Here is a 57,671-nt window from a genome sequence, read left to right on the forward strand (position 1 = left end):
CCCGCATAAACCGGCAGGTCCGGGTTGCCGAGCACGAAGCAGCCGAGGATGTCGGTGCCGCCCGAAATCGACTGCAATCGCAGCGGCTTCACGTTGTCGCGGACCCATTCGAACTGCGCGTCGAAGAGGATCGCGCCGGTGGACATCATCGCGTGAAGGCCGCCCAGATCGAATTCGCGCGACGGCACGAGCCCGGCGTCCTCGCACATCTTCAGATACGCGGGACTCGTGCCGAACACGTTGACGCGTTCTTCGGCGACGAGCCGCCACAACGTATCGACCGATGCGATCGGCCCGTCATAGGTAACGATTTCGACGCCCGACGCGAGCGCCGACAACTGCCAGTTCCACATCATCCACGCGCAACTCGTGTGAAAGAACATGCGGTCGCCCGGCCGGAGATCGCAATGCAGCCGATGCTCCTTCAGATGCTCGATGAGGCTCCCGCCCGCGCCGTGCACGATGCATTTGGGCTTGCCGGTCGTGCCGGACGAGAACATCACGAAGAGCGGGTGATTGAAGTTAAAGCGCTTCCATTCGACCCGCGCCGGATCGCCGGCCGCGAGCAGCGCGTCCAGCGAGTTGACGGGCGGCGCGGCGTGCACGGCCGACGGATCGCCATCGAGACTGACGATGCCCGCAAGCGTTGGGAGCGCGTCGGCGAGCATCGATATCTTCTTGTCGAGCGGCGTGCCGGTGTCGAACGGCTTGGCGGCGGTATGCGCGAACAGGAAGCGCGGTTCGAGTTGCGTGAAGCGGTCGAGCAGCGTTTCGATGCCCATTTCCGGCGCGGCGGTGGACAGCGTCGCGCCGATCGCGGTCACGGCGAGCGCGGTGACGATCGCATCGGCGTCGTTGCGCATCACGCCCGCGACGCGGTCGCCTTCGCGCAGGCCGAGTTGCGTGAGCGCGTCGGCGAGACGAGCCACGCGCGCACGCAATTCGCCGCGCGTAAAGCGCACGCGGCGGCCATCGGCGTGACAGGCGGTGAGCGCGGGCGAATCCGCGGGCGCAATCGAGAAGCCGAGCAGATTCTCAGCGTAATTCAGCGTGACGTCGGGAAAGAACCGCGCGTGTTCGCAACTATCGCCGACGCATACCGGCTCGGCTTTGCCCGACCACGTCAATCCCGGCGTCCATTGCAGAAAGGACTTCCAGAAGCCGCGGTAATCGCGGATCGAGAAGTCGTGTAACTCGCTAAAGTCTTTTAATGGCTGGCCGGATTGCGCTCGCAGCGCCGCGGTGAATGCGGATATCTGCGATGGTGTGGTTTGGACGGTTTCCTGGACAAAAATCGGCAGACGCGACTTCGCCTCGCCGGGCGATTCCGAACGATCCATGAAGTGGCTCCCTCAGCAGTTATGGCAATACCTTTGGGCACTCGGTTTGCCTTCTTTTTTTAAATCTCTGGATTGTCTGCGGCGCTTTTTCGCGCTCTCGAATAGGTCCGATTCCGGCGGACATGTGCCATCGACGATTAAGCGTATCCAGACAGATCGCCCGGTAATGTGCGGAGAGAAACACAAGTCGTTCGCTGATTAATGAAGCGCGTTGGGAGTCGGTAGGAATGACGCGAATCGCCGGCTGGTCATGCCATATTATTTAATCAGGGGCTGAAGAGTTAATTCGCGCCCTCGCGCGACCGAAACAATGCGATTTGCGATGCGTGAATTCGACACGCTTATAAACATCGAATAACCGGTATGCGTGGCATTCCTAATTGGAAAGATTATGAAAGATTCGTGATGCTATTCGTCAGGCCGCCGTAAGTGTGTGCGGTTCCTGCTGCTCTAAGATGATGCACGCAACGATATTTCCAGCACGGACAATAAGCGTCGTGCATCATGTCATGTCGCCTGAAAAAATACTCCGAACGCAACATGCATTTTCCGGCAAGAAGAAAGTTCATTGCCCTCGCGCTGGCGGCATGCGTGGGCGGCGTCATAGCGGCGCGCGCGCTCGAACACGATAGCGAACGAGCCGACGGTATCGCGTACGGCACGGATCCGCGCGAGCGGCTCGACGTCTATGCACCCGATTCGGGCACGCAGGGAAATCGCCCGGTCGTCGTGTATTTCTACGGCGGAGGCTGGCAAAGCGGCCATCGCAAGGACTCGCGCAATATTGCCGAGGCGCTCGCCGCGCACGGCATCGTGACCGTCGCGCCGGATTACCGCATTTATCCGCAAGCCGTTTTCCCCGGCTTTCTCGATGACGCCGCCGCCGCCGTGCGCTGGGCACGCGATCACGCGCACGAATACGGCGGCGATCCCAATCGCATCTTTCTGATGGGGCATTCCTCCGGCGCGCACTTGGCGTCCATGCTCGCAACCGATCCGCGCTATCTCGCCACGCAAGGCATCGCGAATACTTCGCTGCGCGGGATGATCGGACTCGCCGGTCCGTACGCCGCGATCCCGACGAGCGATCCCCACATGGACGAGATCTTTCCGGCGGCGTTGCGCGCGGGTGCGTTGCCGATCGCGTTCATATCGGGAGACGAGCCGCCGATGCTGCTCGCCGCAGGCACGGCCGACACCGATGTCGATCCGCGCAACAGCGATCGCTTCGCGGAAGCGCTGCGCGCGCATCATGACGCCGTCGTGCTGAAGAAATACGCGGGATACGGCCACGACACGATCATCGACACGTTCTCGGCGTCGCGCCGCAAGGATTCGCCCGTTCTCGCCGACGTCGTCGCGTTCATCGGCGCGCATTGAACGAGGCCGCGTCGGTTCGCCGCACGCGTGCTCCGGTGGATTGCTTGATGCAAGTCAATCGAGGATCGCGCAGCGCTCCTTAGAGTGATTCAGGACGCGTATGCGCGACCTTATTCATCGACCTCCGGAGCACATGATGCAAGCACGCGATGTAATGACTTCCCCTGTCGTTTCCGTCACGCCCGAAACGAGAGTGCATGACCTGGCGCGGCTCCTGGTGCAGCACCGCATCAGCGCTGCGCCCGTCGTCGATCAGGATGAGCGCGTCGTCGGCATGATCAGCGAAGGCGATCTGCTTCATCGCGAGGAAATCGGCACCGAGAAACGCAACCGCCGCTCGTGGTGGCTCGAGCTGCTCGGCTCCGATGGCGGCGCGGCCGACTACATCAAGTCGCATGCCCCGACGGTCGGCGAGATCATGACGCGCGAACCCATCTGCGTCAAAGAGGACACGTCGCTGGCCGATATCGCCGCGGTGCTCGAAAGCCATCACATCAAGCGCGTGCCGGTGCTGCGCGATGGCCGCCTCGTCGGCATCGTCAGCCGCTCGAATCTGGTGCAGGCGCTGGCGTCGGCGCTCGCCGTCGAAGCCGCGCCCGAGGCGCTCGCCAGCGATGCCGAGATCCGCGCCATGCTGATGGGCGATCTCGCGGGACGCGGCTGGGCGTTTCCGGGGCGCAATATCGTCGTGCGCGATGGCGTCGTGCATTTGTGGGGCACGGTGTGGTCGAGAGATCAGCTCGATGCCATGCGTATCGCGTCGCAAAGCATTCCGGGCGTGAAGCGCGTCGAGGATCACACGATTCCTTATCCGATCATGCCGGGGCTGTGAAAGTCTAAAGCCGATCAACGACAGGCGCGTCGCGGCGTAAGTCGTCTCGATCGGCCGATTTCTCCCACTATCCGGGACGACCCGAATTGCCGCGAACGGGCATCCGGTCCTACTATCGAATCCCGCTGCTATCGCGGCCAGAGGTACCCCCGGGTCATGCGTCCGAAGCGCATGCCTACATCAGCTAATCAAACGATGGGGAGACAGGTATGCTCAGCGCACACGAATTCGCAACCCTCATGCTCGTCAAGGATGCCGCCGATCAGATCATCGACCGGCACGAGCTCGACACGCTTCTCGAACGTCAACTGATCGCGATGGAACAACTCGTGAGCGGCGCGCAACTGCCGCGCATCACGGAAGATGGCGATTGGCTGCTGCGCGCCGTGCGGCGCACTCACTGAGTCGTCGGGACGTGTGCAGACGTACTGAGTCACGTCGGTACGCATCGGCCTGACCGCACTATCGATATCACGATTTCTCGTTTAGCCCGCGAGGCATGCGTTGTTAGCATTGGCATCGGTAAAGATGCCTTCGCTCAACGAGGAAACACGCATGTCCGACCGCAAGAACACGCCTTCCATTCCCGCGCGCCGTCGCACGCTCTTCACGCTCGCCGCGCTCGGTGCGGGGCTGTCGGGCGGGCTCGCCACGCGCATCGCGCAAGCCGCCGATGCGCCGAAGACCTTGCGTATCGGCTATCAGAAGTACGGCAACTTCGTCGTGCTCAAGGCGCGCGGATCGCTCGACAAACGCCTTGCGGCGCAAGGCGTCACGGTGCAATGGCTCGAATTCCCGGCCGGGCCGCAACTGCTCGAGGGACTCAATGCGGGCGCGGTCGATATCGGCACGGTAGGCGAAACGCCGCCGATCTTCGCGCAGGCGGCGGGCGTCGACTTCGTGTATATCGGCCACGAGCCGCCCGCGCCGCACGCCGAGGCGATCGTCGTGCCGAAGGATTCGACTATCCGTTCGATCGCGGAATTGCGCGGCAAGAAAGTGGCGCTGAATAAAGGATCGAATGTTCACTATCTGCTCGTCGAGGCGCTCAAAAAAGCGAATCTCACGTGGTCGGATATTCAACCGGTCTATCTCGCGCCCGCCGATGCGCGCGCCGCGTTCGTGCAGGGCAGCATCGACGCATGGGCGATCTGGGATCCGTATCTCGCCGCCGCCGAAAAGCAGGCGAACGCGCGTCAACTGACCGACGCAGAAGGCATCGTGCGCAACGTGCAGTACTACCTCGCGACGCGCAAGATCGCGACGGCGCAGCCGCAACTCGTGCATGCGGTGCTCGAAGAGCTGGATCAGGTCGATCGCTGGGCGCGCGACAACGTCTCCGCCGTGGCGGCGCAATTGTCGCCGCTCGTCGGGCTCGATACCGGCATCCTCGAAACGGCGTTGAAACGCACGTCGTACGGCGTGCAGCCGATCGATCCAGCCACGCTCGCGTACCAGCAGCAGATCGCCGATACCTTCACGAGCCTCAAGCTCATCCCGAAGAAGCTCGACGTGACCGAAGCGCGCTGGAACGTTGCCTGACGCGGCGACCGGCGTTAGCACGATCACGCACATCCTTAGCGCGAATCGATGGTTCAGCCGCGCGCGACGCGTCGTTAGACTCGTTCGAGCGCCGCTGCATTCCTGCGCGCGGCAAGCCCTCTCTCAGACACGACGAACATGAATGTTTTCTGGTTCATCCCCACGCACGGCGACAGCCGCTATCTCGGCACGTCGCAAGGCGCGCGCGCCGCGAATTACGATTACTTCCGTCAGATCGCGGTAGCCGCCGACACGCTCGGCTACGAAGGCGTGCTGCTGCCCACGGGCCGTTCCTGCGAGGACGCGTGGGTGGTCGCGTCGAGCCTCATTCCCGCGACGAAGCGCCTCAAGTTTCTCGTCGCGATTCGCCCTGGCCTGAGCTCGCCGGGATTGTCGGCGCGCATGGCATCGACGTTCGACCGGCTCTCGAACGGGCGTCTGCTCATCAACGTCGTGACGGGCGGCGATCCGACCGAACTCGCGGGCGACGGCGTCTTTCACGATCACGACACGCGCTACGAAATCACCGACGAATTCCTCACGATCTGGCGCGGCCTGCTCGAACAGTCGCACGACAACGGCAGCTTCGATTTCGACGGCAAGCATCTGCAATCGCAGGGCGGCAAGGTGCTGTATCCGCCGGTGCAGAAGCAGCATCCGCCGCTGTGGTTCGGCGGTTCGTCGGCGGCGGCGCACGATATCGCGGCGAAGCACATCGACACGTATCTCACGTGGGGCGAGCCGCCCGCGGACGTCGAGAAGAAGCTCGCCGATATCCGCAGCCGCGCGAAAGCGGAAGGGCGCGACATCAAGTTCGGCATTCGCCTGCATGTGATCGTGCGCGAGACCGAAGAGGAAGCATGGGCCGACGCCGACAAACTCATCAGCAAGCTCGACGATGAAACCATCCGCCGCGCGCAGGCCTCGTTCGCGAAGATGGATTCCGAAGGCCAGCGACGCATGGCCGCGTTGCACGGCGGCAGCCGCGACAAGCTGGAGGTGTATCCGCATCTGTGGGCGGGCGTCGGGCTCGTGCGCGGCGGAGCGGGCACCGCGCTCGTCGGCAATCCGGAGCAGGTCGCCGGGCTGATGAAACAGTACGCGGAACTCGGCATCGATACGTTCATCCTGTCGGGTTATCCGCATCTGGAAGAGTCGTATCGTTTCGCCGAACTGGTGTTTCCGCTTCTGCCGCGCAAGCAGCGCGAGCAGGCGAGCGGGCCGCTCTCGGGGCCGTTCGGCGAAGTCATCGGCACGTCGGAATTGCCGCGCGCATCGGCATCATGAAACTGGCATTCATTGCTCGCCGCGCGCTGCCGTGGCTCGTGCCGTTGATGATCCTCATCGCGTGGGAAAGCGCCGCGCGCACGGGCGGACTGTCGTCGCGCGTGCTGCCCGAACCGCTCGCGGTGGTGAAGGCGGCGTGGGCGCTGATCGAATCCGGCGATCTGTGGGCCAACGTCAAGGTCAGCGCGGGCCGCGCGCTCGCGGGCTTCGCGATGGGCGGCGGAATCGGCTTCGTGCTCGGTCTCGCGACGGGTCTTTTCAAGCCCGCCGAAATCGCGCTCGACTCGACCGTGCAGATGATCCGCAACATCCCCGCGCTCGCGATGATTCCGCTCTTGATCCTGTGGTTCGGCATCGGCGAGGAAGCGAAGCTCGTGCTCGTCGCGCTGGGCGTGTTCTTTCCGGTCTACGTCAACACGTATCACGGCATCCGCTCGGTCGATCGCGACCTGATCGAGATGGCGAGAAGCTACGGCTTGTCCGGCTTCGCGCTGTATCGCGATGTGATTTTGCCGGGCGCGTTGCCGTCGATACTCGTCGGCGTGCGCTTCGCCTTCGGGCTGATGTGGGTGATGCTGATCGTCGCCGAGACCATTTCCGCGCAGTCGGGCATCGGCTATATGACGATGAACGCGCGAGAGTTCCTGCAAACCGATGTCGTGGTCGTCGGCATCCTGCTGTACGCGCTGCTCGGCAAACTCGCCGACATGGCCGCGCGCGCGATCGAACGCGCGACCTTGCGCTGGCATCCGGCGTATCAAACGAAGGCGCAATCATGAATCTGATCGATATCGACACGCTGACGCCCGCGTTCAGGCGCGTCGAAACACATGCGCGCGCGCCGCTCGGCGGGCGCGATATCGCCGTGTCGCTGCGCGGCGTGGAGAAGCGCTTCGGCGAGCGCACGGTGCTGGATCGGCTGGACTTGTCGATCGAGCGCGGCAGTTTCGTATCGATCGTCGGGCGCAGCGGCTGCGGCAAGTCGACGTTGCTGCGGCTCATCGCCGGTCTCGATCAACCGACCGGCGGCATTCTGCAGCGCAACGCCGCCGCGCGATCGGACGAACTGCAAGTGCGGATCATGTTTCAGGACGCGCGTCTCTTGCCGTGGAAGAGCGTGCTCGACAACGTGATGATCGGCCTGCCGCGCGACAAGCGCGACGAAGCCCGCGCGACGCTTGCCGAGGTCGGCCTCGCGGAACGCGAGAAGGACTGGCCGTCGCGTCTGTCGGGCGGGCAGCGTCAGCGTGTGGCGCTGGCGCGCGCGCTCGTGCATCGGCCGGATCTGCTTTTGCTCGATGAACCGCTCGGCGCGCTCGATGCGTTGACGCGCATCGAAATGCAGGGCTTGATCGAGCGTTTGTGGCGTGAACATCGGCTCACCGCGCTGCTGGTCACGCACGATGTGCAGGAAGCGGTGTCGCTCGGCGATCGCATTGTGCTGATCGATGCGGGGCGCATCACGCTCGATACCGACGTCCCGCTGCCGAGGCCGCGCACGCGCACGGCGCCGGGGTTTGCCGAACTCGAGGAACAGGTGCTTTCGCGGGTGCTTCAGCGAGGCTCGACCTGATCCTGGCGTGAGCGCCGCCCTCACTATCCCTCCAGCGGCACCGCGCTCACGCACTTCAACTCGTCGAGACATACGCTCGACTTCACGCCGCTCACGCCGGGAATACGCATCAGCGTGTCGAGCAGAAACTCCGACAAGCCCTTCAGGTCCCGCGCGATCACCTTCAGCATGTAATCGATATCGCCGGTCACGGCGAAGCATTCCTGAATCTCCGCGAGCTTGCCGACGACGCCCTTGAACTTCGCGAGGTCGCGCACGTGCCCGCGCTCCATCGTCACCTGAATGAAGGCGACGACGCCGAAGCCCAGCGCCTGCGCATCGAGCCGCGTCTCGTAGCCCTTGATGACACCCATCTCTTCCAGCCGCCGATGCCGCCGCAACGTCTGCGCCGGCGACAGGTTGATCGCTTCCGCCAGTTCGAGATTGGAGATGCGCCCGCGCGACTGCAGTATCCCGAGCAAACGCAGGTCGATACGATCGATCTCGATAGTCTGCAATTTTCTTTCTCCGATGAACCAATCGATGAAATCCGGACGCGCAAACTAGGGTTTGTCTGCGCGCGTTAGGAAATCATATTGTGCCGTAACAAATTTACACTGATTCCCCTAAATCGAGCACAAGGAGAGAGACACGTGACACATGAGGGACACGGCACGCTCAAGCGCGGCCTGAAGAACCGTCACATTCAGCTGATCGCGCTCGGCGGGGCGATCGGCACCGGGCTTTTTCTCGGCATCGCGCAGACGATCAAGTCGGCGGGACCATCGGTGCTGCTCGGCTACGCGATCGCGGGCATCGTCGCCTTTTTCATCATGCGGCAACTGGGCGAGATGGTCGTCGACGAGCCGGTCGCGGGTTCGTTCAGCCACTTCGCGGACAAATACTGCGGACAGTACGCGGGCTTTCTGTCGGGCTGGAATTACTGGGTGCTCTACATTCTCGTGTCGATGGCCGAGCTGTCCGCCGTCGGCATCTACGTGCAGTACTGGTGGCCGGGCATCCCGACGTGGATCTCCGCGCTCGTCTGCTTCTGCATCATCAACGCGATCAATCTGACGAGCGTGAAATCGTATGGCGAGCTGGAGTTCTGGTTCGCGATCGTGAAGGTCGTCGCGATCGTCGGCATGATCGGCTTCGGCGGCTGGCTGCTGTTCTCGGGCAGCGCCGGGCCGGACGCGAGCGTGACCAATCTCTGGCGTCACGGCGGCTTCTTCCCGAACGGCGTCTCCGGTCTCGTCATGGCGATGGCCGTCATCATGTTCTCGTTCGGCGGGCTGGAGCTGGTCGGCATCACCGCGGCCGAAGCGGACGATCCCTCGCACACGATTCCGCGCGCGACCAATCAGGTGATCTATCGCATTCTGATTTTCTACGTAGGCGCGCTCGGCGTGCTCCTTTCGCTGTATCCGTGGCAGAAGGTCGTGACCGGCGGCAGCCCGTTCGTGCTCATCTTCCATGCGATGAACAGCAACTTCGTCGCGCATGTGCTCAATGCCGTGGTGCTCACGGCGGCGCTCTCGGTCTATAACAGCGGCGTATATTGCAACAGCCGCATGCTCTATGGTCTCGCGCAGCAGGGCAATGCGCCGCGCGCGCTGCTCAAGGTCAACCGGCGCGGCATTCCGCTCGCCGCGCTCGGCGTCTCCGCGCTCGCGACGGCCGTCTGCGTGCTCATCAACTATCTGATGCCGGGCAAGGCGTTCGAGTTGCTGATGGGGCTCGTCGTGTCGGCGCTCATCATCAACTGGGCGATGATCTCGCTCATCCATCTGCAATTCCGACGCGTGAAGGCGCGCAACGGCGAAACGACCGTGTTCAAGAGCCTCGGCTATCCGCTCACCAACTATCTGTGCCTCGCGTTCCTCGCGGGCATTCTCGTGGTGATGTGCCTGATCCCCGATCTGCGCATCTCGGTCTATCTGATTCCCGTGTGGCTCGCGGTGCTCGGCGTCGGCTATGCGATTCGCAATCGCCGTCGCGCGAGTGCGGCCTTGTCGCGCGTCTGAAGGAGACGGTCATGTTCGAACACATCGATGCCTATCCCGGCGATCCGATCCTTTCGCTCAACGAAGACTTCGCGAAGGATCCGCGCGCGGACAAGGTCAATCTGAGCATCGGCATCTACTACGACGACGAAGGCCGTCTGCCGGTGATGCGCGCCGTGCGCGAAGCGGAAGCGCAGTTGCTCGCGGAACCCGCTGCGAAACCGTATCTGCCGATGGCGGGCTTCGCGGCGTATCGCGATGCCGTGCAGTCGCTCGTATTCGGCGACGATTCCGCCGCGCGCATCGAAGGCCGCATCGCGACCGTGCAGACGCTCGGCGGCTCCGGCGCGCTCAAGGTCGGCGCGGACTTCATCAAGCGCTATTTCCCGGCGTCGCACGTCTGGGTGAGCGATCCGACGTGGGATAACCATCGCTTCATCTTCGAGCGCGCGGGCTTCACGGTCGGCACGTATCCGTACTACGACGAAGCGAGCGGCGGCCTGAAGTTCGACGCGATGCTCTCGGCGATCCGCGATCTGCCTGCGAAGAGCGTCGTGCTGCTGCACGCGTGCTGTCATAACCCCACGGGCGTCGATCTGAACGATGCGCAATGGGCGATGCTCATCGACGCCATCAAAGCGCGCGACTTGCTTCCGTTCATCGACATGGCGTATCAGGGCTTCGGCGCGGGACTCGATGCGGATGCGTTCGCGATTCGCGAGCTGGTTCGCCGCAACGTGCCCGCGCTGATCGCCAATTCGTTCTCGAAGAACTTTTCGCTCTACGGCGAGCGTTGCGGCGCGTTGTCGGTGATCTGCGAATCGGCGGAGATAGCGGCGCGCGTGCTCGGTCAACTGACGAGCGCCGTGCGCGCGAACTACAGCAATCCGCCGACGCATGGCGCGAAGATCGTCGCGCGCGTCTTGACGACGCCCGCGTTGCGGCAATCGTGGCAGGAAGAACTGGCGTCGATGTGCACGCGCATCGCGCGCATGCGTAGCGCGATTCACGCGCGTCTTTCCGGCAACGTGCCCGATGCGATGCTTGCGCGTTACGTCGAGCAGCGCGGCATGTTCACGTACACGGGGCTTTCCGCCGCGCAGGTCGATGTGCTGCGCGAACGGCACGGCGTCTATCTGATCCGCTCGGGCCGCATGTGCGTCGCGGCGCTGAACGAGCGCAACGTCGATGCGACCGCAAGTGCCATCGGCGAAGTGCTGTCGAAAGCGATCGCGTAGCCGCTCATTTTCGCCTCATTGTGCGCGGGCACACTGCATCCATCGCTGATGAAGGAGGGATGCAGCCATGGAAACGTTTCGCTCTTATGTCGATGGGCTGCTCGAGCAGCTCGACGCGCACGCCGATCGCACGGTGCTGCGCTATCTCGGCGACGACGTGACCGGCGCGGCGTTTCGCGCATCGATCTATCGATATGCGCGGGCGCTTGCGTCGTTCGGCGTCACGCGCGGCGGGTTCGTCGCGATGTTCGCGCCGAACTGCCCCGATGCGCTCGCGATCCGCTACGCGACCGGCCTGCTCGGCGCAACGACGATGTTCCTGCCCGCGATCACGCGCGCGGAACAGCGCGCCGCGTTTGTCACGCGCATGCAGCCGACGTTGCTCATCGCCTTCGAACAGACGAAGCATCTCGTGCCGGCGCATAGCGGCGCGCGTCTCGCGTATGTCGGAACGGGGCCGGCGCGTTTGCGGCTGGATATCCGGGCGCGCGTGCAGCACGATCTGCCGGTTGAGAGCCGCGCACGACCCGACGATCTCGCCGTGGTGGTGTCATCGGGCGGCTCGACCGGCGTGCCGAAAGCGAGCCGCCGCAGCTTCGCCGCATATTCGACGATGGTGAGCGCGCCGAGCCCCGAGGATCGGCGGCAGCTTGTCAACGGCGCGCTTGCGTATCTGTCGCAAGTGCTCGTCGATAACACGTTGATGGGCGGCGGCATCGTCGTGCTGAAGCCAGGCTACGATCCCGCCGAAACGCTCGCGACGATCGAAGCCGAGCGCATTACGGACGTCTTGCTCGTCGAACCGCAACTGTTCGAAACGATGGATCATCCGGACGTTCATCGGCGCAATCTGTCTTCGTTGCGCTCGGTCGCGCATATCGGCGGATCGGCGCCCGCGATTTTGCGGCGGCGCGCGATCGAGCGCCTCGGCCCGGTGCTCACGCACATGTACGGCGCGAGCGAAGCGGGGCTCGTGAGCGTGTTGACGCCGTCGGACTATCTCGTCGATGCGAGTCTGCTCGAGAGCGCCGGGCGTATCCGGCCGGGCGTCGAGGTGCGGATTCGCCGCGCCGACGGCACGTTCGCGCGTCATGGCGAGCACGGCGCGATCGAGGTGAAATCGAAGGCGGTGGCGCAGGGCTATTACCGGCAGCCGATCGAAGCGGCGCAGAAGTTTCGCGATGGCTGGTGCATGACGGGCGATATCGGTTTCATCGACGGGAGGGGTTATCTGCATGTGATCGGACGTGGAGGGGATGTCGCCGAAATCGATGGTGCCGTCGTCGGTCCGGCGCAGATCGAAACGCCGCTTTGTGCGTTGCCCGATGTGCGCTATGCGCGCGCTGTTGCATCGGCCGATGCTGCGCGCGGTTATGTGTGGGATGTCGTAGTGGTGCCGTGGACAGGAAGGCGTGTGGATGTCGCGCGTTGCATGCGGGCGCTTGAATCGGCGTGTGGGGTCGCAGTGGCGAAGGTTGTGCGGATGGCTGCCGTGCAGCGCGTGCCGCTTACCGAGCAAGGGAAGGTGAATCGGGCGGCGATTGGGTTCTGGTGTCGGGAGGCCTTAAGTACCAGGTGTACATTCGGCCAAGCGGGTGCGATGCCGGCTGCAGTCAGTTGAAATATTGTCCTTGGTAAGTAAGCACGCCGATCGACGACGTAAAGCTACCGCCATCGACAAGTCCCTTACTCATGCTCCGGAGCACGATCAACGCATTTGCCGAATTGAGCGTGCCCGAAGATCGAACGCAGCCGTAATGACACCATTGCTACCGCCCTGCGCATTTTGAGTGGTGTATTCCTGTTTAACGCTCGCAAACGGGAGTTAAACATTCTCGGCATGGTAGCCACCCGATCCAATAGGATCGACGCCGCTAATACGCACGTCTTCAAGCGTGAACTTCTGGAAGTCGAGCGGCGTCCCGCCTGACTTGCGCGTCGTGAGGATGGCTCTCGGGATAACCGTGCGTTTTGAAGGCGTACACGCAAAGTCCGAATTAGCCCCTGTCCCTCGCCCGCCCCAACACCAAATGCGCCATCGTCCCCAGCACGATCCCCCAAAACGCCGACCCCAACCCGAGAAAACTCATATTCGAAGCCGTCGCGATAAACGCGATAAACGAAGCTTCCCGATGCGCCTCATCCTGCACCAGCCCCACGACGTTCGCCGCGATCGCGCCGAGCAGCGCGAGACCGGCGAGCACCGCAACGAACGCATTCGGCAGCGCGGCGAACAGCATGACGACCGTCCCCGCAAAGCATCCGCCGATCAGATAGAAGACACCATTGGCGATGCCCGCAACATAACGATTCGCCGGGTCGCGATGCGCATCGGGCCCGGTGCATAGCGCCGCCGTAATCGCTGCGATGACGATCGTGATGCCGCCCGAAAACGCGACGAGCATCGATGCGAGGCCCGTCGTCATGAGCACGGGACGCGTCGGCGTCTGATAACCCGACACGCGCAAGATCGAAAAGCCAGGCAGGAATTGCCCCGTCAGACTGACGATGACGAGCGGCAACGCAAGACTCACGGTCGATTGCCAGGACCAAGTCGGCATCGTGAATACGGGGGGCGTGAGATGAAGGCTGACCGACTCGAAATGCGTCAGGCCGAGTGCCATCGCCAGCGCGCAGCCGGACGCGAGAACCAGAATGAGGCAGTAGCGCGGCGCCCATCGGCGAAAAACGAGGAAGCTCGCGATCATGCCCAACGCGAGCCACGGCGTAACGGCAATCGACTTGAATACGTTCGTGCCGAACTGAAAGAGAATGCCGGCCATCATCGCGCAGGCGATGCCCTTCGGTATGCGCTTGACGATCTCATCGAACCATCCCGACAAGCCGAGCACGAAGATGCACGCGCCCGCGACGATATACGCGCCGATCGCCTCGCTCACCGGCATGCCGGGAAACAGCGTGACGAGCAGCGCCGAACCGGGCGCCGACCACGCGGTGATGATCGGCTGCTTCAGCCACACACTCAGCGCGATGCCCGAAACGGCCGCGCCCATCGAGATGGACCAGACCCACGACGCGATCACGTCGTTGCCGACATGTGCCGCGTGCGCGGCCTGGAAGAGAATCGCGAGCGGTCCGGCATACGAGATGATGACGGCAAGCAACCCGGCGCTCACCGCCGATACCGACCCGCTTCCTTCCCGCGATACCGGAATCGACATGCGCGGCTTCAGCGAATCGACGACGGATGATGCGCGAGGGCCGTCACTTGCATCGTCATGTACGGGAAGAGCGGCAGGCCGGACAAGATCGTGTGCAGTTCATCGTGCGAATCGACATCGAAGACGCTGTAGTTCGCATATTCGCCGACCACGCGATGCAACTGCTGCCATTTGCCTTGCCGCTGCAGTTCCTGCGAGTATTCCTTCTCGCGCGCCTTGATTTCATCGGCTTTGGCGGCGGGCATGTCGTGCGGCAGATGAACGTCCATTCTGACGAGATAAAGCATGATGTCCCCAATCGTTGTTGATGCGTTGATTCGATGATTCAAGCGCGCTTGTCGCGACGATAAAACGCGAGCTTCGCTTCATCGATCTGAAGCCCGAGGCCCGGTCCTTCCGGCAAGTGCAGATCGAAGTCGCGATACTGCGGACGCGCCGTGACGATGTCGTCCTTCAACAGCAGCGGCCCGAACAGTTCCGTGCCCCACGCGAGCTGCGGCAACGCGCTGAAACCATGCGCCGATGCAATCGAGCCGATGCTGCCTTCGAGCATCGTGCCGCCGTAGAGCGACACGCCCGCCGCATCGGCGATGGCGGCCGTGCGCATCATTCCGTAGATGCCGCCGGACTTCGCGATCTTCAGCGCGAACACATCGGCGCATGCGTGACGAACGAGTTCGAGCGCGTCCTCGGGGCCCGTCACCGCTTCGTCGGCCATGATCGGCACGATGAAGCGCGCCGCGAGCCGCGCGAGCGTGCCGCGCTGCTCGCGCGGAGTCGGCTGTTCGATGAGATCGATGCCCGCTGCCTGAAGCGCTTCGATGCCGAGCGACGCATCGGTCTCGCTCCATGCCTGATTCACGTCGACGGTGACTTTCGCGCGATCGCCGAGCGCGGCCTTGATCTTCGATACATGGGCGACGTCATCGCGCACGCCGCGCCGGCCGATCTTCAGCTTGAATGTGTTGTGACGGCGTTCGGCCAGCAGCATTTCGGCTTCTTCGATATCGCGCTGCGTGTCGCCGCTCGCGAGCGTCCAGAGCACCGGAAGCGTCTTGCGCACCGCGCCGCCGAGCAACTCCGACACCGGCACGTTCAACCGCTTGCCTTGCGCGTCGAGCAGCGCTGTTTCGAGCGCGCACTTCGCGAAGCGATTGCCGCGCGCGACCTTGTTGAGCTTCAGCATCGCCGCGTTGATGTTGCTCGCATCCTGTCCGATGAGCGCGGGCGCGAGATAGGTATCGATCGTCAGCTTGATGCCTTCGGGGCTTTCATCGCCGTAAGACAGGCCGCCGATGGTCGTGGCTTCGCCAATGCCCTCGATGCCGTCGCTCGTGCGCAGACGGACGATGACGAGGGTTTGCTGCTGCATCGTCGCCATCGCGAGTTGATGCGCGCGAATGGTCGGGAGATCAACCAGAATCGCTTCGACGGAGGTGATTTGGGCGTTCATACCTGAAATGTCGGAATGGAGAGGTTGATGCAGTATTGCGCGCCCGTTTGCCGCCTGTCCAAGACCATTCGCGTCTAGTGCGATACCCCCCAGGTATGACGTGCGTCATCGCCCCCGATCCGTGCGCGCCGTGTAAGGAATCTTCTCCTCGTCATACAGCCGGTAAATGAGTTCGAGCATTTCCTTGATGTCGCGCGATTCGTCGAGCGCGCGCATGCTCATGATGACCGGCGAAACGAGCGTGGGATCGTCGAGTTCCTTGTAGCTCACGTCGTCGCGCTTCAGGCCGTGGACGCTGCTCGGCACGACGGAAATGCCTTCGCCCGCCGCGACGAGCCCCAGCGCGATCTGCAATTCGCGCACTTCGTAGATCTTGCGCGGCGCGAGCCCGCGATCCTGAAACGCCGCGAGCACCTGATCCGCATAACTCGGGCGCGGCGACTTCGGAAAGATGATGAGCGTCTCGTTGACGAGATCGCGCAGCGAGAGAATGGGCTTCGCGAGCGAGAGCGGGTGCCCGAGCGGAAGCGCGACGATCAGTTGCTCTTCGCGCAAGATCACGCGACGGATGTTGGCATCCTCATGACGAATGCGCCCGAAGCCCACATCGATGCGGCCATCCTTGAGCGCGCGGATCTGGTCCATCGTCGACATTTCGTGCAGGCTCAGTTCGACGGTCGCGTTCTCGTCGCGAAAGCGCCGGATGATCTTCGGCAGCATGCCGTAGAGCGTCGAGCCGACGAATCCCACCGAAAGACTGCGCTCGATATTGCCTACGCGGCGCGTCATCGATTCGAGTTCGGCGGTCTGCGCGAGCAACTGCACCGCATGCGAATAAAAGAACTTGCCGGTCTCCGTGAGCTTGAGCGGCCGCGAGTTGCGTTCGAAGAGTTGCACGCCGAGCGTTTCTTCGAGTTGCTGTATTTGACGGCTCAAAGGCGGTTGTGCGATATGCAGCCTTTCGGCCGCGCGCGTGAAGTTTCTTTCTTCCGCCACCGCCACGAAGTAACGCAGGTGTCGCAACTCCATTCAATACCTCCTGGATATGGCCCGATACTAAATCAGTGTTGGACTGGGCTTCTTTACGTCCATTATCCTGCCTTCACGCTCTGTTTCAACACCCGACTATACCTTCCGAGCATATCTGCACAGGTGATGAAGCGAGGGTTAACCCCCACCAGAAAATTGCGAGATTCAGGAGAAGACATGAGCATCAAAGTGTTCGATACGAAGGAAGTGCAGGACCTGCTGAAGGCCGCTGCGAACATCGGGAGTCAGGACGGCAATGCTCGCGCCAAAGAGATCACGCATCGCCTGTTGAGCGACCTCTTCAAGGCGATCGACGACCTCGACATGACGCCCGATGAAATCTGGGCCGGCGTCAATTATTTCAACAAGCTCGGTCAGGATGGCGAAGCGGCGTTGCTCGCCGCCGGCCTCGGTCTGGAGAAGTATCTCGACATCCGCATGGATGCCGCAGACCGCGAAGCCGATATCCACGGCGGCACGCCGCGCACCATCGAAGGCCCGCTGTATGTGGCCGGTGCGCCGGTGCGCGAGGGCGTGTCGAAGATCGATCTCGATCCCGATGCGAACGCCGGCCCGCTCGTCATTCGCGGCACGGTCACGGGTCACGATGGCAAGCCGGTTGCGAATGCGGTCGTCGAATGCTGGCACGCCAACTCGAACGGCTTCTACTCGCACTTCGACCCGACCGGCGCGCAAAGCGATTTCAATCTGCGCGGCGCAGTGAAAACGGGCGCGGACGGCAAGTACGAATTCCGCACGCTGATGCCGGTCGGCTACGGCTGCCCGCCGCACGGCGCGACGCAGCAACTGCTGAACTCGCTCGCGCGTCATGGCAATCGTCCGGCGCACGTGCACTTCTTCGCGACGAGCGAGAAGCATCGCAAGCTGACGACGCAGATCAACATCGAAGGCGATCCGCTGATCTGGGATGACTTCGCTTATGCGACTCGCGAAGAACTCGTTCCGCATGTCGTCGAAAAGACGGGCGGCACGGCGCTGGGGCTGAAGGCCGACGCGTACAACGAAATCGTGTTCGACATCCAGTTGACGCCGCTCGTGCAGGGCAAGGACAACCAGCTCGTCCAGCGCCCGCGCGCATCCGTCACCGCGTAATTACGCAACAGCGGCGGTCAGCCCGCCGCCGCCCGAATCTCCGTACGACCCCTTCGATACCGATGCATGCGCTCCGTCGCCGGAACGCGCATAGGGAGAACTCATATGTCCGCCATCACCGACAAAGCCACGCAGCTCGATGAACTGCTGCAAAACGCCGTCCAGGACGACAAGGAGAGTGGCATCTTCCGTTGCCGCCGCGACATCTTCACGAACGCCGATCTGTTCGATCTCGAGATGAAACACATCTTCGAGAGCAACTGGGTGTATCTCGCGCACGAAAGCCAGATCCCGAACAACAACGATTACTACACGACGTGGATCGGCCGTCAGCCCATCGTGGTGACGCGCGACAAGACCGGCGAGTTGCACGCGGTCATCAATGCATGCGCGCACAAGGGGGCGATGCTCTGCCGCCGCAAGCACGGCAACAAGGGCAGCTTCACCTGTCCGTTCCATGGCTGGACGTTCTCCAACACCGGCAAGCTGCTGAAGGTGAAGGACGAGAAGACGACCGAATACCCGATCCAGTTCAACACGCACGGCTCGCACGATCTGCGCCGCGTGCCGCGTTTCCAGAACTATCGCGGCTTTCTCTTCGGCAGCCTGAATGCGGATTCGATGCCGCTCGAAGACTATCTCGGCGAGACGAAGGTCATCATCGATCAGATCGTCGATCAGGCGCCGAACGGCCTCGAAGTCTTGCGCGGCAATTCCTCGTACATCTACGACGGCAACTGGAAGATGCAGATGGAAAACGGCTGCGACGGTTATCACGTCAGCACCGTGCATTGGAATTACGCCGCGACGATGGGCCGCCGCAAGATCGAAGGCACCAAGGCCGTCGATGCGAATAGCTGGAGCAAGTCGGTCGCGGGCGTGTACGGATTCGATCATGGCCACATCCTGTTGTGGACGAAGACGATGAATCCGGAAGTGCGGCCGGTGTATCAGCATCGCGAAGAGATCAAGGCGCGCGTGGGCGAAGTGCAGGCGGATTACATCGTCAATCAGACGCGCAATCTGTGCCTCTATCCGAACGTCTTTCTGATGGATCAGTTCAGCACGCAGATTCGCGTGGTGCGCCCGCTTGGCGTCGACAAGACCGAAGTCAGCATCTTCTGCTTCGCGCCGAAGGGCGAGAGCGCCGAAGATCGCGCGACGCGCATCCGTCAGTACGAAGACTTCTTCAACGTGACCGGCATGGGCACGAGCGACGACCTCGAGGAATTCCGCGCGTGCCAGTCGGGTTATGCGGGCATCACGGCGATGTGGAACGACCTCTCGCGCGGCGCGCCGCTTTGGGTCCACGGTCCTGACGAGAACGCGCAGAACATGGGTATCAAGCCGCTCATTTCGGGCGAGCGCAGCGAAGACGAAGGACTCTTCGTCGTGCAGCACGAATACTGGGTCAACGTGATGCGCGACGCGTTGAAGAAGGAACAAGGGGAGGCACTGGCATGAGCTTCGACTACCTGAAAATCTGCGCGACGCTGTATCGCGAAGCGCGTCTGCTCGACGATCGTCAATGGGACGAATGGCTCGGCTGCTATGCGGAAGACGTCACGTACTGGATGCCCGCATGGGACGACGACGATCAGATCACCGATGACCACGAAAGTCAGATCTCGTTGATGTATTACCCGGATCGCGGCGGCCTCGAAGATCGCGTGTTCCGCATCAAGACCGAGCGCAGTGGCGCTTCGATGCCCGAGCCGCGCACGAGCCACAACGTCACCAACGTGGAAGTGCTGGCCGAGCGCGAGAACGAAGTGGATGTGCGCTACAACTTCGACACGCTCAATCACCGCTACAAGATCACCGATCATTTCTTCGGCACGATCTTCGTGACGCTGCGCAAGGTCGACGACATTCTGGTGATTGCGCACAAGAAGATTGTGCTGAAGAACGACTATATCCGCCAGGTGCTCGACGTCTATCACGTCTGACACTCGCGGTGACGAGACAGGAAGTAGGAGGCAACATGTCCAGCTACAACATTGCACTGAATTTCGAAGACGGCGTGACGCGTTTTGTCGAATGCAAGGCGGGCGAGAAAGTTCTCGACGCCGCATTCCGCGCCAAGATCAATCTGCCGATGGATTGCTCCGACGGCGTCTGCGGCACCTGCAAATGCCGCGCCGAAAGCGGCAACTATGATCTCGGCGACGACTACATCGAAGACGCGCTTTCCGACGACGAAAAGGAAAGCGGTCTCGTGCTCACCTGCCAGATGGTGCCATCGAGCGATTGCGTGATCGCGGTCCCGGCATCGTCGACGGCATGCAAGACCGCGCAGAGCAAGTTCGCCGCGACGGTCACGAAGATCGAGCCGCACAACGACGCCGCCGTCGTGCTCGAACTGGATGTGGATGCCGCTACGCCCGCGCCGGTTTTTCTGCCGGGCCAGTACGTGAATATCGATGTCCCGGGTAGCGGACAGCATCGTTCGTATTCGTTCTCGTCGGCGCCGGGCGGGACGAAGATCAGCTTTCTCATCAAGAAGATTCCCGGCGGCGTGATGAGCACATGGCTCGAATCCGCGCAGGCCGGTCACACGGTCGAGCTGACCGGTCCGCTCGGCAGTTTCTATCTGCGCGGGGTGGAGCGTCCGCTGCTGTTCCTCGCGGGCGGCACGGGTCTCGCGCCATTCCTCTCGATGCTCGAAGTGCTCGCACGCGCGAACTCGCAGCAGAAGATTCACCTCATCTATGGCGTGACGCGCGATCTCGATCTCGTGCAAGTCGAAGCGATCGAAGCCTATACGGCGCGGTTGCCGAACTTCACGTTCAGCACCGTCGTCGCGGATGCGGATTCGAACCATCCGCGCAAAGGCTGGGTGACGCAGCACATGCCCGCCGAATCGCTGAATGACGGCGATGTCGATGTGTATCTCTGCGGCCCGCCACCGATGGTCGATGCCGTGCGCAAGCACTTCGACGATAGCGGCGTGAAGCCCAACAGCTTCCACTACGAGAAGTTCACGCCCAACGCCGCGCCGGTGGCAGCATGAACACGCAACGATTTGCCGGCAAGGTGATGGTCGTGACCGGCGCGGCGCAGGGCATCGGGCGCGGCGTGGCGCTGCGTGCGGCGGCGGAAGGCGCGAAGGTGGTGCTCGTCGATCGCGCGGACTTCATCGGGGAAGTGGCCGCCGAAGCGCAGGGCGCGGATACGGCCGGCTTCGTCGCCGACATGGAAACGTATGAAGGCGCGGCATCCGCGATGGCGTTCGCAGCGCGCACGTTCGGCGGCATCGATATCCTGATCAACGGCGTCGGCGGCGCGATCCGCATGCGTCCGTTTGCCGAGTTCGAACCCGCGCAGATCGACGCCGAAATCCGGCGCTCGCTCATGCCGACGCTCTACGCGTGCCATGCCGTGTTGCCCCATATGCTCGAACGCGGGCGCGGAACCATCGTGAACGTGTCTTCGAACGCGACGCGCGGGATTCGTCGCGTGCCGTATTCGGCGGCGAAAGGCGGCGTCAACGCAATGACGCAGGCGCTCGCGATGGAATACGGCGAGCGCAACATCCGCGTGGTCGCAGCCGCGCCGGGCGGCACCGAAGCGCCCGCGCGACGCGTGCCGCGCAATGCGAGCGGCGACAGCGAGCAGGAAAAAGTGTGGATGGGCGAAGCGGTGAAGCAGGTCACCGAATCGACGTTCTTCAAACGCTACGGCACGCTGGACGAACAGATCGCGCCGATTCTCTTCCTCGCATCGGACGAAGCGAGCTATATCACCGGCGCGGTATTGCCCGTCGCCGGCGGCGATAACGGCTGATCTCACGGGAGACGCAATCATGAGTGAACGCAAGGCAATCGTTCCCGCGGGAATGGAAGCGGTCTACGAAAAGATCCGCTATGCGCCCGCGATCAAGGCCGGCAATACGATCTACGTGTCCGGGCAGATCGGACGCGATGCGAACATGCAACTGGTCGAAGACCGCGAAGCGCAGATCGTGCAGGCTTTCGACAATCTCGAGCTCGTGCTCGAAGCGGCGGGTGCTTCGTTGAGCGATGTCGTCGACGTGACGAGCTTTCATACCGACATGCGCGATCTGCCGTTGTTCATGCAGGTGCGCGAGCGTTATCTGAACACGCATCCGCTGCCGGCGTGGACCGCGATCGGCGCGCATATGCTCGGTGGTTCCGCGGGTTATATCGTCGAAATCAAGGCGGTCGCCGTAGTGACGGCGAGCGCGTCGTAACACGCAAGAAACGTCAACGTAAAAAGAACCGACCTTGCTGCGCCATGCACGCAGCAAGGAGAACGCGCGCGCGTTCATCGTTCCGCCTGATCAATACATTAAAAATCGCGGAATCAAAGCAAGTCCTACATCCTTGGAGACACCCATGCGGCAAATAGACGTGCAAAAGCTATGCGACGATGCCCGGTTCAGCAAGTTTCATTTGCTGCTTCTGTTCTGGTGCGCGCTCATCATCATCTTCGACGGATACGATCTCGCGGTCGTCGGGATCGCGCTTCCGTCGATCATGAGCGACATGGGCATTCAGCCGACGAGCGCCGGATTCATGGTGAGTTCCGCGCTGCTCGGCATGATGATCGGCGCGGTGTTTCTCGGCACGATTGCCGACAGGATCGGCCGCGTGCCCGCCATCGTCATTTGTCTGCTGCTGTTCAGCGTATTCACGGCCGCGGCCGGATTGACGCGCGATCCCGTGACGTTCGGCATCGCGCGCTTTCTCGCGGGACTGGGCATCGGCGGCGTCATGCCGAATGTCGTCGCGCAAATGACCGAGTATTCGCCGCGCAAGATCCGCAGCACGATGGTGACGCTGATGTTCAGCGGATATTCCGTCGGCGGCATGCTCGCGGCGCTCGTCGGCAAGGGGATGATCGAGCGCTACGGCTGGCAATCCGTCTTCATCGCGGCGGGCCTTCCGGCGCTGCTCGCGCCTGTGATCCTCAAGTACATGCCCGAGTCGCTCGCATTCCTCGTGCGAAACGAACGCGCGGCGCGCCTGAAGGACATTCTTTCGCGCGTCGATCCGCGCTATGTGCCGCAAGAGGCCGACCGCTTCGCGCTTTCCGATCGCGAAGCCGCGCCCGGTTCGCCGATCGCGCGACTCTTCGCCGAAGGACGCGGCATGAGCACCGTCATGTTGTGGATCGCGTTCTTCATGTGCCTCTTCATGGTCTACGCGCTGAGTTCGTGGCTGACGAAACTGATGGCTGGCGCGGGGCACAGCCTCGGCTCGGCGCTCACGTTCGTGCTCGTTCTGAACTTCGGCGCGATGATCGGCGCGGTCGGCGGCGGATGGCTCGCGGACCGCTTCAACATCAAGTACGTGCTGATCGCCATGTACGCGCTCGCCGCGATTTCCATCAGCCTGTTGGGCGTGAAGGTGCCGGTCGGCGTGCTGTTTTTCCTGGTGGGTCTCGCGGGCGCATCGACGATCGGCACGCAGATCGTCACGTATGCGTTCGCCGGTCAGTTCTATCCGACAGCGATCCGCTCGACGGGCATCGGCTGGGCGTCTGGCATCGGGCGCAGCGGGGCGATTCTCGCGCCTATCGTGATCGGCTTTCTCGTGAGCAAGGCGTTGCCGCTGCAGCAGAACTTCGTCGCCATCGCGGTGCCCGGCGTCATCGCGATGCTTGCCGTTTGTCTGATCGATGCGCGTCGTTCGCGCAATGACGCCATCGCCGTGGCCGCCGCCGATCCGGCGTAACGACGCGTGCGCCCGGCAATCACTCCTTCGCGGGCTTCGGTTGCCGGGCCTTCTGCGGCTCGGATGGAGCGCCGCGCTGCGTCGGCGCGCGCGTGCAGGCATCGGGCGGCGTGACATAAGGCACGTCGTGGCAGCAGCACGCATAGACCGGAAAGCCGTACGCGTTCGTGCGGACGATGGTCGTCGGTCCATGCAACGGACACACCGCTTTCATGCAGCCTCCTGAAAATGAAAACGCAGTCAATCAGGTGGTTTCATGTTACTCGCGATATGCGCGTGCGCTTGATTCAAGTCAATCGGAGCCGCGGGCGTCCCGATAGAGTGAGAGCGTCGATTCACGTCACGCGCCACGCAACGGAGTTCGCAGATGAAAGCACTCGTCTATCACGGCCCCGGCATCAAGTCGCTCGACGAGCGGCCGAAACCCGCGCTCGCCGCCGCCACCGATGCGATCGTTCGCGTGACGCGCACGACCATCTGCGGAACCGATCTGCACATTCTCAAGGGCGATGTTCCCACCTGCGAGCCCGGCCGCGTGTTGGGTCACGAAGGCGTGGGCGTCGTCGAGGACGTCGGCGCGGCGGTGTCGACGTTCAAGCCGGGCGATCGCGTGCTGATCTCGTGCATTTCGTCGTGCGGAAAGTGCGAGGCGTGCCGACGCGGCATGTATTCGCACTGCGCGACGGGCGGCTGGATTCTCGGCCACAAGATCGACGGCACGCAGGCCGAATACGTGCGCATCCCGCACGCGGATACGAGCCTCTATCCGATTCCGGCAGATGTCGAGGAAGAGGCGCTCGTCATGCTCTCCGACATTCTTCCGACGGGCTTAGAATGCGGCGTGCTCAACGGGCGCGTGCAGCCGGGCAGCACGGTCGCGATAGTCGGCGCGGGGCCGGTCGGTCTCGCCGCCTTGCTCACCGCGCAGTTCTACGCGCCGGCGCAGATCGTCATGATCGATCGCGACGCGCATCGGCTCGAAATCGCGCGTACGTTCGGCGCGAGCGCGTGCATCGACATCGCGCGCACAGAGGCCGTCGCCGAGATCATGCGTCTGACCGATGGCGCGGGCGTCGATTGCGCCGTCGAAGCGGTCGGCGTGCCGGCGACCTTCGAGCTGTGCCAGCAGATCGTCGCGGCGGGCGGCACCATCGCGAATGTCGGCGTGCATGGCGTGAAGGCCGATCTGCATCTCGAATCGCTCTGGGATCGCAACATCAGCATCACGACGCGTCTCGTCGATACGGTCAGCACGCCGATGCTGCTCAAGACCGTGCGCGCGGGGCGGCTGCAGCCGAAGCAGCTCATCACGCACCGCTTCACGCTCGCGCGCGCGCTCGACGCTTACGACACCTTTGGCCGCGCGGCGGAGACGAACGCGCTGAAGGTCATCATCGAAATTTGAAGTGGGCGGCCTTCAGCGGGAAGCCGTGCGGGCCGGAAAACGATGTACCGCAAAATCCTGGTTGCGCTCGATGGCAGCGAGTGCTCGCAACGCGCGCTCGACGAAGCGATCCGCATCGGCGCGCGTGCGCGAGTGAATGTCGTGTACGTGATCGACGTGGCCGCGCTTTCGTCGTATCCGGCGCAGTATCGCGTGAACGTGCGCGAGGAAGGCGGGCACGCGCTCGATATCGCGTATGCGCGCGTGATCGATGCGGGCATCGAATGCGAAACGGAACTCGCGGAGACGCGCAACGTCACCGATACGATCGCGAAGTGCCTGCAGCGCCGCGCGGTGCACATGCCCGCGGATCTCGTCGTGATGGGCACGCATGGCCGGACCGGGTTGCGCAGGCTCGCGCTCGGCAGCGTCGCGGAAGCGTTCGTCAGACGCTCGACGTGTCCGGTGCTGCTCACGCGCGCACCGAAGCATGTCGCGAAAGACGCGTGAGCCACGACGAGTGAGGCGCGCCCGCGCGATGGCCTGACCGGAGAACAATGACATGGGCCTCGGAATGCAGATCGCCTGCCTCGGCTTCGCGGGCTCGAGCGCGATCGAACGCGAAGCGGGCGTCGAACTCGTGCGGCTTGCGGGCGTCGCGAAAGACGTCGTCGATTGCAGGCTCACGATCAAGGCGTCGCTCGATCGCGCGGGACGCACCGTCTTCGACGCGCAACTGGTTCTGCTCACGCGCGATTCCGAGCAGGTCACGGTGCAACGCAGCACACACGCCGACGTGAACGCGGCGCTGCGTCATACATTCGATGACGCCGTTCAGCTGCTGCTTCAGCGCAGCGCGCCGGATGCGATTTGATCCAGATCAATACGCGCTCCGAAACCGTGGCCAAGACTAAGTGGATATGCGCTGCGCCGGCTCGCGTCGCATCAACGTTCCACGAGGTATCGGCATGATCGTTACGTTTCCGAGTCAGCCGCCCGTCTATCAGGGCGATGTCCCTTCGCTCACTTTCGCCGCCTTCGCGGACGGTGAGCCGATCGAGTGCACCATTTCGGCCGAAGCGCTGGAGGATCACTTCGGCGCGGCGTCGTGGCGTGAGGAAGATCTGCAGCAGGCGTTCGAGAGCCATCGCTCGTCGATAGAAGGCGCCGCCGAACATGTGCTGAGCCGCGTCGGCGGCACGTCGGTGATGCTGCGCAGCGGATTTTTCCGCTTTCGCGAAGCGCGCGCTCAGACTGCTTCGAGCCGCGCCTGATCGAGGATCCGCACGTCCTTGCCGCGCGCGTCGATCACGCCGGCCTTTTGCAGCCGCGAGAACATGCGGCTGACCGTTTCGATCTTCAGCCCGAGATAGCTGCCGATTTCCTCGCGCGTCATGCGCAGCACGAATTGCGCGGGCGAATAGCCGCGCGCCTTCATGCGCGTCGACAGATTGAGCAGGAAGGCCGCGACGCGCTGCTCCGCCGTCATCGTGCCGAGCAGCATCATCAGATTGGATTCGCGCACGATCTCGCCGCACATCATGCGATGAACGTGATGCTGCACCGCCTTCACTTCGCGGCACAGCAATTCGAGCAGATCGAACGGAACGATGCAGACGACGCTGTCTTCCAGCGCGATGGCGTCGCACGCGTGGCGGTCGGTGCTCACGCCGTCGAACCCGAGGGGCTCGGCCGCCAGATGAAAGCCCGTGACCTGCTCGTGTCCTTCGCGATGCATGACGACGGTCTTGAAGCAGCCGCTGCGCAGCGCATAGAGACTCTGGAAGGGATCGCCGCTGCGGAAAAGCGTTTCGCCGCGCCGCACGAAGCGCGTCGAGCTGATCATCGCGTCGAGACGCTGATAATCGACCGGCGACAAGCCGGACGGCATGCAGATGCGCTTCATCGAACACGTCGAGCAACGCGTGCTCGGCGGCTTCGCGTCGACGTGCATGCCGGGACTGTCTGCGCTCGCGGAAATCATGCTGCGCCTCCTGTCGAACCGGATCGCGCATCGACGCGCGATCCCGCATGTCACGTGTCCAATTATGGAGTGCGCTGTGTCGAAAAAATGTCGGTGCTGGCTGATCGTGCCGTAGGCATTCGGGAAGACGTGTAGGGAAATGCCGACACGCGCCGCTTCGATTCAGGCGCTGTCGTCGTCGAAAAGCTGATGGCGCACCGCGTAGCGCACGAGCGCGGCTTCGTGGGGAATCTGCATTTTTTCGAGGATGCGCGCTTTGTAGGTGCTGATGGTCTTCGCGCTCACGCACAACGCCTCGCCGATATCGCTGATGGATTCGCCCGCGCACAGCCGCCGGAACACTTCGAACTCGCGGTTCGACAATCGCTGATGCGGTAGCGCATCGTCAGGTTCGGTGAGGCTTTGCGCGAAGCGTTCGGCCATCGCGAGGCTCACGTACGCGCCGCCCGACGCGACCTTGGCGACCGCCGCGACCAGCTCCGCGCTCGCGCTTTCCTTCGTCAGATAGCCCGACGCGCCGGCCTTGAACGCGCGCGCGGCGTATTGCTGCTCGGCGTGCATCGTGAGCACGAGAATGCGCAGCGCGGGCTTTTCGTCCTTGATCTGCTTGAGCAGGTCGAGGCCGCTGCGGCCGGGCATCGACAGATCGAGCACGAGCACGTCTGCCTCCGTTGCGCGCACGAGCGCGAGCGTGCCCGGCCCGTCGCTCGCTTCGCCGGCGACCTCGAAGCCGTGCGCGTTCGCGAGGATATGGCGCAGGCCGTCGCGCACGAGCGCGTGGTCATCGGCGATCAGGACTTTCGTCGTCATGGATTCGGTTCTTCCGTTTCGCGGCCCGGCACCAGCAGAACGGGACACCGCGACAGCCGCGCGAAACCTTCCGCGACGCTGCCGAGCACGATCCGCCGCAAGCCGCGCCGCCCGTGCGTGCCCATGACGACGAGATCGGCGCGGAAATCGTCGGCGCAATGACGGATGCGCTGCGGGATGTCATCGCCGAGATACTCGACTTCGCACACGCGCGGTGTGCCCTTCACGCCCGCTTGCGTCATGCGCTCCGTGGCCGTCGCAGCGAGCCGCCGGCCTTCCTCCAGCAATGCGTCGCGCAGGCCAGGATAGAACGCGCTCGTGGCGTCGTAGGAAACGGGCTGCATGTCGACGACGAAGAGCGGCTGAATTTGCGCCGCGCTCGCGCTTGCGATCCTGATCGCCTCATCGAGGGCGTGGAGGGAAGTCGGGCTGCCGTCGATGGGCACGAGAATGCGGTTGTACATGACGATCTCCTGATCCGGTGTGTTGGCGCGTCGCGGGTGTGCGATCGAGTCTACGGACGGCGTATGCAAAACGGTTGACGCAAGTCAAGGAACGGACCGGTCATCGGCGGGGCGATGAAGCGGAATGTCCACGACGACGCGAAAGCCTTCGCCCGGCGCGCTGCGAAACTCGATGACGCCGCCCAGTTGCCGCACGCGCTCGCCCATGCCGAGCAGGCCGAACGTGCCCGCCGCGCGCGGCCGTTCGATCTCCGCGCCGCGGCCGTCATCCTCGATCGTCAGCGTGCAGCGCGCATACGCGCAGCCGATCGCGATGCGAACTTCCGATGCCCGCGCGTGGCGCACGACGTTCGTCAGCGCTTCCTGCACGAGCCGGAAGAGCGACGTGGACGCAGTCGCCTCGAAGCCGTCCTCGTCGCCTTCGATATCCAGATGGATCGTCAGATCGTAGCGGCGGCGGTAATCGCAAACGAGCCAGTCGATTGCGGCGAAAAGGCCGAGATCGTCGAGCACGGGCGGACGCAGGCCCGCCGCGATGCGTCGCAGCGAACCGATGATCGTGTCGATTTGCGTGAGCGCTTGCTGTTTGAAGCGCGCGTTCGGCGCGGTGCTGTCGAGAATCGACAACTGCATTTTGAGCGCGGCAAGCTGCTGGCCGAGATCGTCGTGCAACTCGCGGGCAATCGACGCGCGCTCGTTTTCCAGCGCCGTCTGTACGTGCGCGGAGAGCTCGCGCGCATGCTGCAGTTCCGTGAGCCGCAAGCGGTCGGTCATGTCGCGCGTGACTTTGGCGAAGCCGATCAGACTACCCGACGGATCGTGCAACGCGGTGATGACGACGTTCGCCCAGAAGCGGCTGCCGTCTTTGCGGATGCGCCAGCCTTCGTCCTCGACGCGGCCCACGCGCGCCGCCGTCGAGAGGGCGTTGTGCGGCTTGCGCGCGGCGATATCGTCGCCCGGATAGAAGACGGAAAAATGACGGCCGACGATATCGCTCGCGTCATAGCCCTTGATCCGCCGCGCGCCGTTGTTCCAGGTCGCGACGTGGCCGTGCGCGTCGAGCAGGAAGATCGCGTAGTCCTCGACCGCTTCGACCAGCAGACGGAAAGGTGCGTCCGTCAGCAGCGAAGGCGTGTTGCCGGGTTCGGTCGCGGAGCAGTCGATCATCGTTGCAATGGGCGGATGCGCTTGCAACGTCGACGCGTTGCGGCGCTATTGCTTCATCATCTGAAAGGGCGGCAAGGGCAGCTCGTCGCCGTCGAGAAACGCGGTCGCGCAGCGCACCGCGAAGCCGAGCGCGCCGTCCTTGCTTGCGAATGCGCCGAGATTGCCGAGCGAGGTGGCATGGCCGTCCTCTTCGAGAATCGACGCGGTCGCGACGAACGCGTTGCCTACACGAGTGGCGGAGGGCTTAAAAGCCGCTCCCCGATGATAGATGATCATAGATTTGACCGGTGGAGATGATCGAAAGGCTTATGCGGCAGGCATGCCGCGGCGTGAGAGCGAATGCGCGCGGATCAGCGCGGATCAGCGCGGGTTCTGCACTGACTGTCGATAGTCGATCTCGGCCATGCCGTAAGCGAACGCGTAGCGCACCGCGCCCGTTTCGCTGGCGAATTCGCCGAGCATTCCGCTCGAACGGCGCGTGCCGTCCGGTTCTCGCACGATGAGCATCGCCGCGTATCTGTCCTGCTCCGGGACGGCGGTCGCGCTCAGTACGTGCCCTTTGTAGATCACGTCGTCGGGTCGATTCATTGCTCTCTCAGGTTCTAATGTTTTGCCGGCGTGGCAATTCTGACGTTTGCCTACATTCCGTAAGCAGTAAGCCTAACCGTTCAATTTTTGTCGCTTAATCCGATTTAAGCTTTTTTACTTTTCCCATGCAAATGCTTAAGTCCGACCAATCGGGCGGGCATCGGGTCGCGCCTCTGCGCATCGCGTTGAACAGTCTCGATACCGACTTCGCCGCGACGACGTACATCGCGCCGGAGAGCCCCGAATCGGAGCGCATCAGCAGATCGGCTGCGAAAAGCGCCGCGATCGCGACGAGCGGGTGGCACATCACCTGAGCGGTCAAGCGTTTCATCTGCGTCTCACCTCGAAAACATCTGTCGAAATCGGGCAAGACCGCACAGTGCTGCGATAGCGATACGAATCGGGTCCCGTCCTGAGCCTTACTGTGCCTTTAACGTCCGCTTGCAGTCCTGCCCGCACGTCCGCGCTGGCTGCCCGATCGTCCGGGTTTTTTTCCGCTGTCTGCGAATTCGTGAGACGCATACATACAGCCCGCCGACCGTTCCGCCAAAGCCTAGCGTTCAGCCGACCGTCGTCCACTTTTTTAAGCCGTTGCAGACAATAATCGCGACTGCACCGGGGCCGGCCCCTCCTGAACGGAGATCGCAGATGAAAGGGCATTTATCGGTTGGCGTGATCGCAGTCGCTATCGCAGCAATCATCGGTGGATGCAGCGGAGGAAGCTCCTCCGATCCGTCCTCGACATCCGACGGCTCCGCGTCGGCATCCGGTCCCGCGTCGGCGTCGAGCCCAGCGTCGGCATCCAGTCCTTCGGCCGCATCGTCGGCAAACGGCGCGAGCGCGCCCGCGAGCGCAAGCGCTCCCGCGACGAACTCGCCGTCCGCATCGACTCCGATGGATGTCACCACGTATCACAACGACATCCGCCGCACCGCGCGGCAGCTCGCCGAGACCCGGCTCACGCTCGCCAGCGTGAAGTCGTCCACGTTCGGCAAGCTCGGCTTCTATGCCGTCGATGGCGCCGTCGATGCGCAACCGCTCTTTCTCGCCAACGTGCCGATCGCGGGCGGCACGCATAACGTGCTGTACGTCGCGACCGAGAACGCGACCCTCTACGCGTTCGATGCCGACACCGGCGCCGTGCTCTGGCAAGTCTCGACGCTCGGCGCGGGCGAAGTGCCGAGCGACGATCACGGCTGCGACCAGACCACGCCGAAAATCGGCATCACGGCGACGCCGGTCATCGACCGCTCGCGCGGGCCCAACGGCGTGATCTATGTCGTCGGCATGTCGAAGGACAGCGGCGGCGCGTATCACCAGCGCATCCACGCCATCGACATCGCAACGGGCGGCGAACTGTTCGGCGGCCCGACCGAAATCACCGGCTCGTATCCCGGCACCGGATCGGGCAGCGTGAACGGCGTCGTGCCGTTCACGCCGGGCCAGTACATCGAGCGCGCGTCGCTGCTGCTGCTGAACGGCGTCGTCTATACGGCGTGGAGCTCGCATTGCGACACGCTGCCGTATACCGGCTGGCTCATCGGCTACAGCGCGGACACGCTCAAGCAGACGGGCATCCTCAACGTCACGCCGAACGGCGAGATGGGCGGCATCTGGATGGGCGGCGCGGGCCTGGCATCGGACGGCACGTCGATCTATTTCCTCGACGGCAACGGCACGTTCGACGCGACCATCAACGCGCAGGACATGCCGATCAGGAACAACTTCGGCAACGGCTTCCTCAAGGTCACGCCGAGCGCGACGTTCGCGCTTCAGGTCAACGATTACTTCGAGCCGTCGAACACCGTGGTGGAATCGAACCAGGATCTGGATCTCGGCTCGGGCGGCGTGCTCGTGCTGCCCGATGTCACCGACATCAACGGCAACGTGCAGCATCTCGCGATAGGCGGCGGCAAGACGCGCGTCCTCTACGTCGTGAACCGCGATTCGATGGGCAAGTTCGATTCGAACGCGGATCACATCTATCAGCCGCTTTACTCGACGATCACCGGTCCGATGTTCACCGCGCCGGCGTTCTACAACAACACGATCTACGTCGGCCCGGCGGGCGATCATCTGAAGGCGCTGCCCGTCGTCAACGCGATGGTCGCGACGAGCGCATCGAGCCAGACGACGAGTCCCGCGGGCAACTGGAATTTTCCGGGCCTCGCGCCGGTCATTTCCGCGAATGGCAATACCGACGGCATCGTATGGGGCGTCGAGAACACCACGCCGACCGCCGTGCTGCATGCCTACGACGCGAGCAATCTCGCGATCGAGCTTTACAACAGCAATCAGGCGGGCACGCGCGATCAGTTCGGCAACAACAAGTTCATCTCGCCGACGGTCGCGAACGGCAAGGTCTACGTCGGCACGAAGACAGGCGTGATGGTGTTCGGTCTGCTCGGCGGATGACTCGCGCGGGTCGGGGCCGCATCGATATAAGATCGCGTTACCTCGACCCATGGAGCTTCCGATGCAACTGACCCGTCTTCTTGTTCCGACGTTCGTGCAGACGTTGAAGAACCTGTCGGCGTGGCTCGATAAAGCCGCTGCATTTCAGCACGAGAAAGGCGCGAATCCCGACGCGCTGATGACCTTGCGTCTCGCGCCCGACATGTTTCCGCTCGCCGCGCAAGTGCGCTTCGTGTGCTTTCAGGCACAGGAACCGGTGTACCGGCTGCGCGGCGAAGACCTGCCGCAGACAGTGCTGCGCGTGCGGAAAGAAGGCGCGCATTCGAACGAAGCGCCGGGCACGTTCGCCGATGCGCAAGCCTGCATCGCCGATGCGATCGCATTGCTCTCGAACCTCACTTCCGATGCGCTCGACGCCGGAACCGGCGAGCCGATCGCGCTCGATTTGCCAAACGGCATCGTCTTCGACATGACCGGCGAGCAATACGCGCGCGACTGGTCGCTGCCGCAGTTCTATTTCCACGCGATGACCGCTTACGCGATCCTGCGCAACCACGGCGTGCCGCTCGGCAAGCCGGATTACGTGGCGCACATGTTCTCGTATATCCGGCCCGGCACGCTGCCCCAATCGGGCTGAATCCGCGCGACTTCGGCACAATGCTTGCGCAGACACGAACTACGACCTTGCGCCATGCGACCCGCCGACCCGAACGTTTCTCCCGCCCTCGAATGCCGCCGCCTGACGAAAACCTACGGCAGCGGCCGCATCGTGCTCGACGCGCTCGACTTCGCGCTCGGCGCGGGCGAGTTCGTCGCGATCATGGGCGACTCGGGCGTCGGCAAATCGACGCTGCTCAATCTGATCGCGGGCCTCGACACCGCCGATAGCGGCGACGTGCTGATCGACGGCGCATCGATCTCGACGCTTCCCGACGACGCCGCCACGCGCCTACGCCGGCAAAAGCTCGGCTTCGTGTTCCAGGCGTTTCACGTCCTGCCGCATCTGACGCTGTATCAGAACGTCGCGGTGCCGCTGCTGCTGAACGGCATGCCGCCCGCGCCCGCGCGCGCCATGCTCGCGGCGGTCGGCCTCGACGGACGCGGCGACGACATGCCGCGCCAGCTTTCCGGCGGCGAGTTGCAGCGCGTGGCGATTGCGCGCGCGCTGGTGCATCGGCCGCGCCTCATTCTCGCCGATGAACCCACCGGCAATCTCGATCCGCAGACCGCGCACGAAGTGCTCGAATTGCTGCGCGCCGAAACCAAGGCGACGCGCGCCGCGACGGTGATGGTCACGCATTCCGAAGCGGCGGCCGCGTTCGCGGATCGCGTCGTGATTCTGCGCGACGGCGCCTTGCACGCCGCGACGCTCGCCCGATGAGCGATATCGCCGCCGGAAGCGGATTCGTCGACACGCTCACGCGCTGGCTGCTCGGCGCGCAATGGCGCAGCCATCGCGGACGCGCGCTCGTCGCCATGCTGACGATCGCGCTCGGCGTCGGGCTCGGTTATGCGGTGCAACTCATCAACGGCGCGGCGTTCAACGAGTTTTCCGCCGCCGCGCGCAGCCTTTCCGGTCAAGCCGACTTGCAAGTGCGCGGCGCGCAGCCTTTCATCGACGAGAGCGTTTATCCGCGGCTCGCGACGCGCGCGGGCGTGTCCGCCGCGAGTCCGGTGCTCGAACTCGATGTCGCCGTGCCCGGCAAGAACGCGCCGCTCAAGGTGCTCGGCATCGACGTGTTCCGCGCGAAGCGCATCGCGCCGGACCTGACCGGCGTGCCCTCGCCGGAAGCATCGTTCGATGTTCTCGCCGATGACGCGATCTTTCTTTCGCCCGCCGCGCTCGCCTGGCTCGGCGCGCGCGATGGCGGACGCATCGAATTGCAAAGCGGCACGTCGCCGGTGACGTTGCGCGTCGCGGGCGGCATCGCGCGAACGCGTCCCGGCCAGCGCATCGCGGTGATGGATATCGCCGCCGTGCAGAACCGCTTCGCCATGGCGGGCAAGCTATCGCGCGTGGATGTGCAACTCGCGCGCGGCGTCGATCGCGATGCGTTCCGCGAGACGCTGCAACGCGAACTCGGCGCGCGGCTCGTCGTGACCGGCACGCAGGATATCGAGAGCCGGACGGACCGGCTGTCGCGCGCGTATCGCATCAATATGAACGTGCTCGCGCTCGTCGCGCTGTTTACCGGCGCGTTTCTCGTGTTCTCGACGCAAGCCGCGGGCGTCGTGCGCCGTCGCGCGCAATTCGCGATGCTGCGCGTGCTCGGCATGACGCGCGCATCGCTCGTGCGGCAGATCATGCTCGAAGGCGCGCTGCTCGGCGTGGTGGGCGGCGTGCTCGGCATCGCGCTCGGCTTCACGGTCGCGGCGCTCGCGTTGCGCTTTTTCGGCAGCGATCTCGGCGGCGGATATTTTCCGGGCGTCGAGCCGCGCGTCGTCTTCGATCCGCTAGCGAGCGCGATCTTTCTCGCGCTGGGCATCGGCGTCGCGCTCGCGGGCACGCTCGTTCCCGCGCTCGAAGCGGCGCGCGCCCGGCCCGCGCCCGCGTTGAAGGCGGGCAGCGAAGAAGCCGCGCTCGCACCGCTCGGCACGCCGTGGCCCGCGCTCGCGTGCCTCGCGGCAGGCGCGGCGCTGACGCAGGCGCCGCCCGTTTTCGATGCGCCCATCGGCGGTTATCTCGCCGTCGCGCTGCTGCTCGTCGGCGGCATCGCGCTGATGCCGCGTGTCACCGCATTCGTGTTCCGCCGCGCGATGAAACCGCGCAACGCCGTCGCGACGCTCGCGCTCGCGCGTCTCGCGAATGCGCCCGGGCAGGCATCGATCGCGATGGGCGGCGTGCTGTCGAGCTTCACGCTGATCGTCGCGATGGCGATCATGGTGACGAGCTTTCGCGTGTCCGTCGAAGACTGGCTCGCGCATCTGCTGTCGGCGGATCTTTATGTGCGGATCGCATCGAGCGGCGACACGGGCGGCTTGCAGCCCGATCAGCAAACGCAGATCGCAGCAGTCGATGGCGTCGCGCACGCGGCGTTCACGCGCGCGACGAAGCTGACGCTCGATCCCGCGAAGCCGCCGGTCGCGCTGATCGCGCGCGAGCTCGACGCCGCCGATCCCGGCGCGACGTTGCAGATGACCGGCGATGCGTTGCCGCCATCCGCGTGGCGCGCGGGCGAAACGCCGGTCTGGGCCTCGGAAGCGATGGCCGATCTGTATGGCTATCGCGTGGGCGAGCGCGTGAGCTTGCCCGTCGGCGGCGCGGGCGAGCGTTTCGTCGTCGCGGGCATATGGCGCGACTACGTGCGGCAGACGGGCGCGCTGCAAATGCGTATCGCGGACTATCGGCGGCTGACCGGCGACACGGCCGCCACCGACATCGCCATTACCTTGCGCGCGGGTTCGGGCGCGGCGCAGGTCATCGACGCGATCAAAAAGCTGCCCTTCGGCGGCGCGCTCGAATTCTCGCAACCGGGCGAGATCCGCGCGCGCACGCTGACCATTTTCGACCGCAGTTTCGCCGTGACGTATCTGCTCGAAGCGGTCGCGATCGTCATCGGGCTGTTCGGCGTCGGCGCGACGTTTTCGATGCAGACGCTCGCGCGCTCGCGCGAATTCGGCATGCTGCGGCACGTCGGCGTGACGCGCGCGCAGATTCTCGGGCTGCTCGCTTCGGAGGCGGGCTGGCTCACGCTGCTCGGCATCGCGATGGGCTGCGTGCTCGGCTTCGCGATCAGCCTGATTCTCGTGTTCGTCGTGAATCCGCAGTCGTTTCACTGGAGCATGTCGCTGCACATTCCGTCGACGATGATCGCGGCGATCGCGTGCGTGATGATGGTGTCGTCGTGCGCGACGGCGGTGCTGTCGGGCCGGCGCGCCGTGTCGGTCGATGCGGTGCGCGCCGTGCGGGAGGACTGGTGATGCGCGCGCTGCTTTTCGCGTTGATGCTCATGTCGATGACCGCATTCGCCGGCGAGCCGAAGTTCGCGCCCGTCGCGCCCGGCCACGTCATCGACTGGCCGAAGGACAGCGGCGCGCATCCGCCGTATCGCACGGAATGGTGGTACGCGACCGGCTGGCTCGAGACGGCGGAGCACCAGCCGCTCGGGTTTCAGATCACGTTCTTTCGCTCGAACACCGGCAAGAAGCACGGCAAGAGCGCGTTCGATCCGTCGCAACTCGTCATCGCGCATGCGGCGTTGTCCGATCCCGCGTACGGGCGGCTCGCGCACGATCAGAACATCGCGCGGCAGGGCTTCGGTCTGGCGTACGCGAAGGAAGGCAACACCGACGTCAAGCTCGACGCATGGCGCATGTCGCGCGCGGCGCACGGCAGCTACACGGTCATCGCCGATGCCGCCGGATTCGCGCTCCATCTCACCTTCACGCCGACGCAGCCGCCGATGTTCCAGGGCGAAGGCGGCTACTCGCGCAAAGGGCCGTCGCCGGAGCAGGCGAGCTATTACTACAGCGAGCCGCAGCTCAAGGTGACGGGCAGCGTCGTGCGGCCATCGGCATCGGGGAAGGAGAGCGCGGGCGTCGCCGTGACGGGCCGTGCCTGGCTCGACCACGAATGGTCGAGCACGTTGCTGCCATCCGATGCGGCCGGCTGGGACTGGCTCGGCGCGAATCTCGACGACGGCTCCGCGCTGATGGCCTTCAAGGTCCGCGCCCGCGACGGCCATTCGGTCTGGGCGCACGCCGCTTTGCGCGATCGCGACGGCCGCACCCGACAATTCGGCCCCGGCGATGTGGAATTCACGCCCGAGCGCGAGTGGCGCTCGCCACGCACGAACACGACGTATCCGGTGGCGATGAACCTGCGCGTCGGCGGAATGCGCTGGCGGCTGACTCCGCTCATGGACGATCAGGAACTCGACTCGCGCGATTCGACCGGCGCGCTGTACTGGGAAGGCGCGGTCACGCTCGACGGCGACGGCGGAAAAGGACGCGGATATCTCGAACTGACGGGATACGCAAAGACGATCGAGATCGAAAAGCGGTGAAGTGGCGGCATCCTCGTGCAACTGCAGCGAAACTTCGTACAAAAGCGTAAAAAGGGGCAGCTTAAGCTTCGTTTAAGAAAAGTCTCATAGTCTCGCTCGACACGCCTCCGCCGTCTCGCCTTTCCATGTCAGCGCGCCTTTTTGTCCGAAGTTCCCCGACGATTTGCCCGCTTTCGCGGCAGATCGAATGACACGCGCGTTTTCCCGACACTCGCGGCCCGCGCCGCGCCTTCTGATCCTTCGACCGATGCGCCCTAAGCGCGCGTCGCTCGATCCGCCTCCCGCCGATGCCTTTATCTTCTTCCAACGCCTTGCCCGGCAAGGCAGGCCGACTGCTTTTCACTTGCGCGATCGGTTCCATCTGTACGGTCGTGGTCTGCAACGCGCTGCATCGTCCGACCGCGCCTTCGGCCGATGAGGACTACACGCCCGCCGTATCGCTGCCCCAGCGCGCCGCGCCGAAAACGCCGCCCGCGCCGACACGCACCACTGAAAGCGCGACCGTCGACGAGACGTTCTCCGATGCCGCGCAAAGCCTCGGCATCGACCAAGGGACGATCGCGACGCTCACCGAAGCGTTCGCGAGCAACGTCGACATGCGGCGCGATCTCAGAAAGGGCGACACGCTCAGCGTGGTCTATGACCGTCCGCAAGGCAGCGCAACCGCCGATGACCCGCCGCTCGCCGTGCGTCTGACGACCGGATCGTCATCGCACGACGTGTTCCTTTATCGCGATCCGAACGGCGAAACGCGCTATTACGCGAAGGACGGCAAGAGCACAAAACCCGCGTTATCGCGCTATCCGGTTGCGTTCACGCGGGTATCGTCGGACTTCTCGCTGCGAAGGTTCGATCCGGTCGTGCATCGCTGGCAAAGTCACGACGGCGTCGATCTCGCCGCGCCCATCGGGACGCCGGTGCACGCGACGGCGCAGGGCAAGGTGACGTTTGTCGGCAGGCAGACGGGTTACGGCAAGGTCGTCATGCTGGAAAATCCGCCGCCGTATTCGACCGTCTACGCGCATCTTTCGCGTTTCGCGAAAGGCATCAGGACTGGCGGAACGGTGCAGCGCGGGCAGGTGATCGGCTATGTCGGCGAAACGGGTTGGGCGACCGGACCGCATCTGCACTACGAAGTGCACGTGGATGACGTCGCGATGGACCCGCTCACCGTCGATCTTCCCGGCGACGATCGTCTGCACGGCGAAGAACGCCAGCGATTCGCGAGGGAAGCGGAAGCGCTGAGCGCCGAGCTCAACGGCTGACGTTCAGACGGCGAGACCGGCCGATTCCCGCACGGCCGCCAGAACGCGGCGGCTCTTGCCTGCGCGCTTGGCTTCGTAGAGCGCGTTGTCGGCGTCGCGCAGCACGCCGTCGAGTTCGTCGTGATGATGATCGAACATCGCGACGCCGATGCTCACGCCGATCTCCAGCATCGCGCCGGCATCGGTGACGAAGGGCTTCGACAACTCGCGCACGATGACATCCGCGAGCGCGAGCGGATCGGCCTGCGGCGGCGTGACGATCACGAACTCGTCGCCGCCGAGCCGCGCGACCAGCGATCCTTCGCCCGACAGATGCCGCAAACGGCGCGCGACCAGCGCGAGCAGCGTATCGCCGATTTCGTGGCCGTGGGCGTCGTTGATGGCCTTGAAGCCGTCGAGATCGAGATAGAGCAGGGCGGTGTGCTCTGGCGCGCTCGACCGGACCGCCCGGAAAAGACCCGCGCGGTTGAGGAGCCCGGTCAGTTCGTCGTGGCGCGCGCGGCGATCGTTTTCCTGTTCGGCTTTCATCGTGGAGACGAGCATGCCGTTCAGACGCCACGCGGCGGCGCTCATCGCAAAAAGATAAAACGGGATTTGCAAAAGCGTGAGCCAGAGCGTCGGCTCGCCCGAGAGCACCGCGCCGATGCAGCACGGCCCGAGCGACAAAAAGATCATCACCGCGACGAGACGCGGCGCGCCGAAATTGCGGAAGCAGATGCCGCCGACCATCGCGGCGGCGGACAGAAACGACAGCGTCGCGGCGACCCAGTCGCCCGACAGCACGGAGACCAGCGCGCCGTAGCCGACGGTTGCGCCCCAAAGCGGCGCGAGAAGCACGTAGGTATCCGTCAGCGTCGATTTGCGCTCGCGCGCGCGGCGTCGCGCGACGACGAGCACGACGAGCCGCACGAGACACACGGCGATTTCGAGCGCGAGCCAGATGTGGAAAGCGGGCGTCGGATGGCGGCCGTCCAGCACCCACGCGACGGCGACCGTGTTCAGCACGCCGCCCGCGAATATCGGCAGCGTGCCGAACAGGCTTCCGACGAGGGCGACGCGGATCGCGCGGGGAATGTCGGCTCCCGCGTGCAGCAACCACGTCGCCGCACGTCCGCGCGGCAGGGTGAACACCTCAGTTTGTTGTTCCATATCGGGCTTTTCGCGTCACGGTCGGGCCGGACCACACTGCGGATAACGGTCGTTCGCATCGAAACTTTAGTAGGCCGCCGCTTAACAACGGCGTGCAATCGGTTGGGAACAGGCGATAAAAAATAGTTATTCGCGGCGTGTTCTTGACTTTTTGTCCGCTTCGCGCGCGCCCATATCCGCTCGGGGAATCCGTCCGAATCGCGCGAAACCTTACGACCTGCTGTCATGTAGGGCTTTATTGAGAACGATTCGCGTTTACGTTAGCTTCGCGACTCCTACGGAAGTGGAGCACGCTTTATGGCTTACATGCACATACAGCCGGCATCGTCGAAGCGTTCTTCGACCTCGCCGCCGCCTTCGAATCTGCCTCTCGATGCTTACTGGCATCGGCGCGAACCCGCCGTCGCGCGTCCGGCGCCGCCCGAGCGCGAAGCCACCGGGCGCAGCCTGCTCGATCTCGCCATCGCCAACCGGCAGATGCTCGTGAACATGGCGCGCGGCGTCGTCGGTTGCGCGAGCCGTGCCGAGGACGTGGTGCATGACGTCTTCGTCAGTCTCATCGACTTGCCGCAGCAGGACGCCGTGCGTCAGCCGATGGGCTACATCGCGCGCATGGTGCGCAATGCGTCGATCGACGCGTGCAGGCGGCAAAGCCTCGAAAACATCTATCGCGCGGACGAGGAGGACGGCCTCGACGTGCCCTCGCACGAACTCTCGCCCGAAGCGCGCGCGCAGGCCCGCGACACGCTGCACCGCGTCTGCGATGCGCTCGCGCAGTTGCCCGAGCGCAATCGCGCCGCCTTCGAAATGGTGCGGCTGCGCGACGAGACGCTGCAAAGCGCGGCGCGCGCGCTGAACGTCTCGCAGACGCTCGTGCACTTCATGGTGCGCGACGCCCAGCAGCATTGCGCCGCTTGCCTCGACGCGCGCGAACGCAATGTCGCGTGTCCGGCGTTCGTCGGCGGTAAAAAAGCGCGCCGCTCATCCGTCTAGTCGATATAGGCCAACTCGCAGAGAGAGAGACATCACCATGTCGCAACAGCAGAACCACGCAGCCGACGATCTCGTCTACACGGTCGTCATCAACGACGAAGAGCAGTATTCGATCTGGCCGACGTTCCGCGACGTGCCCGCGGGATGGCGCGAAGCCGGCAAGCGCGGCGCGAAGGCCGATTGCCTCGCGTACATCGAACAGGTCTGGACCGACATGCGCCCCGCGAGCCTGCGCCGTCACATGGACGCCATCGCCACACAAGCCCGCGCGAGCCTGAACTGATGAGCGCGCTCTCCGTGACCGCGCCCGCGCTCGCCGATCTGCGGATCGAGCCGGGCTTGCCGGTCGTCGTATCGCCGCGCGCGGGCGTCGATCTGTCGCTCGCCGATGCCGCGCCGCTGCTGCATTCGATCGTCGCGGAATCGCTCGAACGCGCGGGCGGCGTGCGCTTCACCGGCTTTCGCGTCGAGTCGATCGAGGCGTTCCAGCAATTCGCCGCGTCGTTCGGCGATCCGCTGATCGGCTACGAATTCGCCTCGACGCCGCGCAGCCAGGTCGAGGGCGCGGTGTACACGTCGACGGAATATCCGCCGCATCGCTCGATTCCGCTGCACAACGAGCAGTCGTACACGCGCGAATGGCCGATGCGCATCTGGTTCCACTGCGCGCTCGCGGCGCGTGCGGGCGGCGCGACGCCGATCGCCGACAGCCGCGCGGTGTATCGCGCGCTCGGTCCGGCGCTCGTCGAACGCTTCGCGAAGCGCGAGCTGCTGTACGTGCGCAACTTCGGGCAAGGACTCGATCTGCCGTGGCAGAACGCGTTCGGCACGGACGATCCGCGCGAGGTCGAGCGCATCTGCGCGGCGCGCGGGATTGCCTGCGCGTGGCGCGACAGCGACGACGGCGAACTGCTGCTGCGCACGGAAGAGCGTTGTCAGGCGGTCGCGCGGCATCCGCGCACGGGCGACATGGTCTGGTTCAATCAGGCGAATCTCTTTCATCTTTCCGCGCTCGACGACGACATGCAGGAAGCGCTCGTCGATGCCGTCGGATTGGAAAACGTGCCGCGCAACGTCTTTTACGGCGACGGCGCGCCGCTCGAAGCCGATGCGCTCGCCGAGATCCGCGCGGTGCTCGACGAAAAGCGCATCGCATTTCCGTGGCTCACCGGCGACGTGCTGATGCTCGACAACATGCTGACCGCGCACGCGCGCGATCCGTTCGAAGGACCGCGCCGCGTCGTCGTGGCGATGGCGCAGAGTTACCGCGAGGCGCGATGACATTGCCCGTGGCGCTGCGCGCGCGTTCGTTGACGGTCGCCTATCGCGACGACGTCGTGCTGGAAAACCTCGACATCGATATCGCCGAAGGGCGCGTCACCGCGTTATGCGGACCGAACGGCTGCGGCAAGAGCACGTTGTTGCGCACGCTCGCCGGTTTGCAGGCGGCGCGCGCGGGATCGGTCGACGTGAACGGCAAGCCGCTCGCATCGATGCGCCGCCGCGCGCTCGCCCGCACGCTCACCATGCTCGCGCAGTTCAATCAGATTCCGGCGGGACTCACGGTGCGCGAACTCGTCGCCTACGGACGCTACGCGCACGGCGGCTGGATGCGCGGTCTCACGCGCGCGGACCACGCGGCGATCGATGCGGCGCTCGACGCGAGCGGACTCGTCGACGATGCCGCGCGCGATGTCGCCGCGCTTTCCGGCGGCGAGCGTCAGCGTGCGTGGATCGCGATGGCGCTCGCGCAGGAAGCGCCGATCGTGCTGCTCGACGAGCCGACGACGTACCTCGACATCCATCATCAGCTCGACATCCTGCGGGAATTGCGGCGGCTCAATCGCGAGCGCGGACTCACGATCGTCTGGGTGCTGCACGACCTGAATCAGGCGGCGGCGTTCTCCGACGAAATCGTGCTGATGCGCGCGGGGCGTATCGTCGCGCAAGGCTCGCCCGAAGCGATGATCGATCCGCGTCATTTGCTGGAGACTTTCGGCGTTCGCATGCTGCGCGTCACGCATCCGCAGACGGGCGCGCCGATGTGCGTGCCCGCTTACGATGGCGTCGAAGAACGGAGCATCGCCGCATGACGACGCTCGCGACTCGCCGCCGCCTGCATCGCGCGCATTCGTTCTGGGCGCGCGTGTCGCTCGTCATCGATCTGATCGCCGGACGCCGAACGACATGACGACGCTCGCCACGGCAAACGCATCGCGGGATCGCGTGGCCGCGCCGAATCGCGCGGGCGCGATCGCGTGTGCGTTGATCGCGCTGATTCTCGCGCTGGCCGCGCTGCGTCTCTATCCCGAACTGCGCGCGTGGCTCGATGCGCCATCGGGCACGGATGCCGCGCGTCTCGCGCATGTCTTTCTCTTCGATCTGGGCGCGCCGCGCGTGGCCGCCGCGCTCGTCGCGGGCGGCTGTCTCGCGGTCGCGGGCACGCTCTTTCAGGCGCTGACGCGCAACCCGCTCGCCGCGCCCGATCTGCTCGGCATCACCGGCGGCGCGCAGCTCGGGCTGCTCGCGGCGATGATCGCGCCGGAGGTCGTCGGCGCGGCGTCGGTGCCGTTGCTGTTCGTCTGCGGGCTCGCGGCGGCGGGTTGCGTCGCGGCCGCGGCGGGCGGCTGGCGCGCGACGCCCTTGCGCCTCGTGCTCGCGGGCAGCGTGTGCATGCTGCTTTTTTCCGCGGTCTCGACGCTCTTGCTCGCGTTCTTCGAGCAGACGGTCGTCGGCGCGTCGCTGTGGGCGAGCGGCAGTCTGTATCAGCCCGGCGCGACGGGATTGATGTCGGCGCTGCGCTGGCTCGTGTTGCCGCTTCTCGCGCTGCCGTTCGTGATGCGCCCGCTCGATCCGTTCGCGCTCGGCGACGATGCCGCTGTCGCCGCCGGCGTGAACGTCGATGCGACGCGTCTCTTCGCGATGACGGTCGCGGTCGGCTTCGCGAGCGTCGCGGTGGCGATCGCGGGCCCGCTGTCGTACGTCGGGCTGATCGCGCCGAATCTGCTGCGTCATCTGCGCGGCGCGAAAGCGTCGAAGCTCGCGGCGCTCGTGCCGCTCTCCGCGCTCGCGGGCGGCGCGCTCGTACTCGCGACCGACAGCGCCGTGCTCGCGCTCGATCTCGATTCGACCTTGTCGACGGGCGTCGCGATCGCATTCGTCGGCACGCCGCTGATGCTCGCGATGATCAGGAGCGGCGCGGCGTGGTCCGGCGCGCTGCACGCGGGCCAGGCGCGCGAATCGGCGCGGCGCGGCATGGGCGCGGTGCGGGCGTTGTCCGCGTGGCCGTCGCCTGCGCTCGCCGCTTTGCTCCTCGCCATCGGATGCGCGGTGCTCGCGATCGGCGCATCCATCGGTCCGACGATGCTCGGCCCCGCACGCTGGATCGATGCGCTCGCGCACCGCGACGACATCGCCCGCATGCTGCTCGAACTGCGCGTGCCGCGTCTTTTGTGCGCGTTGCTCGCGGGCGCGCTGCTCGCATCGAGCGGCGTGCTGATGCAGAGCATCGTGCGCAATCCGCTCGCCGGACCGGAAGTGCTCGGCGTGACGCAAGGCGCGGGTCTCGCGACGCTCGCCGCGCTGATGATCTGGCCGCTCGCCGGGCATCTCTTTCTCGCGGCGGCCGCGTTGACCGGCGGCGGCGCGACGCTCGGCATCACGCTGCTTTTCAATCGGCGGCATCGATACGCGCCGCTCGCGGTGGCGCTGACGGGCATCGTCATCGGCACGTTATGCACGACGCTCGCGCAATGGCTCATCACGCAGCAGAGCGTGCAGCCGGCGCGTTTTGTCGTGTGGCTCGTCGGCGGCACGTATGGGCGGAGCTGGGGCGAAGTCGCGACGATTCTGCCGTGGTGCGCGCTCGCGCTGCCGGTGCTGGCGTTGCTCGCGCGTCCGCTCGATCTGCTCGCGCTCGGCGACGAACAGGCGCTGGCGCTCGGCCTGCCGATCGCGCTCTTGCGTCCGCTCGTGCTCACGGTCGCGACGCTCGCCGCGTGCGCGGCGGTGGCGGCGGTCGGGCCGGTCGGCTTCATCGGCCTGATGGCGCCGCATCTCGCGACGATGCTCGGCGCGCGCACGCACGGCACGCGGCTCTGGCTCGCGGCATTGCTGGGCGCGCTCGTGCTCGCCGCCGCCGATCTCGCCGCGCGCACCCTGCTCGCGCCGCGTGAGATTCCGGCGGGCGTTCTGACCGCGCTGATCGGCGCGCCTTACATGCTGGCGCTGCTCGTCATCGAAACGCGTCGCGAGAAGGGCCGCGCGCGATGACAGAGCAAGCGCGTTCCTTCGCTGAATTCGCGCCGCCCGAGCTTGCGCCGTATCTGCAGAACGTGTGGCTCGGCAAGCCGGACGACGATGCACAACGCATCGCGCTGACATCGCTCGCCGATCATCGCGATGCATTGCTCGCCGCGATGATCGCGCTCTATGGCGGCGATGCCGCGCTTCATGCGCGCGCGCTGCTGTCGCAATGGAGCAAGTACTACTTCGGCCTCGCGGCGCCCGCGGGCGTGGCGGCGGCGAGGCTGCTCGGGCGTCCGCTCGATATGTCGCCCGAACGCACGCATCTCGTGCTGAAAGAGGGCATGCCCGCCGCGCTTCATTTCGATGCCGATGCATTGCGCGCACCCGATGCCGATCCCGCGCGCCGCTATGCGAGTCTCGTCGCGCATCTGGACAGCGTGATCGGCATGATCGCGGGCATGACGAAGATCGCACCGCGCGTGCTGTGGAGCAACGCGGGCAACGTGCTGGACTATTTGCTCGCGAATTGCCGGTCGATTTTCAGCGATGCCGATATCGACGCGGCCTGGCTCTTTCGCGCCGGCGATGCGAATCCGCTGCGCACGCCGATCCGCGATGCGACGCCGCGATCGACGGTTCTGCCCAACCCGTTTCGCGCGCGCCGCGTATGCTGCGTGCGCTATGAGATTCCCGGAGAGACGCAACTGTGCGCAAGCTGCCCGCTGCTTTTGACGATGCGCGACGAAGAACTCGCTTTGCAAGACGCCATCTCTCGATAGCGCTTGGAGCGTGTCTGTGCATCGCGTTCTCCGGTCAGCGCGCGCTCGCCTGCGCGCCGCTCGCCGGCAATCCGACCGTGTCGCAATTCAGCAAGACGATGCCTGCGCGCCCGTTGCGCATCGTCGTGCTCGAATTCATGTTCGCCGAAGACGTGGCCGCGATCGAAATGACGCCCGTCGGTGTCGTCGATCCCGAGTATTACGACGGCTGGATCGGCTACGACAGCGCGCGCTTCGAAGGCGTGCCGACGGTCGGCACGCGTCAGGAACCGAGTCTGGAAGCGATCGCATCGACGCGGCCGGATCTGATCATCGGCGTGGGTTATCGACATGCGCCGATTTTCGCGGCGCTGGATCGCATCGCGCCGACGGTGCTGTTTCAATTCAGCCCGGATGTGCAGAACGGCAAAGCCGATGGCGCGCGCACGCAGCTCGAATGGACGCGCAGCATCTTTCACACGATCGCGTGCATGACAGGACGCGAAGAGCAGGCGCGCATCGCCGATGCCAAGCTCGATGCGGGACTGGCTCGCGATGCCGCGCGTCTGAAGGAAGCGGGTTTGACGGGCACGCGCTTCGCGCTGTTGCAAGACCTCGGCCTGCCCGACCGATACTGGGCTTATACGGGTAACAGCACGGCGGCGGGCGTCGCGCGTGCGCTCGGCGTTCATCTGTGGCCTGAAAAGCCCACGCGCGAAGGCACGGTGTATGTGACGTCGGCGGACTTCCTGAAGCGGCCGGATGTGGCCGTGCTGTTCGTGACGACATCGAATGCGGCGACGTCCGTCGATGCCACACTCGATTCGCCGATATGGCGCTTCGTGCCCGCGAAGAAGGCACAGCGCGTGACGCTCGTCGAACCGAATATCTGGGGATTCGGCGGGCCGATGTCGGCGTTGAAGCTCGGCGACATGATTACCGAAAAGCTGCTTGCGTTGCCGAAGCATTGAAAAAACGGGGCCTTGCGCCCCGTTCATCGTTCAACCCGATGTGCCATTCGCCTGAACGTCGAGCGTTGCCGCTCTCACGCCGCCGCCGCGCGTCTCGTTCACGACCATTCCGTTCTCCAGCTTCAGCACGCGATCCGCGATGGAGAAATAGCGGTCGTCATGCGTCACGACGATGACAGTCTTGCCACGCGCACGCAACTCCGGCAACAACTGCTCGTAGAACACCGCTTTGAATGCCGGGTCCTGATCGGCGGCCCATTCATCGAAGAGATAGAGCGGACGGTCTTCGAGATACGCGACCACCAGCGCAAGCCGTTTGCGCTGACCTGTGGAAAGCGAGCGCGTCGAGAACGCGCCATCGACGACCTTCACCTTGTGATCCAGCGACAGCTTCGCGACGAGCGCATTCGCGCGGGCATCCGCGGCCGCGCGCGACGCATCGTTCGGATCGACGATGCCGAGCAGCGCATCGAACAGATGGAAGTCGTTGAACACGGCAGTGAAACGCTCGCGATATGCAGCGCGATTCGTTGCATCGACCGCGACGCCATCGACTTCGATCACGCCCGATTCAGGCTCATAAAGCCCTGTAAGCACTTTCGCAAGCGTGGTCTTGCCGCTGCCGTTTCCGCCGACGATGAACACGAGTTCACCCGGCCTGAACGTCAGATCGACGGGACCGATGCGGAACATGCGCTCGTCGCGTTCATGGAAATACGAGTGCGCGACGCCGCGCATGGTGAGCGTGTGAAAGCCCGCATCATCGGCGGAGGAAACAGAAACAGAAGATAGGCGCAGACTGCCGAACTCCGCCATCACGTTCTCGATGCGCGCCAGCGAAACGCGCGCCGCGTTCAGCGTGGGAATGTTGTTGAGCAGACCATCGAGCGGCACCAGCATGAACAGAAACACGACAACGTAGCCTGCTGTCGCGCCCGCATCCGCGCGCACGCCGAGCGATGGCCAGAACGCCGCAGCACCGAGAAAGCCGTAGAACAGAAAGATGATCCAGCCCACGCCGATCGCATAGGCGCTGAACGCGCGCCGCCGATGATCGCGCACTTCGCCGATTGCCGCGCCGAGTTGTCCATCGACGAACTGCTGCAAGCGCGCGCGATGCAGCTTCAATTCCTTCGCGCCCGCAAAGAGCGCGCCGAGATAGCCGAACAGCTTGTCCTGCGATTGCCCGGCCGCTTCGAGCGAAGCGATCGCGCGCTTGTCGCCGAGGTGATAGCCGAGCGATCCCGTGATGATCGCCGCGAGCGCGAGCAGGCAAACCGGCCACGACAGCCACGCGAGATAGCCGAGGCAGCCGAACACGATCGATCCGTGCATCACGATGTTCGGCAACGCGAAGAAGAGCATGGAGACATTGGTGGCGTCGTCGGTCAATACGGACTGAACGGGCGCCGCGCCGATGCGCTCGACATCGCGCAACTCCGCCGCCGCCACGCGCCGCGCGACATGCTCGCGCAGTTGCGCCATCGTGTCCTGCGAGAGCCGCGCGAACAGCACGCCCGATACGACGCGCGTGAAGAGCGCGATGACCGCGCACAACGCAAAGCGCCAGGCGAGCGCGCCATCGGCGGATGAAGGCGTCGATAGCGCGCGATTGAGCGTCGCGACGAGCATCACGCTCGCGATGCCGTTCATCACGCAGGCGACGAGCGCCACCGCGAATGCGCCGCGCGAGCGCTTGAGCAACGCGAGGATGAGGCGCGCAGCGGGCTTCTGCGTGGCGGAAGAATCTAAAGGCTCGTGGATAGCAGTCATTGGCAGGGCATCACTGAACTGAAGTCGGAAAGCGGCGCTGAACGCACCTCTACATAGAGACGTTTCAGCACGACGAATCTTTAGCGCATGAAAAGCGGTAAAAATTTTTTCGCGCGAATCGTCATCCCGAATGAAGCCGCATTTTCAGCGGCCCACGTTCGTGCCGCAGCTTTTCCCGATGCGGCCGGAACCCGAAGGAATTCATGCCGATGACGAGTTTTCCGACCGCGCTGCATCTTCGTATCAAGGCACTCGCGCGCCTTCAACCGGATGCGCCCGCCCTCGCATTCAATGCACATGACGACGCACGTCTCACACGCGGCGAACTGGATGCCCGCGCGTCGCGGCTCGCGGCGCGCCTGCGCGCTGCGGGCGTCGGCGCTGAAGTGCGCGTCGGCGTATGCGTCGAGCGTTCTTGTGAATTGTTCGTCGCGCTGCTTGCCGTGTTGAAGGCGGGCGGCGTATTCGTGCCGCTCGATCCGCATCATCCTGCCGCGCGTCTCGACTGGATCGCGGACGATGCGCGCCTCGCGCACGGCATCGTCGATCGACACGCCGACGATGCGATGCGCGCGCGCTTCACGCGATGCTTCGACGTAGAGCAAGACATCGCCGATGCGCCCACGCTCAACGACGCTGCGCCCGCGCATCCGCGCGCAGCCGCGTACATGATCTACACGTCGGGATCGACGGGCACGCCGAAGGCCGTCGTCGTCGAACATGGCCCGCTCGCCGCGCATTGCGATGCACTTGTGGCGGCGCTCGGCATCGGCGAGGGCGACAGCTTGCTGCACTTCGCATCGGTGAACTTCGATGCGGCGCACGAATGCTGGCTCGCGCCGCTGGCCGTGGGGGCGCGCGTCGTCATCACGGCGCCGCCGCCGTTCGCGCCCGAAGCAGCGCATACGTTGATCGAACGTGAACGCGTGAATGTGGCCGCGTTTCCGCCTGCTTATCTGCGCGAATTCGCTTCCGTTGCCGAGCGCAAAGGCGTGCCGGCCTCGTTGCGCGTGCTCGCGTTCGGCGGCGAGGCGCTGTCGCGTGAAGCGTTCGCGCGCGTGCGTCGTGTATTCGCGGCGCAGCGCCTCATCAACGGATATGGTCCGACGGAAGCCGTCATCTCGCCGATGCTCTGGCCCGTCGAGCCGCACGTCACGCCCGATCTCGACGATGCCGATGCGTATGCGTCGCTGCCCATCGGACGCGTGATCGGTCCGCGTGTCGCGCGCATCGACGATGGCGAGTTGCTGCTCGGCGGCGCGTGCATCGCGCGCGGCTATCACGGTCGCGCTGCGCTCACGGCGGAGCGTTTCGTGCCCGATGCTTCGGGCGAGCCGGGCGCGCGCATCTATCGCACGGGCGACCTCGCGCGCGAACGTGCCGATGGCGCCTACGACTATCTCGGCCGCATCGATGACCAAGTGCAGATTCGCGGCGTGCGCGTCGAGCCTGCGGAAATCGCCGCGTGTTTGCGCGCGCATCCATCCATTCGCGACGCAGCCGTGCTCGCCGATTCGACGAACGGACGCGTGCAACTAACCGCCTGTTTCACGCCCGCACATGAAGCTGTAAGCGATGCCGCGTTGAAGGCATATCTCGCGGAACATTTGCCCGCAGCCTGGCAGCCGCATCGGTATGTGAGGCTCGCGCGCCTGCCCTATACGTTGAACGGCAAGCTCGATCGCGATGCGTTGAAGAAGCAGGCGGATCGCGCAACGTCGATGTCGCGCGACGCGGATTACATCGAGCCGGCGACCGATACCGAACGCCGTCTCGCGCAAACTTGGCAGCGCATTCTCGACCATGCCGCGCCCATCGGACGTGCTGATCGCTTCTTCGAACGCGGCGGCGATTCGCTCGCGGCGATGCAGTTGCAGGCGGCGATCCGCATCGACTGGCGCGTGAATCTGCGGCTCGATACGATCTTCGACGATCCGCCGCTGCAAGCACTGGCCGCATCGATCGATGCGAGCGAGAAGGAGGCGAGCGACCCGGTCATCGTGAGAAGCGTGGTTTCGTCGGATGCGCCTTATGTCGATCGCGCGGCATCGTTCGCGCAGCAGCGCTTCTGGGTGCTCGCGCAAACGCGCGACGCGGGCGCGGCGTATCACGTCGCGGGTCGTTGGGACATCAGCGGCAGGCTCGATGTAAACGCATTGCAACGCGCGCTGGATCATTTGATCGAACGCCACGAGGCATGGCGCACGACGCTCGTCGAGAACGAAGACGGCGTCGTCATGCAGCGCATTCACAAGTCCTTACCGGTGACGATTCAGCGTGTGAATCACAGTTCGAATGCTGATGAAGAACGTCACGCGAGCGAAGCGTTCGACTTGTCGAATGGTCCGCTGTTGCGCGCGACGCTCGTATCGTCCGGCGATGAATCGCACCGGCTGATGCTGGCGGCGCACCACGCGATCACGGATGGCTATAGCTCGCGCATCGTCTTCGATGAACTCGCGCATGTTTATAGCGCGTACGCGCAAGGCCAAACGCCTTCGCTTGCCGCGTTGCCGATTCAATACGCGGATTACGCGCAGTGGCAGCGCGAACTCGTCGCGGGTGAAGAGGGCGCGCGTCAGCTTCGCTTCTGGCGCAAGGCGCTCGATGCCGCGCCTGAACCGCTCGCGCTTCCTTTGGATCGCGCGCGTCCAGCCGAACGCGATCATCGCGGGCAACGCGTAACGTTGCGCTTGTCCGCCGATACGTCGAACGCATTGCGTCAGCTTGCACGCACGAAGCACGCGTCGCCGTTCGTCGTGTTGCTGAGCGCGTTCGACGCGTGGCTTCATCGGCTTACGGGCGCAAACGATTTCGTTGTTGCGACGCCGGTCGCGCATCGGCAGCGGCCCGAGACGGCGGCGCTCATCGGCCTGTGCCTGAACACGCTGGCGTTGCGTGCGCGCGTCGATGCGGCTCAAACGTTTTCCGATCTGATGGAAGCGACGCGCATTCATGCGCTCGATGCGTTCGCGCATCAGGACGTGCCGTTCGATCGCGTGCTCGATGCAGTGAAGCCGCCCGTCGCGCGTGGCGACGAGTGGCTGCGCGTGAAGCTCGCGCAGCAGTTCGATGCAGCGTTGACATCGACGTTGCCGAACGCATCGGCGATTGCAACGCCCGGCCCCGATCTCGCGGCGCGTTTCGATTTCGCGCTCGACTTCACCGACGATGTTCGCGGCATCGAACTCGTCGCGGCTTACGCGTGCGATTGCATCGATGAAGCCACCGCGCGCGCATGGCTTGCGAGCTTCGCGACGCTCGTCGCGGATGCGGTGCGCGATCCGTCGCGCCCGATCGCATCGCTCGATTGCATGCCCCAGCGCGACGTGCAACGAGGCCGCGCACTGAACTTCGAAGCCGACGATATCCTCGCGTTGATCGCGCATCACGCGAGCGCGACGCCTCATCGCATCGCGCTTGCGGACGCGCATACGCAGATCAGTTACGCCGAACTCGACGACGCATCGAACCGCATCGCGCTCGCGTTGCGTCATAAAGGCGCGAAGGCGGAGCAGGCGGTCGCGGTGTGCATCGAACGTTCGGTGCGCTTCGTCGTTGCGTTGATCGGCGCGATGAAGTCGGGTGCCTATGCGGTGCCGCTCGATCCGTCGATGCCGCACGCGCGCATCGATGCCGCGATCGACGCATGCGGCGCGCGTTTCGCGCTCGTCGCGATGAACGACGACAACGCGCCGCGCGCGCTCGGCAATGCTCAACTGCTCGATGTCGATACGCTCGCGCACGATGCATCGCTCGCGAATGCCGCCGTGCCGCGCGTGCAGCTTGCGCCTGCGCAGACCGCTTATGTCATCTTCACGTCGGGCTCGACGGGCGCGCCGAAGGGCGTAGCGGTGCCGCATCGCGCGCTCGCCGACTACGTGCAAGGCATGCTCGATGAACTCGCGTTCGCGCCTGGCGCATCGATGGCGATGGTCTCGACGGTCGCCGCCGATCTCGGTCATACGACGCTCTTCGGCGCATTGTGTTCGGGACGCACGCTGCATCTGTTGCCTGCTCGATGCGCGTTCGATCCGGATCGCTTTGCCGCAGAAATGCGCGTGCGCGAAGTGGGCGTGCTGAAGATCGTGCCGAGTCATCTGCACGCGCTGCTCGAAGCGCAGCATCCTGCCGATGTGTTGCCGTCGCATGCGCTCGTGACGGGCGGCGAGTCGTTGCCGTGGGCGCTGGTCGATCGCGTGAAGGCGTTGAAGCCTTCGTGCCGCGTCATCAATCACTATGGTCCGACGGAAGCGACTGTCGGCGCCATTGCGTGCGAAGCGTCTGCATTCGCCGACGATGAACGCAATGCGCAGAGCGTGCCGCTCGGACGCCCAATGCCCAATGCCGAGGCTTATGTTCTCGATACATCCGGCGCGTGCGTGCCGCCGGGCGGCATCGGCGAGTTGCATATCGGCGGGCCGGGCGTTGCGCTCGGTTATCTCGGACGCGCCGCGGCGACAGCGGAGCGCTTCATGCCGCATCCGTTCGTGCGCGGCGAACGCCTTTATCGGACCGGCGATCGCGTTCGTCTGCTCGCGGATGGACGTATCGCCTTCCTCGGCCGTCTTGACGATCAGGTGAAAATTCGCGGCTATCGTGTCGAGCCGGGCGAAGTGAGCGCGGCATTGCGCGCGATCGAAGGCGTGGCTCAGGCCGAAACATTGCCCGTCGATCGCGATGGGCGTCTTCAGCTTGTCTCGTTCGTGACCGGTTCCGCGCAAGACGATTCGACGTTGCGCGATGCGCTCGGCGCGCGCCTGCCCGACTACATGGTGCCCGCGACGATCGTCATGCTCCGCGCGTTGCCGATGACCGCCAACGGCAAGATCGATCGTGCAGCATTGCGCAGCATCGCATCGAAGCCGGTCGAATCCGTCGTAACGAGCGATACGCCGCGCGGCGACACCGAGGAAGCCATCGCCTCGGTATGGCAGGACGTGTTGAAGGCGAAGCACGTCGGGCGCGATGACAACTTCTTCGAGCTTGGCGGCGATTCGATTCTCGTGCTGCAAGTAATCGCGCGTCTGCGCAAGCGAGGCCTTCGCGTCACGCCGAAACAGGTTTTCGATAACGCGACAGTCGCGCAACTCGCGCTAGTCGCGAAGCCTGTCGACACGAACGAAGCGAAAGCGCCTGTCGTCGCGACGAAACAGGCGGATGGAAGCGCAGCGTTGACGCCCGCGCAATTGCGCTTCTTCGCACTCGACATTCCGCAGCGCGGGCATTGGAATCAATCGGTGGAATTCGACGCGAATGCATCGTTCGATCTCGACGCCTTTGCGCGCGCGTTGGATGCGCTGCTTACGCATCACGCTATCTTCAGGCAACGCTTCGAGCGCGATGGCACGACTAACGCATGGCGCATCGTGCGGGCATCGAAGGCATTCGATACGCTGCCGCTCGCAGCCGTCGCCGCGAACGATGAAACGGATGCGCTTGCGCAGTTCGATGCGATTCAGCGCACGCTCGACATTTCGCACGGGCCGCTCGCATGCGCGCTCGTTGCATCGCTTGCGGACGGACGCACGAAGCTCTATCTGGCAATTCATCATCTGATCGTCGATGGCGTGTCGTGGCGCATCCTGCTCGACGATCTGTCGAGCGCATATCAAGCGGCGCAGTCGCGCGGCACCGCGAGTCTTGCGCGTACCGGCGCGACGGCGTCGCAATGGGCCGCGCGCCTTGCGGCAGCGGCGCGTGACACACACTCTCCCTTCGCAGACGAGGCGAAATACTGGATCACCACACTCGCTGCGGGCGATGACCTGCGTCTCGATCATCCGCAAGCGAAGGCAACGAACGCAGACGCCGCGGTCATCGAACAGACGCTCGAAGTCGATCTCACGCGTGCCGTGCTCGCCGATGCCAACCTCGCCTATCGCACGCAGACGATCGAACTGCTGATCGCGGCGCTTGCTCATGCGACCGGCGCGACGTGCCGCATGGAGCTGGAAGGACATGGCCGCGAACCGCTCTTCGACGATATCGACGCAAGCCGCACGCTCGGATGGCTGACGAGTCACTATCCGGTTTCGATTCCGGTGCTGGCATCGCCGATCGAAACGCTCGCAGCCGCGAAAGACACGCTGCGCGCAGTGCCGAACAAAGGTCTCGGCTTCGGCGTGCTGCGCCATTTCGGCGACGATGCGACGCGCGCTTCGCTCGAAGCATTGCCGCGGCCGCGCGTGACCTTCAACTACCTCGGTCAGTTCGATTCGCTCGATTCGCGCGACGCAGCGTTCACGCCGCGCTTCGGCGGCGCGGGTTGCGAGCGCGATCCTTCCGGTCCGCTCGGCAACGCGCTCGCGATTCACGCTTATGTCGCCGATGGAGCGGAGCGCACGCTCAGGCTGCATTGGGTCTACGGCGCGACGCAATTCGAACGCGCGACGATCGAGGCGCTTGCGCAGCGATTCGAGGGCACGCTCGCCGATATCGTCGCTGCATGCGCCGGGCGCATCGCGATGAAAGGCGCAGGCGCGACGCCGGGCGATTTCCCGCTCGCCCGCGACGGCGGTTTGACGCAAGCGGCGCTCGAACGCCTGCCTGTGGATCTGCGCAGCATCGCCGATATCTATCCCCTCTCGCCGATGCAGCAGGGCATCCTGTTCCACTCGCTGTTCGCGCCTGAGCAGTCGACGTATGTGAATCAGTTTGCCGCAACGTTGATCGCGCCCGATGTAGACCGCCTGCGCGCGGCCTTCGAGGCTTCCGTGCCGCGTCACGACATCCTGCGCACAGGCTTTACCGCCGATGAAGCCGCACCGATGCAGATCGTGCATCGCCAGGCGCGCTTGCCTTTCGATGTGATCGACTGGCGCGAACGTAGCGATGCATCGGCCGCCTTCGAAACGTGGCTCGCCGACGATCGCGCGCGCGGCTTCGATCTTGCCGCGCCGCCCCTGATGCGCGTCACGCTGATTCGCGTCACCGACGATGAATGGCGCATCGTGTGGACGCGTCATCATCTGCTGCTCGATGGCTGGAGCACGGCCCGCATGTTCGCGGATGTCCTGCGCGACTACATCGAGCCGCCGCGCGCGCAGCCGTTCGTCGCGCACGCGAAGACGCGTTATCGCGACTTCATCGAATGGCTCGCGACACGCGATGCGCAAGCCGACCAAGCGTTCTGGACCGACCGTCTCGCACGCCTCGGCGAACCGACGCGCATCGCGCAGCGCGAAGCGAGCAAGGCGCCGACACTCGACGATCATCGCTCGTGGCGCGCGTCGCTCGACCCTGCGATGACCGCGCGTCTCACCGACGCCGCGCGCCGTCTGCGCGTGACGCTCAACACGCTCGTGCAAGGCGCGTGGGCGCTAGTGTTGCAGCGCATGACGCATCAGGCGAGCGTGGCGTACGGCGCGACGGTCGCAGGCCGCCCGGACTCGCTCGCCGATATCGACGGCGTACTGGGACTCTTCATCAACACGTTGCCGGTGATCGCCGAGCCGCTGCCGCAACGCGCCGCGTCCGCATGGCTGCGCGAATTGCAAGCGGATAACGCCGCAGCCCACGAACACGCTCACACGCCGCTCGCGGATATTCAACGCTGGGCAGGTCAAGGCGGCGGTGCGTTGTTCGACACGCTCGTCGTATTCGAGAACTATCCCGTCGATGAAGCATGGGCCGGCCGCGACGAACGCGCGCTAAAAATGCGCGCGTTGCGCAACATCGAAGCGACCGACTTCGCGTTGACGCTCGTCGTGGAGGCGGGCGAAGCTATCGTCATCGACTATGGATACGACGCGGCGCGTCTGGATGAATCGCGTGTGGCGGCACTGCATCGCGCGCTATCCACATGTCTCGACGCATTTGCGACGAACCCCGATGTGCCGCTCGGCACGATCGCGCTCGCGGATGACGTCGCGCGTTTCAATGCGACAGCGCGCGCATGGAGCGATATCGAAAGCCTGCCACTGCATCGGCAATTCGAACGCATGGCGAACGCCGCGCCCGATGCCATCGCGCTTGAGATGATCGCGGTCGACGGCATTGTGAATCGCATCACGTATGCGCAGTTGAACGAGCGCGCGAATCGCGTTGCCGCTGCGTTGCTTGCAGCGGGCGTCGCGCACGACACGGCGGTCGCGCTGTGCGTCGAGCGTTCGTTCGACATGGTCGTTGCACTGTTCGGCGTGTTGAAGGCGGGCGCGGCGTATCTGCCGATCGATCCGGATTACCCGGCGGATCGCATCGCCTATCTGCTCGACGATGCAAAACCCGCTGTCGTGTTGACGCAAACGCACTTGCGTGCGCGCGTGGAGTCGGTTGCTTCGACGGCGCGCGTGTTCGATGTCGATGCGCTCATGCAAGGCGACGCGACGCTCACTGCGTCCATCGACGTCACCGATGCGCATCTCGCGTATCTCATCTACACGTCCGGCTCGACCGGCAAGCCCAAAGGCGCGGGCAACACGCATGGCGCGCTGGCGAACCGTATTGCGTGGATGCAGGACGCCTATCGCCTGACGCGCGACGACGTCGTGCTTCACAAGACGCCGTTCGGTTTCGACGTTTCCGTATGGGAGTTCGTATGGCCGCTCGCGACGGGCGCGAAGCTCGCTATCGCCGCGCCCGGCGATCATCGCGATCCGGCGCGGCTCGTCGCAGCCATTGAGGCGCATCGCGTGAGCACGCTGCATTTCGTGCCGTCGATGCTCGCGGCGTTCGTCGCGCATATCGACGAGTTCGGCGATGCGAAGCGCTGCGCGAGCATCGAGCGAATCGTCGCGAGCGGTGAAGCGCTTGCGCCCGAGCTCGTCGCGCGCGTCGCGAGGCTCTTGCCGAACGCGCGGCTCCACAACCTCTATGGTCCGACCGAAGCCGCCATCGACGTATCGCACTGGACGTGCAGCGCGGACGATATCGAATCCGCTTCCGTACCTATCGGTCATCCGATCGCGAACCTGCAACTGCATGTGCTCGATGCAGCGCTTCATCCGGTGGCCGCGGGCGGCATCGGCGAACTCTATCTCGGCGGTGCGGGACTCGCGCGCGGCTATCTCGGACGGCCGTCGCTGACAGCGGAGCGCTTCGT

Annotated in this window: 52 protein-coding genes (2 of these 52 cut by a window edge); 36 read left to right on the forward strand and 16 right to left on the reverse strand. The window is 64.5% G+C overall.

Features of this window, described 5'->3' with window-relative positions:
- Positions 1-1,340, reverse strand: partial view of an acetoacetate--CoA ligase gene (locus NCT05_RS26365; RefSeq protein WP_250503553.1) — the beginning only. Its footprint begins 1,798 nt before the window's first position; the window shows 1,340 of its 3,138 coding nt (coding positions 1-1,340); it begins with the start codon at positions 1,338-1,340; the stop codon falls past the left edge of the window.
- Between the two features lie 540 nt (positions 1,341-1,880).
- On the opposite strand from NCT05_RS26365, the gene NCT05_RS26370 reads away from it, so the two are divergent.
- The 7 genes from NCT05_RS26370 (at position 1,881) to NCT05_RS26400 (ending at position 7,954) form a co-directional block, all read left to right on the forward strand.
- On the forward strand, positions 1,881-2,720 hold the full coding sequence (locus tag NCT05_RS26370) for an alpha/beta hydrolase (RefSeq protein ID WP_250441304.1): 840 nt from the start codon (positions 1,881-1,883) through the stop codon (positions 2,718-2,720).
- A 136-nt stretch (positions 2,721-2,856) separates the two neighbouring features.
- Positions 2,857-3,552 carry a CBS domain-containing protein gene (locus tag NCT05_RS26375; RefSeq protein WP_250503659.1) on the forward strand — a complete coding sequence of 232 codons (696 nt, stop codon included), beginning with the start codon at positions 2,857-2,859 and terminating at the stop codon, positions 3,550-3,552.
- Positions 3,553-3,761: 209 nt separating this feature from the next.
- Positions 3,762-3,956 (forward strand): hypothetical protein, encoded by a 195-nt coding sequence (locus tag NCT05_RS26380; protein ID WP_008347565.1) that lies wholly within the window; start codon positions 3,762-3,764, stop codon positions 3,954-3,956.
- A gap of 151 nt (positions 3,957-4,107) precedes the next feature.
- Positions 4,108-5,094: a sulfonate ABC transporter substrate-binding protein gene (locus tag NCT05_RS26385; RefSeq protein ID WP_250503554.1), complete on the forward strand. Its 987-nt coding sequence runs from the start codon at positions 4,108-4,110 to the stop codon at positions 5,092-5,094.
- Between the two features lie 138 nt (positions 5,095-5,232).
- Positions 5,233-6,381: an FMNH2-dependent alkanesulfonate monooxygenase gene (gene ssuD, locus NCT05_RS26390; protein WP_008347568.1), complete on the forward strand. Its 1,149-nt coding sequence runs from the start codon at positions 5,233-5,235 to the stop codon at positions 6,379-6,381.
- Positions 6,378-7,160 carry an aliphatic sulfonate ABC transporter permease SsuC gene (gene ssuC, locus NCT05_RS26395; RefSeq protein ID WP_008347569.1) on the forward strand — a complete coding sequence of 261 codons (783 nt, stop codon included), beginning with the start codon at positions 6,378-6,380 and terminating at the stop codon, positions 7,158-7,160. Before ssuD ends, ssuC begins: the two co-directional genes overlap by 4 nt.
- On the forward strand, positions 7,157-7,954 hold the full coding sequence (locus NCT05_RS26400) for an ATP-binding cassette domain-containing protein (RefSeq protein ID WP_250458612.1): 798 nt from the start codon (positions 7,157-7,159) through the stop codon (positions 7,952-7,954). The genes ssuC and NCT05_RS26400 overlap by 4 nt, the downstream gene beginning before the upstream one ends.
- A 23-nt stretch (positions 7,955-7,977) precedes the next feature.
- On the opposite strand, the gene NCT05_RS26405 is transcribed toward NCT05_RS26400, so the two are convergent.
- Positions 7,978-8,451, reverse strand: coding sequence for an Lrp/AsnC family transcriptional regulator (locus tag NCT05_RS26405; RefSeq protein ID WP_175980527.1), 474 nt, complete (start codon positions 8,449-8,451; stop codon positions 7,978-7,980).
- A 135-nt stretch (positions 8,452-8,586) separates the two neighbouring features.
- Here NCT05_RS26405 and NCT05_RS26410 point away from each other — a divergent pair, with 135 nt between their 5' ends.
- The 3 genes from NCT05_RS26410 (at position 8,587) to NCT05_RS26420 (ending at position 12,798) form a co-directional block, all read left to right on the forward strand.
- Positions 8,587-9,960, forward strand: a complete 1,374-nt coding sequence (locus NCT05_RS26410; RefSeq protein ID WP_008347574.1) for an amino acid permease — start codon at positions 8,587-8,589, stop codon at positions 9,958-9,960.
- A gap of 11 nt (positions 9,961-9,971) precedes the next feature.
- Positions 9,972-11,177, forward strand: coding sequence for an amino acid aminotransferase (locus NCT05_RS26415; protein WP_250503555.1), 1,206 nt, complete (start codon positions 9,972-9,974; stop codon positions 11,175-11,177).
- A 67-nt stretch (positions 11,178-11,244) separates the two neighbouring features.
- Positions 11,245-12,798 carry a class I adenylate-forming enzyme family protein gene (locus NCT05_RS26420; protein WP_250503556.1) on the forward strand — a complete coding sequence of 518 codons (1,554 nt, stop codon included), beginning with the start codon at positions 11,245-11,247 and terminating at the stop codon, positions 12,796-12,798.
- Between the two features lie 376 nt (positions 12,799-13,174).
- Here the strand turns inward: NCT05_RS26420 and NCT05_RS26425 are convergent, their stop codons facing one another.
- From NCT05_RS26425 to NCT05_RS26440, 4 genes are all read right to left on the reverse strand, one after another.
- Positions 13,175-14,359 (reverse strand): benzoate/H(+) symporter BenE family transporter, encoded by a 1,185-nt coding sequence (locus NCT05_RS26425; protein ID WP_250503557.1) that lies wholly within the window; start codon positions 14,357-14,359, stop codon positions 13,175-13,177.
- A gap of 8 nt (positions 14,360-14,367) precedes the next feature.
- Positions 14,368-14,646 carry a muconolactone Delta-isomerase gene (catC, locus tag NCT05_RS26430; protein WP_008347582.1) on the reverse strand — a complete coding sequence of 93 codons (279 nt, stop codon included), beginning with the start codon at positions 14,644-14,646 and terminating at the stop codon, positions 14,368-14,370.
- 38 nt (positions 14,647-14,684) lie between these two features.
- Entirely contained in the window at positions 14,685-15,812 is a 1,128-nt protein-coding gene (locus NCT05_RS26435; protein WP_008347583.1) for a muconate/chloromuconate family cycloisomerase, read from the reverse strand.
- 105 nt (positions 15,813-15,917) lie between these two features.
- Positions 15,918-16,841: a LysR family transcriptional regulator gene (locus NCT05_RS26440; protein WP_008347585.1), complete on the reverse strand. Its 924-nt coding sequence runs from the start codon at positions 16,839-16,841 to the stop codon at positions 15,918-15,920.
- Between the two features lie 177 nt (positions 16,842-17,018).
- Between NCT05_RS26440 and catA the strand changes: the two genes are divergently transcribed.
- The 7 genes from catA to NCT05_RS26475 all read left to right on the forward strand — a co-directional run bounded on the left by catA (position 17,019) and on the right by NCT05_RS26475 (position 23,653).
- Positions 17,019-17,954: a catechol 1,2-dioxygenase gene (gene catA / locus NCT05_RS26445; RefSeq protein ID WP_008347586.1), complete on the forward strand. Its 936-nt coding sequence runs from the start codon at positions 17,019-17,021 to the stop codon at positions 17,952-17,954.
- Positions 17,955-18,059: 105 nt separating this feature from the next.
- Positions 18,060-19,418, forward strand: coding sequence for a Rieske 2Fe-2S domain-containing protein (locus tag NCT05_RS26450; protein WP_033536408.1), 1,359 nt, complete (start codon positions 18,060-18,062; stop codon positions 19,416-19,418).
- Positions 19,415-19,903, forward strand: a complete 489-nt coding sequence (gene benB, locus NCT05_RS26455; protein ID WP_008347590.1) for a benzoate 1,2-dioxygenase small subunit — start codon at positions 19,415-19,417, stop codon at positions 19,901-19,903. The genes NCT05_RS26450 and benB overlap by 4 nt, the downstream gene beginning before the upstream one ends.
- 35 nt (positions 19,904-19,938) lie before the next feature.
- Complete coding sequence (gene benC / locus NCT05_RS26460; protein WP_250437142.1) at positions 19,939-20,967, forward strand: benzoate 1,2-dioxygenase electron transfer component BenC; 1,029 nt, start codon at positions 19,939-19,941, stop codon at positions 20,965-20,967.
- Positions 20,964-21,740 (forward strand): benzoate diol dehydrogenase BenD, encoded by a 777-nt coding sequence (gene benD, locus NCT05_RS26465; RefSeq protein WP_250458636.1) that lies wholly within the window; start codon positions 20,964-20,966, stop codon positions 21,738-21,740. The genes benC and benD overlap by 4 nt, the downstream gene beginning before the upstream one ends.
- Before the next feature lie 19 nt (positions 21,741-21,759).
- Positions 21,760-22,167 carry a RidA family protein gene (locus NCT05_RS26470; RefSeq protein WP_033536407.1) on the forward strand — a complete coding sequence of 136 codons (408 nt, stop codon included), beginning with the start codon at positions 21,760-21,762 and terminating at the stop codon, positions 22,165-22,167.
- A gap of 145 nt (positions 22,168-22,312) precedes the next feature.
- On the forward strand, positions 22,313-23,653 hold the full coding sequence (locus tag NCT05_RS26475; protein WP_250503558.1) for an MFS transporter: 1,341 nt from the start codon (positions 22,313-22,315) through the stop codon (positions 23,651-23,653).
- A gap of 19 nt (positions 23,654-23,672) precedes the next feature.
- Here the strand turns inward: NCT05_RS26475 and NCT05_RS26480 are convergent, their stop codons facing one another.
- Positions 23,673-23,867 carry a hypothetical protein gene (locus tag NCT05_RS26480; RefSeq protein WP_008347602.1) on the reverse strand — a complete coding sequence of 65 codons (195 nt, stop codon included), beginning with the start codon at positions 23,865-23,867 and terminating at the stop codon, positions 23,673-23,675.
- 153 nt (positions 23,868-24,020) lie between these two features.
- Here NCT05_RS26480 and NCT05_RS26485 point away from each other — a divergent pair, with 153 nt between their 5' ends.
- The 4 genes from NCT05_RS26485 to NCT05_RS26500 all read left to right on the forward strand — a co-directional run bounded on the left by NCT05_RS26485 (position 24,021) and on the right by NCT05_RS26500 (position 26,311).
- Positions 24,021-25,058, forward strand: a complete 1,038-nt coding sequence (locus tag NCT05_RS26485; RefSeq protein WP_250503559.1) for a zinc-dependent alcohol dehydrogenase family protein — start codon at positions 24,021-24,023, stop codon at positions 25,056-25,058.
- Positions 25,059-25,100: 42 nt separating this feature from the next.
- Positions 25,101-25,547, forward strand: coding sequence for a universal stress protein (locus tag NCT05_RS26490; protein ID WP_008347606.1), 447 nt, complete (start codon positions 25,101-25,103; stop codon positions 25,545-25,547).
- A 52-nt stretch (positions 25,548-25,599) separates the two neighbouring features.
- Positions 25,600-25,911: a hypothetical protein gene (locus NCT05_RS26495; protein WP_250503560.1), complete on the forward strand. Its 312-nt coding sequence runs from the start codon at positions 25,600-25,602 to the stop codon at positions 25,909-25,911.
- Positions 25,912-26,005: 94 nt separating this feature from the next.
- The gene (locus NCT05_RS26500; RefSeq protein WP_008347608.1) at positions 26,006-26,311 is read left to right on the forward strand and encodes a DUF1488 family protein; all 306 of its coding nucleotides are present in this window, start codon (positions 26,006-26,008) and stop codon (positions 26,309-26,311) included.
- Here the strand turns inward: NCT05_RS26500 and fnr are convergent.
- The 6 genes from fnr to NCT05_RS26530 form a co-directional block, all read right to left on the reverse strand.
- Positions 26,287-27,021 carry a fumarate/nitrate reduction transcriptional regulator Fnr gene (fnr, locus tag NCT05_RS26505; RefSeq protein WP_051078981.1) on the reverse strand — a complete coding sequence of 245 codons (735 nt, stop codon included), beginning with the start codon at positions 27,019-27,021 and terminating at the stop codon, positions 26,287-26,289. The genes NCT05_RS26500 and fnr overlap by 25 nt on opposite strands.
- Before the next feature lie 162 nt (positions 27,022-27,183).
- Positions 27,184-27,831 carry a response regulator gene (locus NCT05_RS26510; protein WP_008347611.1) on the reverse strand — a complete coding sequence of 216 codons (648 nt, stop codon included), beginning with the start codon at positions 27,829-27,831 and terminating at the stop codon, positions 27,184-27,186.
- A complete protein-coding gene (locus NCT05_RS26515; RefSeq protein WP_008347612.1) occupies positions 27,828-28,295 on the reverse strand; it encodes a universal stress protein in 468 nt (155 codons plus the stop codon). Before NCT05_RS26515 ends, NCT05_RS26510 begins: the two co-directional genes overlap by 4 nt.
- Before the next feature lie 84 nt (positions 28,296-28,379).
- A complete protein-coding gene (locus NCT05_RS26520) occupies positions 28,380-29,489 on the reverse strand; it encodes a PAS domain-containing sensor histidine kinase (protein ID WP_250482003.1) in 1,110 nt (369 codons plus the stop codon).
- Positions 29,490-29,507: 18 nt separating this feature from the next.
- Positions 29,508-29,738, reverse strand: a complete 231-nt coding sequence (locus NCT05_RS26525; RefSeq protein ID WP_008347614.1) for a hypothetical protein — start codon at positions 29,736-29,738, stop codon at positions 29,508-29,510.
- Between the two features lie 84 nt (positions 29,739-29,822).
- On the reverse strand, positions 29,823-30,050 hold the full coding sequence (locus NCT05_RS26530) for a hypothetical protein (RefSeq protein WP_008347615.1): 228 nt from the start codon (positions 30,048-30,050) through the stop codon (positions 29,823-29,825).
- A gap of 131 nt (positions 30,051-30,181) precedes the next feature.
- On the opposite strand from NCT05_RS26530, the gene NCT05_RS26535 reads away from it, so the two are divergent.
- Entirely contained in the window at positions 30,182-30,364 is a 183-nt protein-coding gene (locus tag NCT05_RS26535; RefSeq protein WP_144403708.1) for a hypothetical protein, read from the forward strand.
- Between the two features lie 246 nt (positions 30,365-30,610).
- Here the strand turns inward: NCT05_RS26535 and NCT05_RS26540 are convergent, their stop codons facing one another.
- Positions 30,611-30,958 carry a hypothetical protein gene (locus tag NCT05_RS26540; RefSeq protein WP_250503561.1) on the reverse strand — a complete coding sequence of 116 codons (348 nt, stop codon included), beginning with the start codon at positions 30,956-30,958 and terminating at the stop codon, positions 30,611-30,613.
- On the opposite strand from NCT05_RS26540, the gene NCT05_RS26545 reads away from it, so the two are divergent.
- The 6 genes from NCT05_RS26545 (at position 30,945) to NCT05_RS26570 (ending at position 38,736) form a co-directional block, all read left to right on the forward strand.
- Entirely contained in the window at positions 30,945-32,465 is a 1,521-nt protein-coding gene (locus tag NCT05_RS26545) for an outer membrane protein assembly factor BamB family protein (protein ID WP_250503562.1), read from the forward strand. The genes NCT05_RS26540 and NCT05_RS26545 overlap by 14 nt on opposite strands.
- Positions 32,466-32,526: 61 nt before the next feature.
- On the forward strand, positions 32,527-33,102 hold the full coding sequence (locus NCT05_RS26550) for a DUF1993 domain-containing protein (protein WP_008347619.1): 576 nt from the start codon (positions 32,527-32,529) through the stop codon (positions 33,100-33,102).
- 54 nt (positions 33,103-33,156) lie between these two features.
- Positions 33,157-33,846 carry an ABC transporter ATP-binding protein gene (locus tag NCT05_RS26555; protein WP_008347621.1) on the forward strand — a complete coding sequence of 230 codons (690 nt, stop codon included), beginning with the start codon at positions 33,157-33,159 and terminating at the stop codon, positions 33,844-33,846.
- Positions 33,843-36,386, forward strand: a complete 2,544-nt coding sequence (locus NCT05_RS26560; protein ID WP_250503563.1) for an FtsX-like permease family protein — start codon at positions 33,843-33,845, stop codon at positions 36,384-36,386. Before NCT05_RS26555 ends, NCT05_RS26560 begins: the two co-directional genes overlap by 4 nt.
- Positions 36,386-37,471: a lipocalin-like domain-containing protein gene (locus tag NCT05_RS26565; RefSeq protein WP_250503564.1), complete on the forward strand. Its 1,086-nt coding sequence runs from the start codon at positions 36,386-36,388 to the stop codon at positions 37,469-37,471. Before NCT05_RS26560 ends, NCT05_RS26565 begins: the two co-directional genes overlap by 1 nt.
- Positions 37,472-37,758: 287 nt before the next feature.
- Positions 37,759-38,736: a M23 family metallopeptidase gene (locus NCT05_RS26570; protein WP_250503565.1), complete on the forward strand. Its 978-nt coding sequence runs from the start codon at positions 37,759-37,761 to the stop codon at positions 38,734-38,736.
- A 3-nt stretch (positions 38,737-38,739) separates the two neighbouring features.
- Here the strand turns inward: NCT05_RS26570 and NCT05_RS26575 are convergent, their stop codons facing one another.
- A complete protein-coding gene (locus NCT05_RS26575; protein ID WP_250441322.1) occupies positions 38,740-39,885 on the reverse strand; it encodes a GGDEF domain-containing protein in 1,146 nt (381 codons plus the stop codon).
- Positions 39,886-40,182: 297 nt separating this feature from the next.
- On the opposite strand from NCT05_RS26575, the gene NCT05_RS26580 reads away from it, so the two are divergent.
- From NCT05_RS26580 to NCT05_RS26610, 7 genes are all read left to right on the forward strand, one after another.
- Positions 40,183-40,878 (forward strand): RNA polymerase factor sigma-70, encoded by a 696-nt coding sequence (locus NCT05_RS26580; protein WP_008347629.1) that lies wholly within the window; start codon positions 40,183-40,185, stop codon positions 40,876-40,878.
- Positions 40,879-40,915: 37 nt separating this feature from the next.
- Entirely contained in the window at positions 40,916-41,161 is a 246-nt protein-coding gene (locus tag NCT05_RS26585) for an MbtH family protein (protein ID WP_008347630.1), read from the forward strand.
- Positions 41,161-42,159 (forward strand): TauD/TfdA family dioxygenase, encoded by a 999-nt coding sequence (locus tag NCT05_RS26590; protein WP_008347633.1) that lies wholly within the window; start codon positions 41,161-41,163, stop codon positions 42,157-42,159. The genes NCT05_RS26585 and NCT05_RS26590 overlap by 1 nt, the downstream gene beginning before the upstream one ends.
- Positions 42,156-42,971 (forward strand): ABC transporter ATP-binding protein, encoded by an 816-nt coding sequence (locus tag NCT05_RS26595; protein ID WP_250437156.1) that lies wholly within the window; start codon positions 42,156-42,158, stop codon positions 42,969-42,971. The genes NCT05_RS26590 and NCT05_RS26595 overlap by 4 nt, the downstream gene beginning before the upstream one ends.
- Positions 42,972-43,065: 94 nt before the next feature.
- Positions 43,066-45,150 carry a Fe(3+)-hydroxamate ABC transporter permease FhuB gene (fhuB, locus tag NCT05_RS26600; RefSeq protein WP_250503566.1) on the forward strand — a complete coding sequence of 695 codons (2,085 nt, stop codon included), beginning with the start codon at positions 43,066-43,068 and terminating at the stop codon, positions 45,148-45,150.
- Entirely contained in the window at positions 45,147-45,905 is a 759-nt protein-coding gene (gene fhuF / locus NCT05_RS26605) for a siderophore-iron reductase FhuF (protein ID WP_250503567.1), read from the forward strand. Before fhuB ends, fhuF begins: the two co-directional genes overlap by 4 nt.
- On the forward strand, positions 45,902-46,855 hold the full coding sequence (locus tag NCT05_RS26610; RefSeq protein WP_502801801.1) for an ABC transporter substrate-binding protein: 954 nt from the start codon (positions 45,902-45,904) through the stop codon (positions 46,853-46,855). Before fhuF ends, NCT05_RS26610 begins: the two co-directional genes overlap by 4 nt.
- A 30-nt stretch (positions 46,856-46,885) precedes the next feature.
- On the opposite strand, the gene NCT05_RS26615 is transcribed toward NCT05_RS26610, so the two are convergent.
- Positions 46,886-48,628 (reverse strand): cyclic peptide export ABC transporter, encoded by a 1,743-nt coding sequence (locus NCT05_RS26615; protein WP_250503568.1) that lies wholly within the window; start codon positions 48,626-48,628, stop codon positions 46,886-46,888.
- A gap of 209 nt (positions 48,629-48,837) precedes the next feature.
- On the opposite strand from NCT05_RS26615, the gene NCT05_RS26620 reads away from it, so the two are divergent.
- Positions 48,838-57,671, forward strand: partial view of a non-ribosomal peptide synthetase gene (locus tag NCT05_RS26620; protein ID WP_250503569.1) — the 5' portion only. The gene runs 709 nt beyond the window's last position; 8,834 of the gene's 9,543 nt are visible here — the first part of the coding sequence; it begins with the start codon at positions 48,838-48,840; its stop codon lies beyond the right edge, outside the window.

Origin of the sequence: Caballeronia sp. AZ7_KS35, from assembly GCF_023631045.1 — a bacterium.
Classification (GTDB): domain Bacteria; phylum Pseudomonadota; class Gammaproteobacteria; order Burkholderiales; family Burkholderiaceae; genus Caballeronia; species Caballeronia zhejiangensis.

Coding starts and splice junctions, on each gene's coding strand:
- NCT05_RS26370 (WP_250441304.1), top strand. CDS start 1,881: ATGCATTTTCCGGCAAGAAGAAAGTTCATTGCCCTCGCGCTGGCGGCA.
- NCT05_RS26375 (WP_250503659.1), top strand. CDS start 2,857: ATGCAAGCACGCGATGTAATGACTTCCCCTGTCGTTTCCGTCACGCCC.
- NCT05_RS26380 (WP_008347565.1), top strand. CDS start 3,762: ATGCTCAGCGCACACGAATTCGCAACCCTCATGCTCGTCAAGGATGCC.
- NCT05_RS26385 (WP_250503554.1), top strand. CDS start 4,108: ATGTCCGACCGCAAGAACACGCCTTCCATTCCCGCGCGCCGTCGCACG.
- ssuD (WP_008347568.1), top strand. CDS start 5,233: ATGAATGTTTTCTGGTTCATCCCCACGCACGGCGACAGCCGCTATCTC.
- ssuC (WP_008347569.1), top strand. CDS start 6,378: ATGAAACTGGCATTCATTGCTCGCCGCGCGCTGCCGTGGCTCGTGCCG.
- NCT05_RS26400 (WP_250458612.1), top strand. CDS start 7,157: ATGAATCTGATCGATATCGACACGCTGACGCCCGCGTTCAGGCGCGTC.
- NCT05_RS26415 (WP_250503555.1), top strand. CDS start 9,972: ATGTTCGAACACATCGATGCCTATCCCGGCGATCCGATCCTTTCGCTC.
- NCT05_RS26420 (WP_250503556.1), top strand. CDS start 11,245: ATGGAAACGTTTCGCTCTTATGTCGATGGGCTGCTCGAGCAGCTCGAC.
- NCT05_RS26425 (WP_250503557.1), bottom strand. CDS start 14,359: ATGTCGATTCCGGTATCGCGGGAAGGAAGCGGGTCGGTATCGGCGGTG.
- catC (WP_008347582.1), bottom strand. CDS start 14,646: ATGCTTTATCTCGTCAGAATGGACGTTCATCTGCCGCACGACATGCCC.
- NCT05_RS26435 (WP_008347583.1), bottom strand. CDS start 15,812: ATGAACGCCCAAATCACCTCCGTCGAAGCGATTCTGGTTGATCTCCCG.
- NCT05_RS26440 (WP_008347585.1), bottom strand. CDS start 16,841: ATGGAGTTGCGACACCTGCGTTACTTCGTGGCGGTGGCGGAAGAAAGA.
- catA (WP_008347586.1), top strand. CDS start 17,019: ATGAGCATCAAAGTGTTCGATACGAAGGAAGTGCAGGACCTGCTGAAG.
- NCT05_RS26450 (WP_033536408.1), top strand. CDS start 18,060: ATGTCCGCCATCACCGACAAAGCCACGCAGCTCGATGAACTGCTGCAA.
- benB (WP_008347590.1), top strand. CDS start 19,415: ATGAGCTTCGACTACCTGAAAATCTGCGCGACGCTGTATCGCGAAGCG.
- benC (WP_250437142.1), top strand. CDS start 19,939: ATGTCCAGCTACAACATTGCACTGAATTTCGAAGACGGCGTGACGCGT.
- benD (WP_250458636.1), top strand. CDS start 20,964: ATGAACACGCAACGATTTGCCGGCAAGGTGATGGTCGTGACCGGCGCG.
- NCT05_RS26470 (WP_033536407.1), top strand. CDS start 21,760: ATGAGTGAACGCAAGGCAATCGTTCCCGCGGGAATGGAAGCGGTCTAC.
- NCT05_RS26475 (WP_250503558.1), top strand. CDS start 22,313: ATGCGGCAAATAGACGTGCAAAAGCTATGCGACGATGCCCGGTTCAGC.
- NCT05_RS26480 (WP_008347602.1), bottom strand. CDS start 23,867: ATGAAAGCGGTGTGTCCGTTGCATGGACCGACGACCATCGTCCGCACG.
- NCT05_RS26485 (WP_250503559.1), top strand. CDS start 24,021: ATGAAAGCACTCGTCTATCACGGCCCCGGCATCAAGTCGCTCGACGAG.
- NCT05_RS26490 (WP_008347606.1), top strand. CDS start 25,101: ATGTACCGCAAAATCCTGGTTGCGCTCGATGGCAGCGAGTGCTCGCAA.
- NCT05_RS26495 (WP_250503560.1), top strand. CDS start 25,600: ATGGGCCTCGGAATGCAGATCGCCTGCCTCGGCTTCGCGGGCTCGAGC.
- NCT05_RS26500 (WP_008347608.1), top strand. CDS start 26,006: ATGATCGTTACGTTTCCGAGTCAGCCGCCCGTCTATCAGGGCGATGTC.
- fnr (WP_051078981.1), bottom strand. CDS start 27,021: ATGATTTCCGCGAGCGCAGACAGTCCCGGCATGCACGTCGACGCGAAG.
- NCT05_RS26510 (WP_008347611.1), bottom strand. CDS start 27,831: ATGACGACGAAAGTCCTGATCGCCGATGACCACGCGCTCGTGCGCGAC.
- NCT05_RS26515 (WP_008347612.1), bottom strand. CDS start 28,295: ATGTACAACCGCATTCTCGTGCCCATCGACGGCAGCCCGACTTCCCTC.
- NCT05_RS26525 (WP_008347614.1), bottom strand. CDS start 29,738: ATGATCATCTATCATCGGGGAGCGGCTTTTAAGCCCTCCGCCACTCGT.
- NCT05_RS26530 (WP_008347615.1), bottom strand. CDS start 30,050: ATGAATCGACCCGACGACGTGATCTACAAAGGGCACGTACTGAGCGCG.
- NCT05_RS26535 (WP_144403708.1), top strand. CDS start 30,182: ATGCTTAAGTCCGACCAATCGGGCGGGCATCGGGTCGCGCCTCTGCGC.
- NCT05_RS26545 (WP_250503562.1), top strand. CDS start 30,945: ATGGATGTCACCACGTATCACAACGACATCCGCCGCACCGCGCGGCAG.
- NCT05_RS26550 (WP_008347619.1), top strand. CDS start 32,527: ATGCAACTGACCCGTCTTCTTGTTCCGACGTTCGTGCAGACGTTGAAG.
- NCT05_RS26555 (WP_008347621.1), top strand. CDS start 33,157: ATGCGACCCGCCGACCCGAACGTTTCTCCCGCCCTCGAATGCCGCCGC.
- NCT05_RS26560 (WP_250503563.1), top strand. CDS start 33,843: ATGAGCGATATCGCCGCCGGAAGCGGATTCGTCGACACGCTCACGCGC.
- NCT05_RS26565 (WP_250503564.1), top strand. CDS start 36,386: ATGCGCGCGCTGCTTTTCGCGTTGATGCTCATGTCGATGACCGCATTC.
- NCT05_RS26570 (WP_250503565.1), top strand. CDS start 37,759: ATGCCTTTATCTTCTTCCAACGCCTTGCCCGGCAAGGCAGGCCGACTG.
- NCT05_RS26575 (WP_250441322.1), bottom strand. CDS start 39,885: ATGGAACAACAAACTGAGGTGTTCACCCTGCCGCGCGGACGTGCGGCG.
- NCT05_RS26580 (WP_008347629.1), top strand. CDS start 40,183: ATGGCTTACATGCACATACAGCCGGCATCGTCGAAGCGTTCTTCGACC.
- NCT05_RS26585 (WP_008347630.1), top strand. CDS start 40,916: ATGTCGCAACAGCAGAACCACGCAGCCGACGATCTCGTCTACACGGTC.
- NCT05_RS26590 (WP_008347633.1), top strand. CDS start 41,161: ATGAGCGCGCTCTCCGTGACCGCGCCCGCGCTCGCCGATCTGCGGATC.
- NCT05_RS26595 (WP_250437156.1), top strand. CDS start 42,156: ATGACATTGCCCGTGGCGCTGCGCGCGCGTTCGTTGACGGTCGCCTAT.
- fhuB (WP_250503566.1), top strand. CDS start 43,066: ATGACGACGCTCGCCACGGCAAACGCATCGCGGGATCGCGTGGCCGCG.
- fhuF (WP_250503567.1), top strand. CDS start 45,147: ATGACAGAGCAAGCGCGTTCCTTCGCTGAATTCGCGCCGCCCGAGCTT.
- NCT05_RS26615 (WP_250503568.1), bottom strand. CDS start 48,628: ATGACTGCTATCCACGAGCCTTTAGATTCTTCCGCCACGCAGAAGCCC.